This window comes from Streptomyces sp. NPDC088794 (genome assembly GCF_044750545.1).
GTDB lineage: Bacteria > Actinomycetota > Actinomycetes > Streptomycetales > Streptomycetaceae > Streptomyces.
This window is the reverse complement of record NZ_JBIVKB010000022.1, coordinates 112,780-168,301: the sequence shown is the minus strand read 5'-3', so window position 1 is coordinate 168,301 and position 55,522 is coordinate 112,780. Positions and strand designations below refer to the sequence as shown.

At 71.4% G+C, this 55,522-nt stretch carries 53 protein-coding genes, 1 pseudogene and 1 riboswitch (2 of these 55 running past the window's edge); of the genes and pseudogenes, 30 read left to right on the top strand and 24 right to left on the bottom strand.

Going from position 1 to position 55,522, the window contains the following annotated elements; all coding sequences use genetic code 11:
• The 4 genes from ACIP6U_RS43495 to ACIP6U_RS43480 form a co-directional block, all read right to left on the bottom strand.
• Positions 1-148, bottom strand: the start of a protein-coding gene (locus ACIP6U_RS43495; RefSeq protein ID WP_401728528.1) for an SGNH/GDSL hydrolase family protein. It extends 767 nt beyond the left edge of the window; the window shows 148 of its 915 coding nt (coding positions 1-148); it begins with the start codon at positions 146-148; the stop codon falls past the left edge of the window.
• Positions 149-319: 171 nt separating this feature from the next.
• Positions 320-1,810, bottom strand: a complete 1,491-nt coding sequence (locus ACIP6U_RS43490) for an AMP-binding protein (protein WP_401728526.1) — start codon at positions 1,808-1,810, stop codon at positions 320-322.
• Positions 1,807-4,119 (bottom strand): CoA transferase, encoded by a 2,313-nt coding sequence (locus tag ACIP6U_RS43485; RefSeq protein ID WP_401728525.1) that lies wholly within the window; start codon positions 4,117-4,119, stop codon positions 1,807-1,809. Before ACIP6U_RS43485 ends, ACIP6U_RS43490 begins: the two co-directional genes overlap by 4 nt.
• Positions 4,120-4,170: 51 nt before the next feature.
• Entirely contained in the window at positions 4,171-4,989 is an 819-nt protein-coding gene (locus tag ACIP6U_RS43480) for an alpha/beta fold hydrolase (RefSeq protein ID WP_401728523.1), read from the bottom strand.
• Here ACIP6U_RS43480 and ACIP6U_RS43475 point away from each other — a divergent pair.
• The 5 genes from ACIP6U_RS43475 to ACIP6U_RS43455 all read left to right on the top strand — a co-directional run bounded on the left by ACIP6U_RS43475 (position 4,888) and on the right by ACIP6U_RS43455 (position 8,934).
• Positions 4,888-5,298 carry a MaoC family dehydratase N-terminal domain-containing protein gene (locus tag ACIP6U_RS43475; RefSeq protein WP_401728557.1) on the top strand — a complete coding sequence of 137 codons (411 nt, stop codon included), beginning with the start codon at positions 4,888-4,890 and terminating at the stop codon, positions 5,296-5,298. The two genes, ACIP6U_RS43480 and ACIP6U_RS43475, sit on opposite strands and share 102 nt — an antisense overlap.
• Positions 5,295-5,720: an acyl dehydratase gene (locus tag ACIP6U_RS43470; protein WP_401728521.1), complete on the top strand. Its 426-nt coding sequence runs from the start codon at positions 5,295-5,297 to the stop codon at positions 5,718-5,720. The genes ACIP6U_RS43475 and ACIP6U_RS43470 overlap by 4 nt, the downstream gene beginning before the upstream one ends.
• A gap of 243 nt (positions 5,721-5,963) precedes the next feature.
• Positions 5,964-7,661 (top strand): GH25 family lysozyme, encoded by a 1,698-nt coding sequence (locus ACIP6U_RS43465; RefSeq protein ID WP_401728519.1) that lies wholly within the window; start codon positions 5,964-5,966, stop codon positions 7,659-7,661.
• Between the two features lie 68 nt (positions 7,662-7,729).
• Entirely contained in the window at positions 7,730-8,146 is a 417-nt protein-coding gene (locus ACIP6U_RS43460; RefSeq protein ID WP_401728517.1) for a hypothetical protein, read from the top strand.
• A 38-nt stretch (positions 8,147-8,184) separates the two neighbouring features.
• The gene (locus ACIP6U_RS43455) at positions 8,185-8,934 is read left to right on the top strand and encodes a D-Ala-D-Ala carboxypeptidase family metallohydrolase (protein WP_401728515.1); all 750 of its coding nucleotides are present in this window, start codon (positions 8,185-8,187) and stop codon (positions 8,932-8,934) included.
• 101 nt (positions 8,935-9,035) lie between these two features.
• On the opposite strand, the gene ACIP6U_RS43450 is transcribed toward ACIP6U_RS43455, so the two are convergent.
• From ACIP6U_RS43450 to ACIP6U_RS43435, 4 genes and pseudogenes are all read right to left on the bottom strand, one after another.
• Positions 9,036-10,115, bottom strand: coding sequence for a helix-turn-helix domain-containing protein (locus tag ACIP6U_RS43450; protein ID WP_401728513.1), 1,080 nt, complete (start codon positions 10,113-10,115; stop codon positions 9,036-9,038).
• Positions 10,116-10,277: 162 nt separating this feature from the next.
• Positions 10,278-10,586: pseudogene (locus tag ACIP6U_RS43445) on the bottom strand (zinc-binding dehydrogenase); the annotation flags it as partial.
• A gap of 220 nt (positions 10,587-10,806) precedes the next feature.
• The gene (locus tag ACIP6U_RS43440) at positions 10,807-11,664 is read right to left on the bottom strand and encodes a ketose-bisphosphate aldolase (protein WP_401728511.1); all 858 of its coding nucleotides are present in this window, start codon (positions 11,662-11,664) and stop codon (positions 10,807-10,809) included.
• A 79-nt stretch (positions 11,665-11,743) separates the two neighbouring features.
• Entirely contained in the window at positions 11,744-12,625 is an 882-nt protein-coding gene (locus tag ACIP6U_RS43435; protein WP_401728509.1) for an SIS domain-containing protein, read from the bottom strand.
• Between the two features lie 135 nt (positions 12,626-12,760).
• On the opposite strand from ACIP6U_RS43435, the gene ACIP6U_RS43430 reads away from it, so the two are divergent.
• Both ACIP6U_RS43430 and ACIP6U_RS43425 read left to right on the top strand, forming a co-directional pair.
• Complete coding sequence (locus ACIP6U_RS43430) at positions 12,761-13,540, top strand: DeoR/GlpR family DNA-binding transcription regulator (RefSeq protein ID WP_401728508.1); 780 nt, start codon at positions 12,761-12,763, stop codon at positions 13,538-13,540.
• Positions 13,541-13,665: 125 nt separating this feature from the next.
• Positions 13,666-15,504 carry a glycoside hydrolase family 15 protein gene (locus ACIP6U_RS43425; protein ID WP_401728507.1) on the top strand — a complete coding sequence of 613 codons (1,839 nt, stop codon included), beginning with the start codon at positions 13,666-13,668 and terminating at the stop codon, positions 15,502-15,504.
• Between the two features lie 25 nt (positions 15,505-15,529).
• Here the strand turns inward: ACIP6U_RS43425 and ACIP6U_RS43420 are convergent, their stop codons facing one another.
• Entirely contained in the window at positions 15,530-15,652 is a 123-nt protein-coding gene (locus tag ACIP6U_RS43420; protein ID WP_401728506.1) for a hypothetical protein, read from the bottom strand.
• Between the two features lie 30 nt (positions 15,653-15,682).
• Positions 15,683-17,191: a carboxylesterase/lipase family protein gene (locus ACIP6U_RS43415; protein ID WP_401728505.1), complete on the bottom strand. Its 1,509-nt coding sequence runs from the start codon at positions 17,189-17,191 to the stop codon at positions 15,683-15,685.
• Between the two features lie 212 nt (positions 17,192-17,403).
• Between ACIP6U_RS43415 and ACIP6U_RS43410 the strand changes: the two genes are divergently transcribed.
• Positions 17,404-18,945 (top strand): amidohydrolase, encoded by a 1,542-nt coding sequence (locus ACIP6U_RS43410; RefSeq protein ID WP_401728504.1) that lies wholly within the window; start codon positions 17,404-17,406, stop codon positions 18,943-18,945.
• A 237-nt stretch (positions 18,946-19,182) separates the two neighbouring features.
• Positions 19,183-21,048, top strand: coding sequence for an isochorismatase family protein (locus ACIP6U_RS43405; protein ID WP_401728503.1), 1,866 nt, complete (start codon positions 19,183-19,185; stop codon positions 21,046-21,048).
• A 46-nt stretch (positions 21,049-21,094) separates the two neighbouring features.
• On the opposite strand, the gene ACIP6U_RS43400 is transcribed toward ACIP6U_RS43405, so the two are convergent.
• On the bottom strand, positions 21,095-22,450 hold the full coding sequence (locus ACIP6U_RS43400; RefSeq protein ID WP_401728502.1) for a lysine N(6)-hydroxylase/L-ornithine N(5)-oxygenase family protein: 1,356 nt from the start codon (positions 22,448-22,450) through the stop codon (positions 21,095-21,097).
• A gap of 53 nt (positions 22,451-22,503) precedes the next feature.
• Here ACIP6U_RS43400 and ACIP6U_RS43395 point away from each other — a divergent pair, with 53 nt between their 5' ends.
• Entirely contained in the window at positions 22,504-23,457 is a 954-nt protein-coding gene (locus tag ACIP6U_RS43395) for a methionyl-tRNA formyltransferase (protein WP_401728501.1), read from the top strand.
• A 196-nt stretch (positions 23,458-23,653) separates the two neighbouring features.
• Complete coding sequence (locus tag ACIP6U_RS43390) at positions 23,654-24,670, top strand: iron-siderophore ABC transporter substrate-binding protein (protein WP_401728500.1); 1,017 nt, start codon at positions 23,654-23,656, stop codon at positions 24,668-24,670.
• A 75-nt stretch (positions 24,671-24,745) separates the two neighbouring features.
• Here ACIP6U_RS43390 and ACIP6U_RS43385 read toward each other — a convergent pair whose 3' ends face one another.
• The gene (locus ACIP6U_RS43385) at positions 24,746-26,128 is read right to left on the bottom strand and encodes an AMP-binding protein (protein WP_401728498.1); all 1,383 of its coding nucleotides are present in this window, start codon (positions 26,126-26,128) and stop codon (positions 24,746-24,748) included.
• Here ACIP6U_RS43385 and ACIP6U_RS43380 point away from each other — a divergent pair.
• The 4 genes from ACIP6U_RS43380 to ACIP6U_RS43365 all read left to right on the top strand — a co-directional run bounded on the left by ACIP6U_RS43380 (position 26,127) and on the right by ACIP6U_RS43365 (position 29,424).
• Entirely contained in the window at positions 26,127-26,372 is a 246-nt protein-coding gene (locus ACIP6U_RS43380) for a hypothetical protein (RefSeq protein ID WP_401728497.1), read from the top strand. The two genes, ACIP6U_RS43385 and ACIP6U_RS43380, sit on opposite strands and share 2 nt — an antisense overlap.
• Positions 26,362-27,414: a FecCD family ABC transporter permease gene (locus ACIP6U_RS43375; protein WP_401728496.1), complete on the top strand. Its 1,053-nt coding sequence runs from the start codon at positions 26,362-26,364 to the stop codon at positions 27,412-27,414. Before ACIP6U_RS43380 ends, ACIP6U_RS43375 begins: the two co-directional genes overlap by 11 nt.
• A gap of 34 nt (positions 27,415-27,448) precedes the next feature.
• The gene (locus ACIP6U_RS43370) at positions 27,449-28,525 is read left to right on the top strand and encodes a FecCD family ABC transporter permease (protein WP_401728495.1); all 1,077 of its coding nucleotides are present in this window, start codon (positions 27,449-27,451) and stop codon (positions 28,523-28,525) included.
• A gap of 119 nt (positions 28,526-28,644) precedes the next feature.
• Positions 28,645-29,424, top strand: coding sequence for an SDR family NAD(P)-dependent oxidoreductase (locus ACIP6U_RS43365; RefSeq protein ID WP_401728494.1), 780 nt, complete (start codon positions 28,645-28,647; stop codon positions 29,422-29,424).
• Positions 29,425-29,451: 27 nt separating this feature from the next.
• Here the strand turns inward: ACIP6U_RS43365 and ACIP6U_RS43360 are convergent, their stop codons facing one another.
• Both ACIP6U_RS43360 and ACIP6U_RS43355 read right to left on the bottom strand, forming a co-directional pair.
• The gene (locus ACIP6U_RS43360; protein WP_401728493.1) at positions 29,452-30,435 is read right to left on the bottom strand and encodes an alpha/beta fold hydrolase; all 984 of its coding nucleotides are present in this window, start codon (positions 30,433-30,435) and stop codon (positions 29,452-29,454) included.
• Between the two features lie 243 nt (positions 30,436-30,678).
• Positions 30,679-31,794 carry a GNAT family N-acetyltransferase gene (locus ACIP6U_RS43355; protein WP_401728492.1) on the bottom strand — a complete coding sequence of 372 codons (1,116 nt, stop codon included), beginning with the start codon at positions 31,792-31,794 and terminating at the stop codon, positions 30,679-30,681.
• Between the two features lie 420 nt (positions 31,795-32,214).
• Between ACIP6U_RS43355 and ACIP6U_RS43350 the strand changes: the two genes are divergently transcribed.
• The 7 genes from ACIP6U_RS43350 to ACIP6U_RS43320 all read left to right on the top strand — a co-directional run bounded on the left by ACIP6U_RS43350 (position 32,215) and on the right by ACIP6U_RS43320 (position 39,590).
• On the top strand, positions 32,215-33,177 hold the full coding sequence (locus ACIP6U_RS43350) for a cytochrome c oxidase assembly protein (RefSeq protein ID WP_401728491.1): 963 nt from the start codon (positions 32,215-32,217) through the stop codon (positions 33,175-33,177).
• Positions 33,178-33,222: 45 nt separating this feature from the next.
• Positions 33,223-33,306: riboswitch (cobalamin riboswitch) on the top strand.
• 129 nt (positions 33,307-33,435) lie between these two features.
• A complete protein-coding gene (locus ACIP6U_RS43345; RefSeq protein ID WP_401728490.1) occupies positions 33,436-34,491 on the top strand; it encodes a FecCD family ABC transporter permease in 1,056 nt (351 codons plus the stop codon).
• A gap of 85 nt (positions 34,492-34,576) precedes the next feature.
• Complete coding sequence (locus ACIP6U_RS43340; RefSeq protein ID WP_401728489.1) at positions 34,577-35,344, top strand: ABC transporter ATP-binding protein; 768 nt, start codon at positions 34,577-34,579, stop codon at positions 35,342-35,344.
• Positions 35,345-35,392: 48 nt separating this feature from the next.
• On the top strand, positions 35,393-36,376 hold the full coding sequence (locus ACIP6U_RS43335; protein ID WP_401728488.1) for an ABC transporter substrate-binding protein: 984 nt from the start codon (positions 35,393-35,395) through the stop codon (positions 36,374-36,376).
• A 146-nt stretch (positions 36,377-36,522) separates the two neighbouring features.
• On the top strand, positions 36,523-37,602 hold the full coding sequence (locus ACIP6U_RS43330; RefSeq protein ID WP_401728487.1) for a glycerophosphodiester phosphodiesterase family protein: 1,080 nt from the start codon (positions 36,523-36,525) through the stop codon (positions 37,600-37,602).
• 85 nt (positions 37,603-37,687) lie between these two features.
• Entirely contained in the window at positions 37,688-38,671 is a 984-nt protein-coding gene (locus tag ACIP6U_RS43325; RefSeq protein WP_401728485.1) for a TIGR01777 family oxidoreductase, read from the top strand.
• 25 nt (positions 38,672-38,696) lie between these two features.
• On the top strand, positions 38,697-39,590 hold the full coding sequence (locus tag ACIP6U_RS43320; protein ID WP_401728484.1) for a hypothetical protein: 894 nt from the start codon (positions 38,697-38,699) through the stop codon (positions 39,588-39,590).
• 17 nt (positions 39,591-39,607) lie between these two features.
• On the opposite strand, the gene ACIP6U_RS43315 is transcribed toward ACIP6U_RS43320, so the two are convergent.
• A complete protein-coding gene (locus tag ACIP6U_RS43315; RefSeq protein WP_401728483.1) occupies positions 39,608-40,108 on the bottom strand; it encodes a hypothetical protein in 501 nt (166 codons plus the stop codon).
• 175 nt (positions 40,109-40,283) lie between these two features.
• Between ACIP6U_RS43315 and ACIP6U_RS43310 the strand changes: the two genes are divergently transcribed.
• Positions 40,284-40,955, top strand: coding sequence for a LuxR C-terminal-related transcriptional regulator (locus ACIP6U_RS43310; protein ID WP_401728482.1), 672 nt, complete (start codon positions 40,284-40,286; stop codon positions 40,953-40,955).
• Between the two features lie 61 nt (positions 40,956-41,016).
• Here the strand turns inward: ACIP6U_RS43310 and ACIP6U_RS43305 are convergent, their stop codons facing one another.
• The gene (locus tag ACIP6U_RS43305; protein WP_401728481.1) at positions 41,017-42,075 is read right to left on the bottom strand and encodes a glycoside hydrolase family 5 protein; all 1,059 of its coding nucleotides are present in this window, start codon (positions 42,073-42,075) and stop codon (positions 41,017-41,019) included.
• Positions 42,076-42,298: 223 nt separating this feature from the next.
• Between ACIP6U_RS43305 and ACIP6U_RS43300 the strand changes: the two genes are divergently transcribed.
• Positions 42,299-43,351: a LacI family DNA-binding transcriptional regulator gene (locus ACIP6U_RS43300; protein ID WP_401728479.1), complete on the top strand. Its 1,053-nt coding sequence runs from the start codon at positions 42,299-42,301 to the stop codon at positions 43,349-43,351.
• Positions 43,352-43,372: 21 nt separating this feature from the next.
• Here the strand turns inward: ACIP6U_RS43300 and ACIP6U_RS43295 are convergent, their stop codons facing one another.
• Both ACIP6U_RS43295 and ACIP6U_RS43290 read right to left on the bottom strand, forming a co-directional pair.
• Positions 43,373-44,236, bottom strand: a complete 864-nt coding sequence (locus ACIP6U_RS43295; RefSeq protein ID WP_401728477.1) for an LLM class flavin-dependent oxidoreductase — start codon at positions 44,234-44,236, stop codon at positions 43,373-43,375.
• A gap of 74 nt (positions 44,237-44,310) precedes the next feature.
• Positions 44,311-44,946: a DUF6629 family protein gene (locus ACIP6U_RS43290; protein WP_401728476.1), complete on the bottom strand. Its 636-nt coding sequence runs from the start codon at positions 44,944-44,946 to the stop codon at positions 44,311-44,313.
• An 88-nt stretch (positions 44,947-45,034) separates the two neighbouring features.
• Between ACIP6U_RS43290 and ACIP6U_RS43285 the strand changes: the two genes are divergently transcribed.
• Both ACIP6U_RS43285 and ACIP6U_RS43280 read left to right on the top strand, forming a co-directional pair.
• A complete protein-coding gene (locus ACIP6U_RS43285) occupies positions 45,035-45,796 on the top strand; it encodes a YqjF family protein (protein WP_401728475.1) in 762 nt (253 codons plus the stop codon).
• Positions 45,797-46,000: 204 nt separating this feature from the next.
• Complete coding sequence (locus tag ACIP6U_RS43280; protein WP_401728473.1) at positions 46,001-46,480, top strand: hypothetical protein; 480 nt, start codon at positions 46,001-46,003, stop codon at positions 46,478-46,480.
• A 92-nt stretch (positions 46,481-46,572) separates the two neighbouring features.
• Here the strand turns inward: ACIP6U_RS43280 and ACIP6U_RS43275 are convergent, their stop codons facing one another.
• Positions 46,573-47,733 (bottom strand): S1 family peptidase, encoded by a 1,161-nt coding sequence (locus ACIP6U_RS43275; RefSeq protein ID WP_401728472.1) that lies wholly within the window; start codon positions 47,731-47,733, stop codon positions 46,573-46,575.
• Between the two features lie 255 nt (positions 47,734-47,988).
• Between ACIP6U_RS43275 and ACIP6U_RS43270 the strand changes: the two genes are divergently transcribed.
• Positions 47,989-48,402 carry a VOC family protein gene (locus tag ACIP6U_RS43270; RefSeq protein WP_401728471.1) on the top strand — a complete coding sequence of 138 codons (414 nt, stop codon included), beginning with the start codon at positions 47,989-47,991 and terminating at the stop codon, positions 48,400-48,402.
• Between the two features lie 40 nt (positions 48,403-48,442).
• On the opposite strand, the gene ACIP6U_RS43265 is transcribed toward ACIP6U_RS43270, so the two are convergent.
• Positions 48,443-49,234 carry a PIG-L deacetylase family protein gene (locus ACIP6U_RS43265; RefSeq protein ID WP_401728470.1) on the bottom strand — a complete coding sequence of 264 codons (792 nt, stop codon included), beginning with the start codon at positions 49,232-49,234 and terminating at the stop codon, positions 48,443-48,445.
• An 83-nt stretch (positions 49,235-49,317) separates the two neighbouring features.
• Positions 49,318-50,043 (bottom strand): IclR family transcriptional regulator, encoded by a 726-nt coding sequence (locus ACIP6U_RS43260; RefSeq protein ID WP_401728555.1) that lies wholly within the window; start codon positions 50,041-50,043, stop codon positions 49,318-49,320.
• 159 nt (positions 50,044-50,202) lie between these two features.
• On the opposite strand from ACIP6U_RS43260, the gene ACIP6U_RS43255 reads away from it, so the two are divergent.
• From ACIP6U_RS43255 to dmpG, 3 genes are read left to right on the top strand one after another with little or no spacing between them, the layout of a single operon-like run.
• Positions 50,203-51,069 carry a 2-keto-4-pentenoate hydratase gene (locus ACIP6U_RS43255; protein ID WP_401728468.1) on the top strand — a complete coding sequence of 289 codons (867 nt, stop codon included), beginning with the start codon at positions 50,203-50,205 and terminating at the stop codon, positions 51,067-51,069.
• A complete protein-coding gene (locus ACIP6U_RS43250) occupies positions 51,066-52,052 on the top strand; it encodes an acetaldehyde dehydrogenase (acetylating) (protein WP_401728467.1) in 987 nt (328 codons plus the stop codon). Before ACIP6U_RS43255 ends, ACIP6U_RS43250 begins: the two co-directional genes overlap by 4 nt.
• Positions 52,049-53,080: a 4-hydroxy-2-oxovalerate aldolase gene (gene dmpG / locus ACIP6U_RS43245; RefSeq protein WP_401728466.1), complete on the top strand. Its 1,032-nt coding sequence runs from the start codon at positions 52,049-52,051 to the stop codon at positions 53,078-53,080. Before ACIP6U_RS43250 ends, dmpG begins: the two co-directional genes overlap by 4 nt.
• On the opposite strand, the gene ACIP6U_RS43240 is transcribed toward dmpG, so the two are convergent.
• The 3 genes in view from ACIP6U_RS43240 to ACIP6U_RS43230 are tightly spaced (at most 46 nt apart) and all read right to left on the bottom strand, a layout consistent with a single transcriptional unit that may run on beyond the window.
• A complete protein-coding gene (locus ACIP6U_RS43240) occupies positions 53,077-53,580 on the bottom strand; it encodes a hypothetical protein (RefSeq protein WP_401728464.1) in 504 nt (167 codons plus the stop codon). The two genes, dmpG and ACIP6U_RS43240, sit on opposite strands and share 4 nt — an antisense overlap.
• 46 nt (positions 53,581-53,626) lie before the next feature.
• Positions 53,627-54,940: an alpha-glucoside ABC transporter substrate-binding protein gene (locus tag ACIP6U_RS43235; RefSeq protein ID WP_401728463.1), complete on the bottom strand. Its 1,314-nt coding sequence runs from the start codon at positions 54,938-54,940 to the stop codon at positions 53,627-53,629.
• On the bottom strand, positions 54,937-55,522 hold the 3' portion of the coding sequence (locus ACIP6U_RS43230) for a hypothetical protein (protein ID WP_401728462.1). Its footprint extends 542 nt past the window's final position; only the last 586 of its 1,128 coding nucleotides appear in the window; the start codon falls outside the window, past its right edge; it ends in the stop codon at positions 54,937-54,939. Before ACIP6U_RS43230 ends, ACIP6U_RS43235 begins: the two co-directional genes overlap by 4 nt.

Genomic DNA, 55,522 nt, shown 5'->3' with positions numbered 1-55,522 from the left:
ACTGCGTACGGCGGTCGTGGCCCGGACCGTGCGCCGCCGCGGGTGCCGCGGAAGCGACGACGAGCGCGCAGCCACTGACCGCTGCCGCGGCCGCCACAACCCTGCGGCGACCGGGTGCGGTTGCGGCCGGATTCAGCTCACGCCTCATGAAGATCCCCCCTGATCCGAGTCGACACGACGGGACGGGCCCGGTGAAGTCCTCGCTCGTTCAACGGACTTTGTATACCCGTCGGTAAGTCCCGGGGGCCAGAGGTCGGCAGGGATGAATTCGAACGCAGAGGCGGAGGACCGTACGGAAGGCGGCCGTCCGCTCAGCCCCTCAGGCCTCGCGGTCCCAGGTGGTGGCGGTGACCCCGCGCTCGCGCAGCACCGCCTTGCGGACCTTGCCGGTCGCGGTGAGCGGCAGCTCCGGGACGGTGTCGATGTACCGGGGCACCGCGAAGGCGGGCAGTTCGCCGGCGCAGTGCCGTACGAGGTCCAGGGGGTCCAGCAGGTGGCCGGGTCCGGGGACGACCGCGACCATCACCTCGTCCTCGGCCAGCTCCGACGGCACCGGGAAGGCCGCCGCGTCGGCGACCGCCGGGTGCGAGCGGACGGCCGACTCGACCTCCTGCGAGGAGACGTTCTCGCCGCGCCGGCGGATGACGTCCTTGATCCGGTCGACGAACAGGAACCATCCGTCGGGTTCGCGGATCACCCGGTCGCCGGTCCGCCGCCATGCGGTGGGGGCGGGCACGGACTCCCCCAAGTAGCCGGTGGAGAAGGCGAGTTCGCGTGTGCTGCGGACCACCAGCTCACCGGCGACGCCGTCCGGAACGGGAGCGAGGCCGTCGTCGACCACGCGCGCGGCGAAGCCTTCGCGCACCGTGCCGAGGTAGCCGGGCCGCTGTTCCTCGGGGGTCGACCCGATGACGAGGTTCGTCTCCGTGGAACCGAATCCGTCGACGAGAGTGACCCCGAACCGCTCGCGGAAGGGTGCCCACGCGGGGCCGGGGGTGGCCGGGGAGAGTCCACGCCGGCCCCGGTGCGCGCGATCGGCGGGGCCCGGGGGCCGGGCGAGCAGCATGGGCACCATCGCGCCCAGCAGGTAGACGACCGTCGCACCGGTCTCGGCCACCCGTGCCCAGTACCGCGTGGCGGAGAACCGCTCGTCGATCACACAGCTCGCGCCCACGGCCAGGGCGTGCGCCAGGGTGTTGAGGGCGTTGGTGTGGAACAACGGGAGGCAGGTGTACAGCACGTCGTCGGCGGTGAGGCGGAGCGAGTCCGAGACGTTGCGCCCCCACTGGACGGTCTGAGCGTGCGGGCAGCGCACACCGCGTGCCGTTCCCGTGGTGCCCGAGGTGAAGAGCACGAAGGCGGTGTCGTCCGGGCGCACTTGGGCCGGCGGCACGGCGGCGGTCGTACCCGGCGCCGGGACGTCCTCGCCGCCGGCGATCCACAACTCACCCTGAAAACCGGCCGCTACGACACGCTCCGCCAACTCCCCCTCCGCAAGGAGGAATCGCGGTTCAGCGGCGCTCAACACCTGCCGGAGGCCACCACCTCGCAGACCGGTGTTGAGCGGGATCAGCACCGCTCCCAACCAGGCGCAGCCGAGGATGAGGTCGACCAGTTCGATCCGGTTGCCGGCCATGGCGGCGACGCGGTCTCCCGCGCGGCACCCGCCCTTCGCCAGCGCTCCCGCCATCGTGGCGGCGGCCGTACGGGTCTGCGCGTACGTCCGCGTTACCTCCCCCACCCGCAGGAAGGGGCGGTCGCCGAACTTTCCGGCCGCCTCCTCGAGAAGACGGGGGATCGTGTCGTTCACCGCAGCACTCCGGCCTCCCGAAGTCCCCGGATGCGCTCCGTCGAGAAGCCCGCCACCTCGCCCAGTACGGCGTCGGTGTCGGCGCCGAGCACGGGCGCGGCCTCGCAGATCCCGCCGGGTGTGCGGGTGAGGCGGATCGGGACGCCCTCGTGGAGGAAGGCACCGGCGACCGGGTGCTCCTTGCGCACGTAGAAGCCACGGGCCCTCAACTGCGGTTCGTGCTCGACGAGTTCGCGTCCGTCCTGCACGGCGCCGGCCGGGACACCGTGCGCCTGGAGCGACTCGGCGGCTGTGTCGGCGGGCAGCGTGCGGGTCCACTCCCCCAGCACCGCATCGACCAGGTCCGCCGCGTCTCGCCGCGCCTGCGCCGTACGGGTCCGTTCGTCGGCGGCGAGTTCCGGGCGGCCGATCACCTCACACAGCGCCACCCATTCGCTGTCGTCGCGGACACTGACCGCCAGCCAGCGGTCGGCGCCGAGGCAGCGGTAGACGCCCTGCGGGCTCCAGCCCGGGTGGGTGTTGCCGCTCGGTTTCACCTTGGCGCCGCCGAGGAGACTGGTGCCCATGTGGGCGGCGATCGCCTCCAGTTGGGAGAGGTCGATGTGCTGTCCACGTCCGGTCACCGCCCGGTGCTCCAGCGCGGCGACCGTGGCGAGGGCCGCCTGGAGGCCCGCGACGATGTCACCGTGGCCGTAGATCACACCGACCACGTCGTCCGGTCCCCAGCCGGTCAGTCCGGTCAGGCCCCCGCTCGCCGAGACCGTGTCGGCGTACGACACCCAACCGTTGCGCGGTCCGGTGTGGCCCATGCCCGACATGCTGACGTAGACGAGGTCCGGGTTGATGCGGGTCAACTCCTCGTAGTCCAGGCCGAGTTTGCGCATGACCGTGGAGCTGAAGTTCTCCACGAGGACGTCGGAGCGGGCGATGAGATCGCGGAGCACCGCGATGCCGTCGTCGGTTCGGGTGTCGAGGGCGATGCTGCGTTTGTTGCGGTTGACCTCGTTGAAGTAGCCGTTGGTGTTCGGGTCCGTGTGGGAGCCGCGGGAGAGATGCATGAAGGGGGCGAAGCGGGTGGGGTCGGGGCGGCCCGCGGACTCGACCTTGATGACGTCGGCGCCGTGGTCGGCGAGGATCTTGGTGCAGTACGGGCCGGCGAGGACCCAGGTGAGGTCGAGGACGCGGATGCCATGCAGGGCGGGGTGTGCGGAGGCCTGCTGAACAGGGCGTTCGGCGCGTGGCCCGGAGTCGAGGAGGTCCTGGTCCGCGCCCAGGTCCGGTACCTCCAGTTCCTGGACCCTGCGGCCTTCCGGGAACGCGAACGGGAAGCCCAGGTCGGTCCGCTCCCCCTCCGGCGTCCGGACCCGGGTGAAGAAGCCCCGGGCAGCGAGCTGCGGGTTGTCGGGGAGTTCGTGGGGCAGGTCGACGGCGACCCAGGGCAGCTTCCTGGCCTGGGCCCGCTCCGCGAACTCGGCCTTGGGCCACGTGCCCACGAAGTCCTGGACGACCTTGAACACGTGCTCCTGGTGCTTCTTGCGTTCGACCGGGTCCTGCCAGCGCGGTTCCGTGAGATCGGCCGCCGCGTCCTCCTCGCGCAGCCAGTCGAGCAGCGCGTCCCACATGCGCGGGCTGCCGCCGAGGCCTCCGCCCAGGTAGCCGTCGGCGGCCCGGAACAGGCCGTGCGGGACGAGGGGATGGACCCGGCCCGGGCGTGGCGGCACCCGGTCCTCGTGCAGGTAGGCGAGGGTGCCGGCCTCCAGGGCGGCTGCCACGCAGGCCTGCGCGGAGACGTCGGCGAGTTGTCCCGGGCCGGTGCGGCGGGCGCGGAGGCCGAGCAGGGCGGCGATGGCCGCGTTGACGCCCGCGAGCTGCTCGGCCTGGTGCTCCGGGAGGCGCAGGGGCGGGCCGTCGGGGTCGCCGACCTGGGCGAGCATCCCGCCCAGCGCGGCGACCACGAGGTCGGTGCCCTGCCAGTCGGTGCGGGGGCCGAGCAGGCCGAAGGGGGTGGCGCGGACGTGTTCGAGGTCCTCGCACCCTTCGACGAGCGCCTCGGCGCCGCCAGGACTCCCGTCGAGCAGCACGTCGGCACTGCGCAGCAGACCGCGCAACTCCTCGGGTGAGGCGGGGACGACCGAGCGTTTGCCCGCGTGCCAGTGGACGAACGCGTCGCCGTCGAGTTCGCGGCGGGTCCCGTCGCCTTCCGGTGGTTCGACGAGCACGACCTCGTGGCCGAGGCCGACCAGCAGGCGGCCGGCGAACCGGGTGAAGGGGCTGGACAGTTCGACGACGCGCGGCACGGACTCGCTCACGTCTCCTCCCCGGAGAGTCGGTGGTACGGGGTCAGCTGTGCTGTAGCTGGTTCAGCCGTGCTGCTGGTTCAGGAAGCCGGAGACGACGCTGTGGTAGTCGTAGGGCCGTTCCTCCTGCGGATGGTGGGAGGCCTCGCTCATCACGTGCAGGTTGCCCTTGGGGATCATGCGGGCCAGCATCAGCGGGTAGGCGGGGGTCAGGAACGCGTCCTGCATGCCCCACACCAAGAGCGTCGGCGCGGCGATCAGGCCGAGTTCTGCGGTGAGGTCCTGCCAGTCGCCGCGCGGGTTGTCGGAGGCGCCGGCGAGGGCGGTCTCCTCGGGGTCGAGGCTCTGTTCGTAGCGCAGGGTCACCGTGCCGTCGGGAATGGCTGCCGGGTCGAACCACTCTAGGCGGGCGATGAGTTCCCGCATCTTCTGCCATGAAGGGCCGGTGCCGCCGTAGTACACGTCCCGGGCGTTGCGGCCGCGGCGGCCGCCTTCCGGCAGGGGCGCGAGCGGGCCGTAGAAGACGGGCATGCTGCCGGTGATGACCAACGACCGTACGCGGTCGGGGTACTTGGCGGCGAGGTTGAGCGCGATGGTGCCGCCCCAGGAGTTGCAGACGAAGTCGGCGCGCTCGAGGGCGAGTTCGTCGAGCAGGGCGACCGTCTTGGCCGCGTGGCAGTCCCACATGGGGCCCTCGATGACGGGCTTGGCGGACTTGCCGTACTGGAGGATGTCGAGGAGCGGGCCCGGGCGTCGATCGGGGCCGGCGAGCAGCGGTCGCTGGGGGTCGTACGGGCCGAGGACGCGGCGGAGTTCGCGCGGGCGGCCGGCGAGCGCGCACCGCGTCTCGTCGATCCCACGCGCGCCGACTTCACCGTCCATCCGATGTACGTGGTGAGTCTGTTGCGCGGGGCGCCCGGGGCCGATGCCTCGGAGTTCCGGCCGGACGGCATGTACCGCGACGAGGTGCCCGGCACCGACGGGCTCGACGTCCGGCTGATGGCGGGCGGCCAGGACGTGCGGTGGGTCGGGGTGGTGCGCGCGGGCGACCGGATCGAGCTGCGGCGCACGCTCACGGACGTGGAGCGGAAGGGCAGTGGCGAGGGGTTCCTGCTCCTCACGGTGGAGAAGACGTACAACTCGGCGCGCGGGACGCTGGTCGAGGTCACGGAGAGGTTCATCGTCCGATGACGGGCCATCGGGAGCGTCAAGTCGTCGCGGGCCAGGACGTGTTGCCCGTCGAGCTGACGCCCGACGCGATCGGTCTGCTGCGGTTCGGGGCGGTCACCCGCAACGCCCATCGCATCCACTACGACGCCGAGTTCGCGCGGTCCGAGGGGCTGGCCGGGGCGGTCGTCATGGCTCAGCTGCACGGGTGCCTGTTTCACCGTGCGGCGGCGGAGTTCGCCGGTGCGGGTGGGCAGGTGCGTGAGGTGGGGTGGCGGAACCGGGCACCGGGCCATGCCGGGGACCGGTTGGTGGTGACGGGCACGGTGGAGTCGGTGGACGCGATCAGCGGGGCGGTCACTCTTGATCTGGTCGAGCGGTGCGGGGCGGGTGGCGCGGGCGATGTGGTGTGTTGCCGGGGGCGGGCGGTCGTCGTCCTGAGGTGAGCCGTGGTCCTGAGGTGAGGGGCCATGGTCGGACCACACGGGGACTCCCGCGCCTTCCCAACGGACTCCCCCTCCGTCCCCCGTATCCCGCGTCCATCCCAGCGCTGGTCCATCCTCACAGGTCACAGGCGTGTGATCGTCCCGGCGTCCCAATCGGGGGCCGGAGGATCCGGGCTTCGGGACGGCCGCGCAAGCATGAGTCCGCCGGGCACTTCCGGCAACTCATCAGAGGGGGAACACCAGATGGGACAAAGGACGCTTCTGCGGGGTCTGACCCTCGCCGTGGCAGCGGTCCTGCCCCTGTACGGGACCACGGTGGCGCAGGCTGCGGAGTCCGCAGTCACCGCCGCGGTCGCGGTCTGCGGGCATACGAGCGAACAGCCCACGCTGCAACAGGGATCGACGGGGGACGCGGCGGTCGAGGCGCAGTGCGAGCTCAATCTGGCGACGAAGCCGAGCAAGTACACGCCGATCGCGGCGGACGGCTCGTTCGGGCCGGCGTCGGCGGCACGCGTCAAGGACTTCCAGCGGTGTGCCGGGCTCGGCGTGGCCGGTGTGGTGGGCCCGCAGACCTGGGCGGCGCTCAACACCTGGGCCGCGCAGCCGCACACCTGCGCCACCCAGGGCACGTCGAGCACCGCGCAGACGTCCGTGTGCGGCCACACCGACACGCGGCCGACGCTGCAACAGGGCGCGAAGGGCACCGAGGTCATGGAGCTCCAGTGCCGGCTGAACCTGGCCATGGAGCCGTACCACTACGCGCCGTTGACGATCGACGGCGACTTCGGGGGCGGGACCAAGTCCCGCGTCATCGAGCTCCAGCACTGCGCGAACCTCAGTGCCGACGGTGTCGTGGGCCCCAACACCTGGGCGAAGCTGGTGGATTGGTCCGGCCGTAACGCCTACTGCACGCCGCCGCGCCCCGCCGGCTACGCGATCGACGGGCTGGACACCGCCAAGTACCAGCACCCGGGCGGAGCGGCGATCGACTGGAAGGCCGTGAAGGCCTCGGGAGTCGAGTTCGCGACGGTCAAGGCCACCCGTGGTCTGAACGTCACCGACGAGTACCTCGCCACCGACCTCGTCGCGGCCAGGGCCGCGGGGCTGGCCGTGGCGCCATACCACTTCTACACGGGCACGGCGGCCGACACGGGTGCGGCGCAGGCCGACCGGTTCATCGCCGCGGTGCGGGCGACCGGTTACACCGGGCAGCGGGCGGGCGATCTGCCGCCGATCTTCGACCTGGAGCGCATGGACGACGGCAGTGGCCGCTGTCCCACCTACGGCACGGTGAGCGATGCCAAGGCCTGGCTCGACAAGGTGGAGGCGGCCTTCGGCCGTACCCCGATGATCTACACCCAGAAGTCCTTCCTGGACGACTGCATGGGTTCGACCACCGCCTTCGCCCGGTATCCGCTGCAACTCGCGGACTACCGCCAGTCGATCACCTCGCCGCCGGTGCCGAACGGCTCGACGACCTGGTCGATGTGGCAGTACACCGACGCCGCGCTCTTCCCGGGCCTGCGCGCTCCGGCGACCGGGGACGTGTTCAACGGCACCCAGGCCGACCTGGACCGGCTGGCCAACCGCACCTCCGGTCTCACCGCTTCGGCGTCGCGCGCCGCGGCCGTCAACTCCACCACAGCCGCCACCAGTTGCTACGGCGGAGCGGTCACCGTGCGCTACGGGGACGTCCTCGACTTCGGCCCGTACGTGACCACCAGTCGCTGCATCGACATCAACATGCGCGTCATCAGTGGAACCGCCGACTACTTGAACGTCTGCGTGAAGTTCGCCAAGACCGGCACCTGCAACCGCTGGACCAAGGTCGGCCGGAGCTGGACGACCATCGCCACCGACGTCCTTGACGGCACCAAGTTCACGGTGCCCAACGGCGTGCCCCTGGAGGGCGACGACGCGGTCGCGCAGATCGCCTTCTGACGCCCTGTCCCTCTCCCGCCGCTCATCTTCTGCACCTCATCTCCTCCCCACATCGAACGGAGACCACCATGGTCCGGACCAAGGCGCTCGCCTCGGCTCTGTTCACCACGGCCGCGCTGCTGGCAGCGGGCGCCGTCCCCGCCACCGCACAGTCCTCGGCCGCCGCGGTCAGCTGCTACGGCGGCGCGAAGACCCTGACGTACCACTACCAGGCGGCGGCCAAGGAGTACGGCACGTACACCACGTCCTCGCGGTGCAATGACATCAACATGCGGCTCATCACGGACGTGCCGGGGGTGTACCTGGACGCTTGTGTGGTGTTCGTCGACCACACCACCAAGTGCAACAACGACGACGCGTACACCACGCACGGTACCGAGTGGGGAACCGTCGCCACCGACGTCAAGGACGGCACCCACTTCATCCTGCGCGTGCACGCCTATGACACCGACGCGCAGAACGTGACGTTCCAGATCGCCTACTGACCCCGTCTCCCCCACCACCGTTCTCCGAAAGGACGATGATGACTTCCTCCTTCCGTCCCATGAACCGCCGCGCCATGCTGCGTGGCACGCTCGCCGCCGGTGCCGGCGTCGCGTTCGGCCAGTTGCTCTTCTCCGGCGTCGCCGAGGCCTATTCGTGGACGCGCACCCTCAACGAGGGCGCCACCGGCGCCGACGTGACCGAGCTCCAGATCAGGATCGCGGGCTGGGCGGCGGACAGCGCGAGCCACAGCCGGGTCGGTGTCGACGGGGACTTCGGCCCCGGTACGGCCGCGGCGGTGCGCCGCTTCCAGTCGGCGTACGGTCTCACCGCCGACGCCAGCGTCGGGCCCAACACCCAGGCGAAGCTCAACGCGCTGGAGCAGTCGGACGGTTCCACGCTCCACTTCAACTGGACCGAGTTCGAGAACCAGACGGGCGGCGGCTTCAGCGGCGGCAAGCTGAGCACGGCGCAGGTGAAGGAGAACGTCCGCCGCTGCATGTACAAGCTGGAGGCGCTGCGCAAGAAGCTGGGCGACAAGCCGATCACGGTCAACTCCGGCTTCCGCAACATCGCGCACAACGCCGAGATCGGCGGGGCCAGCGACAGCATGCACCTGTACGGCACGGCGGCCGACCTCGACGTGGCGGGGGTGGCCACCAAGACCGTCTACCAAAAGGCGGAGACCTGCGGGTTCTCCGGGCTGGAGACGTACACCGTCGACCACCAGCACGTCGACAGCCGGGCCGACCTCGGCCGCGACTGGTGGTGGCAGGACGGCACCGTCTGACGCCGCACTCGGGGGAGTGGAGCTCCGGGTACCGCCACGGCGGTACCCGGAGCTCCGCGCATCAGCTCTTCGGCCCGCCCGTCACCTTCTCGGCCTGTCCGTCAGCTCTTCGCCTTGTCCTTCAACGCCGCCTCGCAGGAGGGCCAGTCGTGGAAGTCGTGCTCGGCGCTCCACAGCCGGTGGGCCGCCTTGATGTTCCAGTCCGGATCGAACGCCCGCAGCGGTGTGCCGCCGAGTTCGGGCAGGCGGCGGTCGGAGATCTGGAACACGCCCCAGTTGCGGCTGCCGTTGGTGTTGGGCAGTACGTAGAGCGGGTCGAGGAAGGACGCGCAGCGGGCGACGGCCACGGCGGTGTCGGGATCCTCGACGAACACCTCGCGGACCCGCTTCGCCACCCTGGCCTGGGACCAGGTCGCCATGCTCACCTTCTGCGCGTAGAGCGCCTTCTTGGTGGCGTCGTCGACCACGTTCGTGGCCGGCAGACCGGCCAGCACCTGGAACGCGGTCAGTCGGCGCAGGGTCTCCGGCCCGAAGTCCCCGTCGACGGCGAGCTTGCCCTTCGCCCGCAGCAACAGGGTCTGCAACTCACGTACACACTCGTCGTGTTGTCCCATGCTGACCGACTTGCACGCCTTGGAGTACAGGAGCCTGTTGCCGACCGCGGGTGAGCCGCCGCCGGTGCCGCTGTCGGGCATCCACACGAAGCCCGCCACCAGCACCACCGCGACCACGGCGGCCAGTACCGCCCACCGGGAGGACCACTTCTCCGGCACCCGGGACCGTCGCGGCTTCCCGGTCTCGCCGGCGGTGACCTCCGGTGGGGTGATGTCGTCCGGCTCCGGTTCCGACTCCGATCTCGGTTCCGACTCCGGTTCCGGTTCCGACTCCGGTTCTTGCTCCGGGTCGTCCTTGACCGGCACCACCGGTGCGTCCCGTTCGGTGTCCGCCAGCGCCCACAGCCGGTGGAGTTCGCGCAGTTCCTCCGCGCTGGCGCCGCACACCTTGGCGAAGGCGTGCACCACCCGATAGTCCGCGGGGACGCTGAGTCCGGAGCAGTACCGATGCAGGCTGGAACCGCTGACGCCCGCCTCCTTGCCGAGCCGGTCGTAGCCCCGACGGCTGCGGTCCTTCAGCATCCGGAGGTGGGCGGCGAACTTTTCGGTATGCGGAGAGGCAACCACTCAACCACCCTCGCTCAAGCCTCTACTGACGGGTAGAAGCTACACCCCGTGAAGAGATTGTGTATGTCCTTTCAATTCCGCAACGCGGTTACCAAATGCCTTTTCGGCAGCCCTATTTGACAGAACGTCAGCAGAAACACTTCGTCCCGGTATTGGAGTGCTTCACCCCAGGTCCAGCACCACCTTGCCGATCGCCTCCCCGGTCCGCAGCCGCTCGGCGGCCTCCGCCAGCCCCTCGATGCCGTGGCGTTCGATCTCCAGGGTCAGCTCCCCCGTGCGCAGTTCGGCCAACAGCCCCTCCGCGTCCGCCGCGACCTCCTTGCCCCGGGACATCAGGTTCACCGGCAGCAGGGACACGTCGGCGAGCAGGAAGTCCGCGAGGTCCACGCCGAACTCACGGCCGGCGGTGTAGCCGACGAGTGCGGCACGACCGCGAGGGCGGACGAGGGGCAGGCAGTCGCGGAGCACCGGGCCGCCGACCGTGTGCGGTCCGTGCCACCCGGTCGGCCCGGTCGCACGGCGGGATCCGCACTCCGATCCGCAGGGGGCCGTTGTCGGTGCTCATGTCGCCAGGAACGCTCATGGGAAGGACCCTAGGGAGGCCTGAGCTGCGGCAAAATGGCTCCGGTCCGGTGAGTGGGCCGCCACCGAATGGCTGCGGTCCGGTGAGCGGGCCGCCCAGGACGGACGGTCAGGCCTCCCCGCCCAGCACCTGGATGATCCGTCGGGCCTCCTCCGCCATCGCCTCCCGGCCCACGCTCAGGTACGTGCGCGAGTCGACCGCCTCGGGGTGCGCGGCGAGGAAGTCGCGGACGGCGCCGGTCATGGCGACGTTGAGGGCGGTGCCGACGTTGACCTTGGCGATGCCGCCCGCGATCGCGGCGGTGAGTTCGTCGTCCGGCACTCCGGAGGAGCCGTGCAGGACGAGGGGGACGTCCACGGCGGCGGAGAGGCGTTTGATCAGGGCGTGGTCGAGGGTGGCGGTGCGGGTGGTCATCGCGTGCGTGCTGCCGACGGCGACGGCGAGAGCGTCTACGCCGGAGTCCGCGACGAAGGCCCCCGCCTCGACGGGGTCGGTACGGGCGCCGGGCGCGTGGGCGTCCAGCGGGGGCTCGCCGGTCTTGCCGCCGACCTGGCCCAACTCGGCCTCGATCCACAGCCCTTGGGAGTGCGCCCAGTCGGCGGCGGCCCGGGTCGCGGCGAGGTTGTCGAGGTAGGGAAGGCGGGCCGCGTCGTACATCACGGAGCTGAAGCCGGCGGTCGCCGCCTGGCGCAGCAGGTCGTCGCTCTGGATGTGGTCGAGGTGCAACGCGACGGGCACGCAGGCGTGTTCGGCGGCGGCGACGGCCGCGCGGGCGAGCGGGAGGAGGCGGCCGTAGCGGAACTTGACGGCGTTCTCGCTGACTTGGAGGACGACGGGCGCCTGCGCGGCCTCGGCGCCGGCGACGACGGCCTCGACGTGTTCCAACGTGATGACGTTGAAGGAGGGGACGGCGGAGTGTGCGGCGGCGGCGCGGGTGACCAGCTCCGCGGTGGTGACGAGGGGCACGGATTCTCCTCTCCTTAGTTCTTTTCAGGGGGTTCGGAGTTGTCTTCGGCGGGTCGGGGTTCTCTTCAGCGGGGTCGGGTCAGGGGGCGAGGATCACCGAGCGGGTGAGGTGGCGCGGGACGTCCGGATCGAGACCCCTGGCCGCGGCGACGGCGACCGCGAGGCGTTGGGCGCGGACCAGTTCGGCGAGCGGGTCGAGGGTGCCGGCCACCCACAACGCGCCGGTGGCGCCAACCTGTTCGGCGAGTCCTTCGGGCGCCTCGCCGAGCATCCAGGTCGCGGTACCCCGCGTGGTGATGCTGATGGGGCCGTGCCGGTACTCCATCGCGGGGTAGGTCTCGGTCCAGGCGAGGGAGGCCTCGCGCATCTTCAGGCCGGCCTCGTTGGCGAGTCCCACCGTCCAGCCGCGGCCCAGGAAGGTGAACTGCGTGCAGGCGACCAGCCCTTCGGGCAGCGGTGCCTCCAGCGCGGTACGGGCGTCGGCGACGGCGGTGTCGGGGTGCAGGCCGAGGTGGGCGCGGAGCAGGGTCAGCGCGGTGGTCGCGAACCGGGTCTGCACGACGGAGCGTTCGTCCGCGTAGTCGAGGACGACGACGTCGTCGGCGGCCGTCATGACCGGCGTGTGCGGGTCGGCGGTGATCGCGGTGGTACGGGTGCGACCCCGCAACTCGCCGAGCAGCTCCAGGACCTCGGTGGTCGTGCCGGACCGGGTGAGGGCCACGACACGGTCGTACGAGCGCCCGTGCGGGTACTCGGAGGCGGCGAAGGCGTCCGTCTCGCCCTGGCCCGCGCTCTCGCGCAGGGCCGCGACGGCCTGCGCCATGAAGTAGGAGGTGCCGCAGCCGACGATCGCGACCCGCTCCCCCGGCGCCGGCAGCACCCCGCCGTACCGGGGTGCCTCCGCAGCGGCACGGGTCCAGCACTCGGGCTGGCTGGTCAGCTCGTTCTCGACGTGGGTCATGGCCCTACCCCTCCCCGGATATGATTGTTCTTGCAAGATATAGCGAGTTTCCGAGCACAATCAAGCATTCGAGCGCACTCCAGGTGCGCTAGGGTCGCCGGAGATCGAGCATCGGACGGGGAACGGAGGGGTCGGATGTCGCGCGACGCCCGCTGGCAGACGCTGCTGGAGCTGCTCGTCGAGCGGGGCCGGCTGGACGTCGAGGAAGTGGCCGTCGAGCTGGCGGTCTCGGCCGCGACGATCCGGCGCGACTTCGACCAGCTCGCCGAGCAGCAGATGCTGGTCCGCACCCGTGGGGGCGCGGTCGTGCACGGGGTCTCGTACGAGCTGCCGCTGCGCTACAAGACGGCCCGGCACGCCTCCGAGAAGCAGCGCATCGCGAAGGCGGTCGCGGATCTCGTCGCACCCGGCGAGGCCGTCGGCCTGACCGGCGGGACGACGACCACCGAGGTGGCGCGCGCCCTGGCCGTACGCGGCGATCTCGGCTCCGGCTCCCCCGCGCTCACCGTCGTCACCAATGCGCTCAACATCGCCAACGAGCTGGCCGTACGCCCCCAGTTCAAGATCGTGGTGACCGGCGGGGTCGCCCGTCCGCAGTCGTACGAGTTGATCGGGCCGCTCGCCGACGGGGTGCTCGGCCAGATCACCCTCGACGTGGCCGTGCTCGGTGTCGTCGCCTTCGACGTCACGCACGGGGCCGCCGCGCACGACGAGGCGGAGGCCGCGATCAACCGGACGCTGTGCGAGCGCGCCGAGCGCGTGGTCGTCGCCGCCGACTCCAGCAAGCTCGGCCGGCGCGCGTTCGCCCGGATCTGCGCGGCCGAGGCGGTGGACACGCTCGTCACGGACACGGCGGCAGGCGCGGACACGGTACGGCGCTTCGAGGAGGCGGGCATCGGCGTCCTCGTCGTGTGACCGGCCACGCCGTCCTCTCCGTGTGACTGGCCACAGTCCCTTCCGGCCATCTCGATCCTCGCGCCCGCAAGACCGTTTCCACCTAGGCTGAGAGCGCACTGTGGGTCGGGGATCGGGAGGCGGCGATGGGCGCGACGGAGAACGACCAGGACACCCCCGGGGGCGACCGCCGCTATCTGCCGATCGCCGAGCACGGGCTGATCGGCGATCTGCGCAGTGTGGCCCTGGTCGGGACCGACGGCACCATCGACTGGTACTGCTGCCCGGCCTTCGACGCGCCGAGCGTCTTCGCGGCGATCCTGGACGCGGAGCGCGGCGGCTCCTTCGAGCTCGCGGCGGCGGTGCCGGCGAAGACGAAGCAGTTCTACTTCCCGGACACCAACGTCCTGATCACCCGGTTCTTCACCGAGGAGGGCGTCGGTGAGGTGCAGGACTTCATGCCGATCGACGGCGAGGACGGCGACGCCGAGCGGCACAGGCTGATCCGCCGGGTCGTGTGCGTGCGCGGCTCCATCCCGTTCCGCACCCGGGTCGCCCCGCGCTTCGACTACGGCTCCCTGCCGCACACCGTGCGCATGCTGGGCGAGGCGGCCGTCTTCGAGGCCGGCGAACTGTCGCTCGCGCTGACCTCGACCGTGCCGCTGGAGGCCGACGGAACGGACGTACGGGCCGACTTCAAGCTCGCCGAGGGCGAGCAGGCCGTCTTCGCCCTCGACCAGGTCGGCCGCGGCATCGAGCCGCACCGGTGCGCGAAGGAAGAGGCCGAGGCGCAGTTCGCCACGACGGTGGACTACTGGCGGCGCTGGCTGTCCGCCTCCAAGTACCGGGGCCGCTGGCGGGAGATGGTGCACCGCTCCGCCCTCACCCTGAAGCTCCTCACCTACGCGCCCACCGGCGCGATCGTCGCCGCCCCGACGACCAGCCTGCCCGAGCAGCTCGGCGGCGAGCGCAACTGGGACTACCGGTACGTGTGGGTGCGCGACGCGGCCTTCTGCGTCTACGCGCTGCTGCGGCTGGGGTTCACCGGCGAGGCCGAGGCGTTCATGAAGTTCGTGACCCGGCACATCAGTCCGGGCGACGGCAAGCCCTCGGGTCCGCTCCAGATCATGTACGGCATCGACGGCCGCGCCGACCTCCCCGAGATCGAACTCGACCACCTGGAAGGGCATCAGGGCTCCGCGCCGGTCCGGGTCGGCAACGCCGCCGCCGAGCAGCTCCAACTCGACATCTACGGCGCGCTCATCGACTCGATCTACCTCTACGACAAGTGGGCCAAGCCCGTCTCCAGCGCCCAGTGGGACGACGTGTGCGCGCTGGTGGACTGGGTGTGCGACAACTGGGACCAGCCCGACGAGGGCATCTGGGAGACGCGCGGCGGCCGCAAGCCCTTCCTGTACTCGCGGCTGATGTGCTGGGTGGCGATCGAGCGCGCGATCCGGATGGCCAACCGCCGCGGTCTGCCGGCCGACCTGCTGCGCTGGATCGGCTGCCGGGACACGATCTACCGGCGGATCATGAGCAAGGGCTGGTCCGAGTCCCGCCAGGCCTTCGTGCAGTACGAGGGCAGCGAAGTCCTGGACGCGTCCGTGCTGATGATGCCGCTGACGAAGTTCATCGCGCCCACCGACCCCAAGTGGCTGTCCACTCTTGACGCCCTCACCCACGACCTGGTCTCGGACTCGCTGGTCTACCGCTACGACCCGCTGGCCAGCCCCGACGGGCTGCGCGGCGACGAAGGCACCTTCTCCATCTGCTCGTTCTGGTACGTCGAGGCCATGGTCCACGCCGGCCGGATCGACGAGGCGCGCCTCGCCTTCGAGAAGATGCTCACGTACGCCAACCATCTGGGCCTGTACGCCGAGGAGATCAGCCAGACCGGTGAGCAACAGGGCAACTTCCCGCAGGCGTTCACGCATCTCGCGCTGATCAGCGCGGCGTTCAACCTGGACCGGGCCCTCGGCTGAGGACCCGGTCGGGGCAGCACTCCGGTCAGGACGGCAGACCCGCCCAGAACCCGAGGTTGTGCTCCTTGCCGAAGTCCCGGGTGACCTTGGAGCAGGCCGCCGGGGGCCGGTCGCTCGACGGAGCGGTGTCGCAGGCGACCAGGGACATCAACTCCCCTGTTCTGGCCCGGTACTTGGGCTAGGCGGGGGTGCGGGGTCCGTTGGGATCACCGGCGGCGGCGAAGCGCCCCCAGTAGGTGATCATCTGGTGGGACAGCTCCAGTTGGTCGTCGTCATAGGGCAGGGTCTGGCCGAGGTAGTCCCAGAGGTAGCCGAGGTCGTCGACGTGGATCGCGCCGCCGAACGGGAAGTTCCGCGCGGTCTCGCTCTTCTGCTGGATGAGGAAGATCGAGGTGAAGTGCGGGGTGTCGCTCTCGGCGAACTCGTAGGCGTAGGTGGGCACCCACTTCGACAGCGTGGCGATGAGCTGTTGGCGGGTGTAGGAGGTCGAGCCGTTCTGGACGGCGGTCCACGCCTGGCCCGGCGTCGGGTAGGCGCTGAGCGGGTACTCGGCGAGCACCTTGCCGGCGTTGGCCCCGTAGGCGGAACGCACGGCGGCCTCGTACTGCGCGGCCGTCAGCGGCGTACCGAGGTAGTCGTAGTTCTGGAAGGTGAACAGGCCGCGCTCGCTGTTGGTCTGGCCGAGCATCACGGGTACGCGGTTGAAGGCGCCGGTCTGGACGGCGGCGCCCGGGTTGACCGGGAAGGCGGAGCCGCCGAGGGACGGGGCGACGCCGGCCTGTTTCTGGGCGGTGAGCAGGTCGGCGGCGGACTTGCCGCGCAGACAGGCGAGTTGATCCGGGGCGTCGGCGCAGCCGACGGCTTTCACGAAGGCTTCGCTCTGCGCCTGCCCGGAGGCCGCGGACTGCAGGTTGCAGCCGCCGCTGAGGATGCCGGCGCGGGCGAAGAGGCCCTTGGCGGTGGGTGAGGCGAGGTGGTCGCAGACCGAGCCGGCGCCGGCAGACTGGCCTGCGATGGTCACGTTCTTCGGATCGCCGCCGAAGCGGGAGATGTTGGTGTGCACCCAGCGCAGGGCCGCCTGCTGATCCAGGAGGCCGTAGTTGCCGGGGCCGTCCTTGTTCTCGGCCCGTAGCTGGGGCAGGTTGAGCGTACCGAGCACGCCCAGGCGGTAGTTGACCGTGACGACGACGGCGCCGGTCTGCTCGACGAACTTGCGCGGGTTGGTGTCCTGGCCCGCGCCGCCGGTGAAGCCGCCGCCGTGGATCCAGACCAGCACGGGGGTCCGCGCCCGGGCGTCGTCCGGGACGTAGACGTTGAGGGCGAGGCAGTCCTCGGTGGTGGTCGTCTTCTCGTAGCCGGGGTCCCAGCCGCTGTTCTGCGCGCACCGGTCGCTGAAGGTGCCGGCGTCGCGCACGCCGGACCACGGGGTGACCGGCTGCGGGGGCCTCCAGCGGTTCGCGCCGGCGGCGTCGGCGGCGTAAGGGATGCCCAACCACTCGTCGTAGCCGGTGCGTTGGGCGCCCCGGACCTTTCCCGCGGTGGTCTGGACGGTGGTCGAGACCGGGCGTTCCTGGGTTCCGGTCTGTGCGGTGTGGGCCGCTACGGGGGCTGCGATGCCCAGGCCCAGGAGACTCAGGGTGGTCAGGACGGCGCGGGCTCTGCCGCGCAGGACGGTGATCGCTCTCATGGCTCCTGCTCTCTGCGTGCGGGCTGGCAGGCGCTGCGCTTCGAGGGGCGTGAGGGGCGGAACGGCACGTTCTGCGACGGTAGTTCGGGCGGCATCCTGTGAGCAATATGTGCGACGGAATTGTTCACAGTGGCCGGTTCTGTCAGCACCCGGTGGTCGCCACGTAGCCTCGGTCCCGCCCCACCGCACGTGATCACACCACTGGAGCCCTTATGACGAGCCTCGACGGCATCTCCGGCCCCCTTGCGGACGCTCTCGACGACCCGCCACCCGCGCTGACCCTCACGCGGGTGCGCTTGGGGGCGGGCGGGCCGCTGCGCAGCCTGCGGATCGAGGGCGGCAGGATCGTCGCGATCACGGAGGGAGCAGCGGAGGGGGGCGCGGCGGGCGACCTCGGGGACGGCCCGGTGGTCGATCTCGACGGGCGTACCGTGCTGCCGGGTCTGTGGGACGCCCATGTGCATGCGGCTCAGTGGGCGGGCAACCGGCATCGGGTGGACCTGTCCGGGCTGGGGTCCGCGCGGGCGGTGGCGGATGCCGTACGGGCGGCCGCGGCCGAACTGCCCGGCGGGGACATCCTGTTGGGGCAGGGGTTCCGGGACGGGCTGTGGCCCGACCTGCCGCACAAGTCGTTGCTCGACGCGGTGTGCCCGGACCGGCCGGTGGCGCTGATCAGCGCCGATCTGCACGCCGCGTGGCTCAACTCGCCCTGTCTGGCGCTGGTCGGGCGCGGCGACCATGCCACGGGCGTGCTGCGGGAGCACGAGTGCTTCGAGGCGGTCACCGCGCTGCCCGAGGTGCCCGAGGCGGTCCTGGACCGCTGGGTGGCGGAGGCCTGCCGGGACGCGGCGGCGCGCGGCGTCACGGGGTTCATCGACTTCCACTTCTCCGACAATCTCGCCGACTGGAGCCGCCGGGCCGCGAGTTCACCGCCCCCGGTGCGGGTACGGGCCGCCGTCTACCCCGCGCACCTGGAGGCGGCGATCGAGCGCGGGCTGCGGACCGGTGACGAACTGCCCGGGACCGGCGGCCTGGTCCAGGTCGGGCCCCTGAAGCTCTTCACCGACGGCTCCCTCAACACCCGGACCGCGCTGTGCTGCGACCCGTACCCCGGCATGGAGGGCAGCGAGGAGGCGTACGGCATCGAGGAGACGCCGTACGAGGAGCTGGTCCGGCTGATGCGGCGGGCCTCCGCGCACGGGATCGAGCCGGCCGTCCACGCGATCGGCGACCGGGCCAACACCCTTGCCCTGGACGCGTTCGAGGCGGTCCGCTGCCGTGGGCGCATCGAGCACGCCCAGATGCTGTCGGCCGCCGACGTGCCTCGGTTCGCGGAGCTGGGGGTGACGGCGGGGGTGCAGCCCGCGCATGCCCCCGACGACCGCGATGTGGCGGACGTGTACTGGGCGGGGCGCACCGGGCGGGCGTTCGCCTACGCCGACCTGCTGGCGTCGGGTGCCCGGCTGGAGTTCGGTTCGGACGCCCCCGTCTCGCCGCTCGACCCGTGGCTGGGCATCGCCTCGGCCGTCAGCCGGACGAGCGACGAACGGCCCGCCTGGCATCCGGAACAGCGGGTCCCGGTACGGGCGGCGCTGGCCGCGTCGGCGCTCGGGCGGTCGCTGATCCGGGTCGGCGACGAGGCCGATCTGGTGGTCGTGGACGCGGATCCCCTGGAGGCGGACGCGGACACGCTGCGGGAGATGCCGGTGCACGCGACGATGCTCGGCGGGCGCTGGACGCACGGTCCTTCCTGACGCCCTCCACCGCCGGTGAAGGCTCGGACGGCCCCTCGCGCCCGAGTCCCGTCCGAGCCCGCCGACACGGGATCGGCCTTCGGGTCCAATAGAGGCGACAAGGAAGCTTAGGTGAGGCTAACCTAAGCTTCTACGCCCGACCGGGAGGCCGTGCCGTGGACGAGTCCTGCCACTCGCCACCCGCGCGCCGACGGCCCCCGTACGCCCCGGGCCCGTGACCGCGAGGGGAAACGATCTGTGAGCAGCGACGCATCCCTGCACACCACGCTCGACGATGTGCTCCACGGGCGCGCGGAGCTGCATCCCGAGCGGGTGGCGCTCGTCGAGGTGACGGAGGACCGACGGACCTGGACCTATCGCCAACTGGACGACCACGTACGGTGGCGCGCGGCCGAGCTGACCGCCCGCCGGACCGGACCCGGTGACCGGGTCGTCGTCCAACTCCCCGGCTCCCTCGACCTGTTCACGGAGTTCTTCGCGCTGCGGCGGATCGGAGCCGTACCCGTTGTCGTGCCGCCCGGGGTGCGGGGGTCGGTGACGCGGGCGGTGAGCCGGTTCACGGCGTCCGCCGAGGGGGCCGGGCCCGACGACCTCGCCCTCCTCCAGCTCACCGGCGACGGAGTGGGCGTCCCCCGGCTGGTGCCGCTCGGCGACCGGGAGTTGACGCGCTCCGTCGAGGACCGGGCGACCGTGCTGGGCGTCGGCGAGGACACGGTCCATCTCGCCGCGCTGCCCGAACTGCCCGTCGGGGTACCGGGTTTGCAGGACTGGCTGGCGGTGCTGTGGGCGGGCGGCCGGGTGGTCCTCGGCCCCGGGGCCACCGATCCGGACACCGCCTTCCCGGTGGTCGTGCGCGAGGAGGTGACCCACACCGTCCTCCCCGCGCACCTGGCCGCGCCGTGGACCCGGGCCGCCGCGGTCACCTCGTACGATCTCGGCAGTCTGGAGACCCTGGTGGCCGGTGGCGCCGCCCTGGACGAGCGACTGGCCCGGCGGGTGCGGCCCGCGCTCGGCTGCTCGCTGCGCCAGGTGTTCGGGACGGCGGAGGGCCTGGTCTCCTGGACCCGGCCGGACGACGGCCCGGAGGCGTGCCTGACCGGCCGGGGGCGTCCGGTGTCGACGGCGGACGAGGTGCGGATCGTCGACGACTCGGGCCGTGAGGTCCTCGACGGCACGAGCGGTCACCTGCTCACCCGTGGCCCGTCCACGATCCGCGGCTACTGGCGCTCGCCCGAGCACGACGCCGGATTCCTCACCGCCGACGGCTTCCACCGCACCGGGGCGATCGCGCGGGTGACCGACACGGATCACCTGGTCGTCGAGCGGGGGCCGGAGACGTCCCCAGGCGGTCCGGTCGCGGCCGGGCGCACCACTCGCCCCGTCCCGGCGACGCGCGGCCGACGGCCCCGTCCGCACACTCCCGAAGGGCACACCGAGATGGCTCCTCCGATGTTCCCCTACGTCATGCCGACCCCCGCGATGCTGCCCGCCGACCAGACGGGCTGGACCCTCGACCCGGCCAGGGCCGCACTGCTGGTGCTCAACCTCCAGAACCGGTTCGTCCGGGCGCTGGAGCGGGAGGCCGCCCCGGCCACCGAACTCCTCGCGAACGCACGCCAGTTGGTCGACCGCGCCCGGGCCGCCGGAGTGCCCGTGATCCACTCGGTGCCGGCCGGCGACCGGCGCGCCTCGGGCCGGGGCCCCGTCCCGTACACGAGGCTCACCGGTCTTTCGGCGGGCGCGGCGGCGGAGGCGTTCGTCCCGCAGGTTGAGCCGCTGGCCGGGGACACCGTGCTGACCGCCCGGAAGTACAGCGCGTTCGCCCGGACCCGACTGGACGGCCGGCTGCGGGAGTTGGAACGCGACCAGGTGGTCATCCTCGGGCTGTACGCCCGGGCCGGCGTGCTGATGACCGCCGGTGACGCCTGGGCGCAGGATCTGGAGGCGTTCGTCGTGGCCGACGCGGTCGCCGACATGACACCGGGGAGCCATGAGTTCGCCCTGGAGTGGGTGGCGGACACGTGCGGGGCGGTGACGGCGACGGACCGGGTGGTGGCGGCGTTCGGCACCCGGCACTCGGTGACGGAGGCGGAGGCGGTCTGAGCGACCGCCTCCGCACCACCTCGCCGGTGTGGCCGGCCCGGCCGGCTCAGACGTTCGCCACGCGCCGAGACACCAGTGAGCGGTGGATCTCCCCCGCCCGGATCGCGGTCGTCGACAGGAGCGTCGAGGTCAGGCCGTGCGTGTGCTCGGTGCCGCCCTGCAGATAGATCCCCGCGGTGACGCCCGAGACCGTCTCCACCCGATGGTCCCGGCTCACCCGCAGCGCGTCCTCGTCGTCGCGCAGACAGATCTTCGCGGCCTCGCCGAGCAGCGAGGTCAGATCGCGCGGACGGTAGCCGGTGGCGTGCACCAACACGTCCGCCGAGAGGATCTGTTGTTCCCCGGTGGGCAGGAACTCGACGGCGATGTCGAGCGATCCGTCGTCCCGGTTCACCACGTCACGGATGCGCGAGACATTGAGGAACCGCAGCCGCTCCCGCCCGCTCACCTTCTCCTGGTACGCGGTGGCGTACAGCGCCTCGATCAACTCCATGTCGACCACGGAGTAGTTGGTCGAGCGGTGGTAGTCGAAGAGGGACTGCTTCACCTCGGAGGGCGCGCCGAAGTACACGTCGACGGCCTCGGGGTCGAAGATGCGGTTGGCGAACGGGCTGTCGTCGGCCGGGGTGTAGCCGTACTTGGCGAAGACCGCGCAGACCTCGGCGTCCGGGAAGGAGCGGTGCAGATAGTCGACCGTCTCGGCCGCGCTCTGCCCCGCGCCCAGCACGACGGCCCGGTTGACCGTCGTGCCCTCGGCGGCGAGTTCGGTCACCCGGGGCAGCAACTGGCTGTTGTGCCAGATCCGCTCGGACAGCTCCACGCCGGGCGGCACATGGGGTTCCAGGCCGACCGCCACGCTGAGGTCCCGGGCCTGGTAGGTGACCGTCCTGCCGGGACGCTCCGGGTCCCGGCACACCACGTCGAAGTGGGTCACGGTGCCCGCCTCGTCGCGGACCGGTTCGACAGCGGTGACGACATGCTCGTACGCCACCATGTGCCGTACCCGCTCCGCGGCCCACGCGAAGTACTCGTGGAACTCGACCCGCAGCGGGAACAGGGTCTTCTGGTTCAGGAAGTCGATCAGCCGGCCGCGCTCCCGCAGGAAGCAGAGGAAGCTGTAGTCGCTGGTCGGATTGCGCAGGGTGACCAGGTCCTTGAGGAAGGACACCTGCATGGTCGCGTCGTCGATCAGCATGCCCCGGTGCCAGCCGAAGCCCGGCTGGCGTTCCAGGAACAGGGCGTTGAGCCGTTCCTGCGGTGGAAGTCCCGCATTGTGCTCCTCGATCGCTATGGCGAGAGCCAGATTTGACGGTCCGAAACCGATTCCGATGACGTCGTAGCGGGTGTCGGATCCCTTGAGCGGTGACTTCACCGTGGCATCGCCTCCCTCAGGCAGCCACATGTTAGATAAGGTTAGCCTTACCTTGCAATGGAGCCGTTGGACGGGAGAACCGCATGCGCGTCGCCATGTTCGGCTACCAGACCTGGGGCCACCGCACCCTCCAGGCCTTGCTGGACTCCGATCACGAGGTCGTTCTCGTGGTCACCCACCCCAAGAGCGACCACGCCTACGAGAAGATCTGGGACGACAGCGTCGCCGAACTAGCCGAGAAGAACGACGTCCCTGTCCTGCTGCGCAACCGCCCGGACGACCCCGAACTCCTCGCCGCCCTGCGCGAGGCCGCGCCGGACATCATCGTGGCCAACAACTGGCGCACCTGGCTGCCCCCGGAACTGTTCGACCTGCCACCGCACGGCACGCTCAACATCCACGACTCGCTGCTGCCGTCGTACGCCGGCTTCTCGCCGATCATCTGGGCCCTCATCAACGACGAGCCCCGGGTCGGTGTCACCGCGCACCGCATGAACGGCGAACTCGACGCCGGGGACATCCTGATGCAGCGCTCGGTGGCGGTCGGTCCGACCGACACCGCGACCGACCTGTTCCACCGCACGGTGGACCTGATCAGCCCCCTCGTGCGCGAGTCGCTCGACCTGATCGCGTCCGGCCAGGACACGGGCCAGTGGCAGCCGCAGGACCGCAGCCGGGCGAGCTTCTTCCACAAGCGGTCGGCCGAGGACAGCCGCATCGACTGGAGCTGGCCGGCGGACCGTCTGGAGCGTCTCGTACGCGCCCAGTCGGACCCGTACCCGAACGCGTACGCCTTCCACCGCGGACAGCGGATCCGGATCGTGTCGGCGGGCGTGTCCGAGGCATGCTACGGCGGCACGCCGGGCCGGATCTTCATCCGCGAGGGCGACGGCGTGGTCATCGTGGCGGGCGCGGAGGCGCACAACGGCCGCTGCCGCGGACTGCTCGTGCGGCGCGTACGCACCGAGGACGGTACGGAGTTGGCCGCCACGGAGTACTTCCGCACGATGGGCGGGTATCTCACGGCACGCCCCTGACCCCAACTCCCGCGAGCCGGGGCGTCGCCGTCGGCGGCGCCCCCTCCGACGCGCCCCAACACCCTTACGCACGACGGTATATGACACCGGGTCAGGCGAGGCAAACGACCTGAATCCATTGCTAAGGTAAGCCTAACCTTGCTTTACTGGCGGCCTCACGACTCTGCCCACGCCCCGCGAAAAGGGAAGCACGGCCATGTCTAGATCGCTCCGGACCACCCTGCTCAGCGTCACCCTGATCGCCGGGCTGGCAGCCTGCGGCTCGGTCAAGGACGACGACAGCAGCTCCTCGACGGACGCGGCGAAGGCGGAAGCCTCCTCCGCCGCGTTCCCGGTGACCATCAAGCACAAGTTCGGGGACACGAGGATTCCCTCGGCGCCCAAGCGGGTCGTGGTGATCGGCAACGGCGGCACCGACGACATCGACGCGCTCTACGCCCTGGGCGTCACCCCGATCGCCGTGTCCAAGGACACCTTCGCCTCCGACGGCGTCTACCCGTGGCTGAAGGGCAAGCTCGACACCAAGAAGACCAAGCTCCTCGACACCGTCAACGGCGTCGACTTCGAGGCGGTCGCGGCGCTCCAGCCCGATCTGATCCTCGCCACCTCGGACTTCACCCTCGACAAGGACTACAAGAAGCTGTCCGCGGTGGCCCCGACCGTCGGCTACGAGACGGCGTGGGGCCAGCAGACCTGGCAGCAGCACGTCGAGGTGGTCGGCAGGGCCGTCGGCAAGGAGGCGCAGGCCGAGCAGGTCGTCAAGGACACCGAGGCGGCCGTAGCCAAGGTGAAGGCGGCCCACCCCGGCCTCGACGGCAAGACCTACAGCCTCTCCATCGGCAACACCCCGGCGAAGATCTACACCATCGCCTCCGAGACGGACTTCGCCGCCAAGCTGATGAGTGAACTCGGGCTGGGGCTGACCCCGTCGATCAAGAACATCAAGACGGTCAGCGGCAGCCCCACCGGCGAGCTGTCCTTCGAGCAGCTCGACAAGCTGGACGCCGACCTCGTGGTCATCGCGTTCACGACGAAGGACCTGCAGAAGGCGTTCGAGTCCAGCACGCTGGTGAAGAACATGTCGGCAGTGAAGAAGGGCAACTACTTCGTCACCGACGTCGAGACCATCAGCCAGCTGCGCAGCCCCTCGGCGCTGGGCATCCCCTGGGCGCTGAACAACCTCGACGCGGGCTTCGCGAAGCTCGACAAGTAGGCACGCCGGGCGGCCACTTGGGCCACGGCACGATAGAGCGGCGGGGCGCCTGAGGCACCCCGCCGCTTCACCGTGTCACGCGTCCCGCAGCGCCGAGTCGATCTCCGCCGCCGACATCCCCTCGATCTCCAGGTGGATGGCGGCGACCTGTTCGAGCCGGCCGGGTGTCTCCTCCTCGGCGGACAGCCGCTTGGCCATCCCGCCGGCCGTGACGGTCGCGAACAGGGCGCGGACGGACACCTCGGAGGTGTCCAGCGCCTCCCGCAGCCGGCTCACGATCACGGTGGCGAGCACCGAGTCCCCGCCGAGCGCGAAGAACCCGTCGTCAAGACCGACGCGCCCGGTGCCGAGGACGTCCCCCCAGATCCGCGCCACGACGTTCTCCAAGGCGGTGCCGGGCGCCCGGTGCGCCAACTCCTCGGCGGACTCCCAGAGTTGCGCCACCGTCCGCCGGTCCAGCTTCCCGTTGGAGGTGAGGGGCAGCTCTCGTACGACGACGATCCGGGCCGGGACCATGTGCGGGGGCAGCACCGTCCGCGACCACTCCCGCAGGTCGTCCTCGGTCACGTCCTCGGCGGCCACCGTGGCGGCGAGCTGGGCGCCCTGCGCCCGGGTCACGCCGGCCACCGCACGCCGTACCGCCGGATGTCCGGCGAGCGCCGCCTCCACCTCACCCAACTCGATCCGGAAGCCGCGCAGTTTCACCTGGTGGTCGCGGCGGCCCAGGAACTCCAGGGTGCCTTCGGGCCAGTACCGGGCGAGGTCACCGGTCCGGTACCAGCGGATGCCGTCGCCCTCGGGGAACTTCTCGGCGGTGCGCTCCGGATCGCGCCGGTAGCCGAGCGCCACCCCGTCCCCGCCGATCCACAGCTCCCCCGGCACCCAGTCCGGGCAGTCCCGGCCCTGGGCGTCGACCACCCGGCAGCGCACGTTGCGCAGTGGGGTCCCGTAGGGCACCGCCCGCCAGTGCGCGGGGACCTGAGCGTCCGTCACCTCGCAGACGGTGGAGTGGATCGCGGTCTCCGTGGTCCCGCCCAGACCGATGAACCGGCAGCCCGGCGCCCGTTCGGCGAGCCGCCCGGGCAGATCGGTGCCGACCCAGTCGCCGCCGAGCAACACCGTGCGCAGTCCGGCCAGTTCACCGGGTCCGGTGGCCAGCAGCAGCATGTCGAGCAGCGGGGGCGCGCAGTTGAGGAGCGTGACCCGGTGGGTGCGGACGAGTTCCGCCCACTGCCGGGCTTCGAGCCGGTCGGCCTCCTCGACCAGGACCACGGCCCCGCCCGCGCTCAGCAGCCCGAACAGGTCGTAGACGGAGAGGTCGAAGTCGAGGGCGGAGACGGCCAGACAGCGGTCCGAAGGGCCCCAGATCAACCGGGGCGGCGACAAGATCCCCGCCGAGGAGCTGGAGAACCACATCCTGGCCCACCCCGCGGTCCACGACGCGGCCGTGGTCGGCATGCCCGACGCGACGATGGGCGAACGCACCTGCGCCTACCTGGTCCCGCGCGGCGAGGCCAGCACCCCGACCCAGCGCGAACTCGCCGCCTTCCTCGCCGACCGCGGGGTGGCCGCGTACAAGCTGCCCGACCGGGTGGAGGTGGTCGACGTCTTCCCTCGTACCTCGGTCGGTAAGATCGACAAGAAGGCGCTCGGTCGCCGGATCGCCGAACGGCTCAGCGCGGAGGGTGGCGGTGTCAACTAAGGCCGCCGCGCCCGCACTTGAGCAGGCGGACCAACCCCCTCGACGGCGCGCCCGGACCCGACTGCTCGCTGTCGTCGCCGCGTTGGTGCTCCTGTTCGTGGCGATCGTCCTCAGCCTGGCGATCGGCTCGCGCTCGCTCGCGCCGGCCACCGTCTTCCACGCCCTGCTGCACGACGACGGGTCGATCGCGAGTTCCGTCGTCTGGGACGTACGCGTGCCCCGCACCCTCGCCGGGATCGCCGCCGGAGCCGCGCTGGGCGTAGCGGGCGCGCTCATCCAGGCGCTCACCCGCAACCCGCTGGCCGACCCCGGACTGCTCGGCATCAACGCGGGCGCGGCCACCGGAGTGGTCTTCGCCATCACGGTGTTGGGGCTGACCAGCCTGTGGGCCGGGGTGTGGTTCGGCATGGCGGGGGCGGTGATCGCCGGTCTGCTGGCGTACTCGCTGGCCTCCGGCGGACGCGGCGGCGCCACCCCGGAACGGCTCGCTCTGGGCGGCGCGGTGATCGCCGCGGTGTTCACCGGCCTGAGCCAGACGGTGATGCTGCTCGACGCCCAGGCCCTGGACCAACTCCGGTTCTGGAGCGTGGGTTCACTCGCCCGCGCCGACAATCAGACGCTGACGACCATCACGCCGTTCGTCGCGGTCGGCCTGGTCCTCGCCCTCTCCCTGGTCCGCCCGCTCAACGCGCTCGCCCTGGGCGACGACGCGGCCCGCGCCCTGGGCGCCCACCTCAACCGGACGCGGTTCCTGGGCCTGTTGGCGGTCACCCTGCTGTGCGGCGCGGCCACCTCCGCCGTCGGCCCCCTGGTCTTCGTCGGGCTCGCCGTCCCGCACATGGCCCGCATGATCGCCGGCACCGACCAGCGCTGGACGCTGCCGCTGTCCATGCTCCTCGCACCGGCGCTCCTGCTGTACGCGGACGTCCTGGGCCGGGTCGTCGTCCGGCCCGACGAACTCGACGCGGGTGTGGTGACGGCGGTGATCGGCGCGCCGGTGTTCATCGCGCTGGTCCGGCACCGCCGGGTGGTGTCGTCGTGACCACGGTCTTCTCCCTCTGCAAGGTGGTGTCGTCGTGACGACAGCTCCGCCCGCGACGACCAAGACCCTCCCCCGCCGTACACACGTCGTCCGCAGCCGCTCACGCGGGCTGTCGCTGCGCGTGGACGTCCGTACGGTCGCGGTCTGCGCACTGGTGCTGGCCGCGACCTTCGCGGTGGGTGTACTCGCCCTGGGGACCGGCGAGTTCGCCATCTCCCCGTCCGACGTGATCCGGACCCTGCTCGGCAACGGCAGCCGGCAGACGAACTTCGTCGTCAACGAACTCCGCCTGCCCCGCCTGGTGACCGGCGTCCTGGTCGGTGCGGCGCTCGGGCTGAGCGGGGCGCTGTTCCAGAGCCTGACCCGCAATCCGCTGGGCAGCCCCGACATCGTCGGCTTCACCTACGGCTCCGCCACCGGCGGCCTTTTGGTCGTACTGGTCATCGGCGGCACCGGCGGGCAGGTCGCGTTGGGCGCGGTGGGTGGCGGTCTCGCGACCGCGCTGCTGGTGTATCTGCTCGCCTGGCGGCACGGCATCCACGGCTACCGGCTGGTCCTGGTCGGCATCGGGATCAGTGCGCTGCTCCAGGGCGTCAACGCCTATCTGCTCGCCAAGGCCCGCTTCACGCAGGCCGCGCAGGCGATGGTGTGGCTCAACGGCAGCCTGAACGGCCGGGGTTGGCAGGACGCCCGCCCGGCCGCCCTCGGCCTGCTCGTGCTGCTGCCACTGGTCGCCCTCACCGCGAGCCGGCTGCGGATCCTGGAGATGGGCGACGACGTGGCGGGCGGTCTCGGCGTGCCCGTCCAGCGCACCCGCCTCGTGGTGCTGGTGCTGGCCACGGCCGCCTGCGCGGTGGCGACGGCCGCCGCGGGACCGGTTCCCTTCGTCGCCCTCATCGCACCCCAACTGGCCCGCCGCCTCACCCACGCCCCCGGCCCCAACCTCGTGGGTGCCACCTGCACCGGTGCCTTCCTCGTGGTCACCGCCGACTTCGCCTCCCAACGCATCCACGAGACGGCCCAGTTGCCGGTCGGCGTGGTGACGGCGGTGGTCGGCGGGTTGTACCTGGGGCTGCTGCTGCGCCGACAGCGGCGGGCGGGACATATCTAGAGTCGACCCTCGGGTCTGTCGTTCTTCCCCCGCACATGGCGTTCGCCCTGCGCCGACGTGGTTCCTGAGTCACGCTGACTCCTGGGAGCAGTTCACCCCCTGACACCTGGGAGCACCTCATGGTCCACGAACTGGACGGTCGCACCGCGGTCGTCACCGGAGCCAGCCGGGGCATCGGCCTCGCCGTCGTCCGGGCGCTGGCCGCCGAGGGCGCGCGGGTGATCGCGGGTGCCCGGCACACCTCCGACGAGCTGGCGGAACTGGCCAAGTCCGGAACGGTCGAGGTGGTCGAGGTCGACCTCGCCACGCAGGACGGTCCCGCCCTGCTGGTGGAGCGGGCGGGCGACCGCGTCGACATCCTGGTCAACAACGTCGGCGCCGCCCCGGTCCGCCCCGACGGGTTCCTGTCCATCACCGACGAGGACTGGCTGTCCACCTTCACGCTGAACCTGCTGACGACGGTACGAACGACCCGTGCCGTGCTTCCGGCGATGCTGGCGCGGGGCGAGGGCAGCATCGTGACCATCGCTTCGGTGAATTCCTCCCTGCCCGATCCCCTGGTCCTCGACTACAGCGTCTCGAAGGCAGCCGTCGCCGCCTTCTCCAAGGGCCTGTCGAAGGAGGTGGGCGGGCAGGGCATCCGGGTCAACACGGTGAGTCCCGGACCGGTCGCCACCGATCTGTGGCTGTCGGACAGCGGGGTGGCGGCCACGGTCGGCCGGGCGACCGGCGCAGACCGGGCCTCGGTCGCGGAGGGTGCCGCGCGGTCGATGGTGAGCGGCCGGTTCACCCAGCCCGCCGAGGTCGCGGAAGCGGTGCTGTACCTGGCGGGTCCCCGGTCCGGGAACGTCCTGGGCGCCGACATCAGGATCGACGGCGGCCTCATCCCGACCTGGTGACTCCGGTCTTCCGCCGGCCCGTTCAGGTCAGGCGTCGAGCCCGGCCAGCCACTCCACCAGGATCCGGTTGACCTCCTCGGGCCGCTCCTGCTGGATCCAGTGGCCGCAGCCGTCCAGGAGGTGGGAGGCGGTCAGGCCGGGGAGCGTGGTGGGGTACGCCTCGATCGCGTCAGCCAGCCAGGTGGTGGACGCGTCGAGGGAACCGCCCAGGAACAGGGAGGGTTGGTGGATCGGGGCGCCCTGGTGACCGGCCAGGTCCGCCCAGTCGCGGTCCATGTTGCGGTAGCGGTTCAGCGCGCCGGTGAGACCGCTGCGCTCGAACTCCCCCGCGTAGACGTCGAGTTCGTCCTCACCGAGCCAGGTCGGCCGGCGCCCCTGCGGGAAGCGGTCGTGGAGCGTGCCGCCGCGGGTGACGAAGTGCGGGTCGGGGGCGCCGGGTTCGGGCATGGTGTCGGCCGACAGGGCGGCGTAGAAGCCGGCGAGCCAGCCGCGTACGTCGGGCTCGATCTCCGCCTCGGCGCGGCCGGGCTCCTGGAAGTAGGAGACGTAGAACTCCTCTTCGCCGCCCATCCCCGCGAAGACCTCGCTGGGCTTGGGGCCGCCGGGCGGGGTGTAGGGGACGCTCAGCAGACCGACCGCGCGGAAGACATCGGGGCGTACGAGTGCGGAAGTGGCGGCGATGTTCGCGCCCCAGTCGTGCCCGACGATCACGGCGGAGCTCTCTCCGAGGGCGTCCACGACGGCGACGTTGTCCTCGACGAGGTCGAGCATCCGGTACGCGGACTCGGCGGCGGGCTTGGAGGAGCGGCCGTAGCCACGGACGTCGACGGCCACGGCACGGTAACCGGCCGTTGCCAGAGCGGGCAGCTGCCGGCGCCAGGAGTACCAGGTCTCCGGGAACCCGTGGACGAGCAGCACCAGCGGGCCCTCGCCCTGCTCCACGAGGTGAGTACGGCCGGCGGGCGAGGTCACGAGGCGGTGCGTGCGGTCGGCTGGGGTCGGCTGCGGCATGGGGTCCTCCCGGGTGACGCGAGGGCCGTCGGGTCCACCGGACCAGGCAGCCCTCGCGATCGACGGCTTCGACACCGATCATCCGACGGACGGCACGGCGTGAACGAAGCCTGTTGCCGATTCGGCAAACTCGGGACCGGCCCCGGAGACACGTCGGGACCGGCCTGGGAGACACGCGTCAAGCCGCGCAGACCCAACCGCCGGGCGGGCCCGCGCATGCCGGCCCGCCCCTGCCAACCGGCCTCAGGGAGCGCTGCCCGCTCCCCCGCCGGACGGCGACCGGCGTGACGTACGCAGGCCGCCGACCGTCTTCAGGAGGCGGTCGGCGGGTTCGCGGAGGCGGGGGTGGGCGTTGACCGTGTTGCGCAGACCGCGCACCGGTCTGCGCCAGACGCGGTACGCCGCCGCCACCGGGTGCGGGCGACTGGCGAAGCCCTCACCGACGCGGAGCTCGCGGGTCTTGAGCCAGTCCTTGTACTCCTTGTCGCCGCGCCCCAGGTCCATCATCGTCACCCCGGCCCGGGCCGCCGCCTCGGCCGTGCGCAGGTGCATCATCAGTCCCGGCGAGTAGTAGTGCAGGTCGGGGTCGTAGGCGGTGAACCAGGCCGCGAGCACCGTGCGCGATCTCGGTCCGAAGTGCGCGGCCACCGGCCGGTCGCCCGCGTACAGCACGGACAGCACACCGGTGAAGTGCTCCTCGCGGACCTGGAAGAGGTCGTCCACCAGGTCGACGATCCACTGCCGGGCGAAACGATCCATCCGACCGGTCCTGCGGTACTGGGCGGATTTCCAGCGCATGAGCGTGCGCAGCATCGTCGGGTCGCGCTCGTCGAAGACGAACCGCACTTCGCCCACGTCACGCCCGAGGCGACGTTCCTTCTTCAGCGTCGTCTTGGCGAGACCCGGGTACGCGCCGCGCAGCCACTGCGGGTAGCCGCTCTCGTCGGGCTTCAGATCCACCACCGGCGACGCGAACCGGCCGGTGACATAGCTACTGAAAGGCTTCTGCTCCTCGACCAGGTGATCGAACTCGAAGATGGACAGCCCGCTGGCCCGTAGCAACTCCTGTGCGTCCCAGGTGACCCCGGGCCGGTGCACCAGGGCCTGACAGTCCGAAAGGCCGAGACCAATGGCCCGGCCGATACCCAGAGCATCTCGTTCGTACGGGAAGAAGCCGACCGGCTTCCCCTCCTGCCGCAGGACGGCCAACCGCACCGCGTCCCGCTGTCTGGCCACCCCGAGCGCGAACTCCGGTGCCAGAAAGGGATTGGAGTACTCAGGTGATGCATCCATCGCCTCGTGCCACGCCACGCGCAGCGACGCACTCAGTTCGTCGAGTCTCTGGACCGTCACATCCACGTCAGATCCGCTCCCCCCGTGACGCGTCTCCGCGCCCCGCTTCTCCGTTACCCGCTGACCCACGCCGTGTACCCGCCCCCCACCCGTGTACGCGCCGCCCTCACCCCATGGCCGACGACCGGGATCCCCAGTCCCCGGCAGGGCTCAAACGTCGCGAAACCGTACGCACGTTGTCAAGAGTGCCTCTCGCAGCGGGTGACTGCGAGTGGGACGACACGATCAATTCGGTAACCGCGCGAATTTCACCGGAAGCCGAAGCGCTCCGTAGGAACTTGGTGTGAGCCTGGTATGAAGTCGCCCGATACGCCCGACCTGTGATCGGTCGGGTCGCGGGCACGGCGTAACGTCTCCGCGGGTCCGACGTGCCGTGCACGGCCGTGGCGGGAAGAGCATGGAAGAGCAAAGAGGAGAGACCTGGTGATGGGGAGTCTGCCGGAGCTCACCGCAGGACGGCTGCTCTCCTCCTGGCGACTGGACGTGCCCGCGCTGCTCCTCGTCGTCCTGCTGGGCGGCCTGTACGCGGCGGGCGTGCTGCGGCTCGCGCGCCGGGGCGAGCACTGGTCCGTCGTCCGGACCGCGGCCTTCGTCCTGCTGGGCCTCGGCACGCTCACCGCGGCCACCATGTCCGGCCTCGCCGTCTACGACCGGGTGCTGTTCTGGCCGGCCGCCGTCCAGAACGTCCTCCTCGACCTGGTCGCGCCCATCGGGCTGGCCCTGGGCGACCCGCTGGGCCTCGCGCTACGGGCGCTGCCTGCGGGCCCGGCCGGCCGGCTGCGGCGGACGATGACCGGACGGGTCGTACGACTGCTCACCTTCCCGCTGGTCAGTACGGCGCTGGTGCTGGCGACCGAGCTGACGGTGTACTTCACGCCGTACTTCGCGACCGCGCTGCGGTACGGGCCGCTGCACGACCTCATGTATCTGCATCTCCTGCTCGCCGGCTGCCTGTTCGTGGTGCCGGTGCTGACCGGCGAGGAGACGCTGCCCGGCTGGTGCACGCACCCGGTGCGGGCCGCGCTGGTGTTCCTCGACGGGATCGTGGACGCGGTGCCCGGTGTCGTCGTCATGACGCACGGCACGCTGATCGCCGGCGCCTGGTATCTGCACCACGCCCCGCCCTGGGCGCCGGACGTCCACCACGACCAGCAGCTCGGCGGCGGCGCCATGATCAGCATCGCCGAGCTGGTGGCGCTCCCCTTCCTGCTGGCGATCCTCGTGCAGTGGGCCCGCACGGAGCGCGCGCGGAACGTCGTACTGGACCGACGCCTGGACACCGATCTCGTGCCGGTCGCGCGGACGGCGGGGACGGACCTGGTCCGTCCCTGGTGGGAGACCGAGGACAGCGAGGTCGCCCGGCGCGTGCGGCAGCAAGGACCTGGGTGACAGACCCCTTTGGGGCGTTTGCTACGCTCCCGGAGCCTCCCGCGGGGGAAGTCCGGTGAGAGTCCGGCGCTGACCCGCAACGGTGTGCGCGGCATCTTGAGAGAGACGTGCCGCGTGAGCCCGATCGCCTGTGGGTGGCGCGACCCGTCGACTGCTCGCCGTGGACTGCGAGAGGGGACCGCGCGGCCGGCACGGTCGCACGGGCTGTCTCCTGCTTGAGGTCCCACAGGTGGCCCCAGGTGAAGGACCACCCCCGCCGTGCGCCGAAGTGCCACCCCCACCCGCATACCCGTGCCGCCGCTGCTCCTCGGCCTGGCACTGCTGCTCCTGGTCTCGCTCGTGTGCGGAGTCGGGCTCGGAGCGGCCGGGATCGGCTGGGCGGCGGTGTTCCGGTTCCTGTGGGCCGGGCTCACCGGTGGGACCGTGCACTCCGACGACGTCGCCGCGTACACCATCGTCTGGGAGATCCGGCTGCCGCGAGTCGTGCTCGGCGCCGTCGTGGGGGCGGGGCTCGCGGCCGTCGGCGTGGCCGTGCAGGCCATGGTCCGCAACGCGCTCGCCGATCCCTTCGTGCTCGGCATCTCCTCGGGCGCGGCTGTCGGCGCCAACGCGGTCATCCTGCTCGGGGCGTTCGCGGGGCTCGGGGTGTGGGCGCTGTCGGCTTCGGCGTTCGCCTCGGCGCTCGCGGCGATGGTCCTGGTCTACGCCGTGGCCCGCTCCCCGCACGGCCTCACCCCGCTGCGCCTGGTCCTGACCGGGACGGCACTGGCGTACGGCTTCGAGGCCGTGACCACGGTGATGGTGTTCGGCGCGGCCCGGGGCGAGGCGGCCCGGTCGGCGATGATGTGGCTGCTCGGCAGCCTGGGCGGCGCGACCTGGGTCCAGGTACCGCTCGCCGCCGTGACCGTGGCGGCCGGATGGGCGTGGCTGCGGTGGCGTGCCGAGGCGCTCAACGCGCTCGCCATGGGGGACGAGACCTCCGCCGCGCTCGGGGTCCGGCCGGGCCGGCTGCGCCGGGAGCTGTTCCTCGTCACCGCGGCCGTGACCGGGACGGTGGTCGCGGTCAGCGGGGCGATCGGGTTCGTCGGCCTGATGGTGCCGCACGTCGTACGGATGCTCGTCGGCGCCGACCACCGCCGGGTGCTGGCGGTGGCGCCCCTGGTCGGGGCCGTCCTGCTGGTGTGGGCGGACGTACTGTCCCGACTCCTGTTGGCGCCCGCCGAGTTGCCCGTCGGAGTGATCACGGCCGTGGTCGGGGTGCCCGCCTTCCTGCTGCTGATGCGGCGGGGCGGCTACGCGTTCGGGGGGCGGTGAGCGTGCGGATCGACATGGACGACGTGCCGGGCGGTCCTCAACTGCGCGTGCGGCGCGGCCACTACGCGTTCGGAGGTAGGTGACCATGCGGCTCGACATCACCGGTGTGACGGTCGACGTGGCCGGTGCCCGGCTGATCGACGACATCGAACTCGCCGTGGACAGCGGGGCGTTCGTCGGGCTGGTCGGCCCCAACGGCAGCGGCAAGTCGACGCTGTTGCGGTGTGTGTACCGGGCGCTGCGGCCGGACCGGGGCGCGATACGGCTCGACGGGGAGGACGTGCACGGCATGCAGTCCCGGGCCGCGGCACGGGTGTTGGCGGCGCTGCCCCAGGAGTCGGCGGCGGAGTTCGACTTCACGGTCGCCGAGGTGGTCGCCATGGGTCGGCTGCCGCACCGGGACCGGACGGCCGCGCGGGACCGTGCCGTGTGTGCCGAAGCCATGGAGCGCACGGGCGTCGGCCATCTCGCCGAGCGCGGCTTCCTCGCCCTGTCCGGCGGTGAGCGGCAGCGCGTCCTCATCGCCCGCGCGCTGGCGCAGCAACCCCGGGTGCTGGTCCTCGACGAACCCACCAACCACCTCGACATCGCCCACCAGTTGGACGTGCTCGCGCTGGTCCGCCGCAGCGGCCTGACCGCGCTCGCCGCCCTGCACGACCTCAACCTGGCCGCCGCGCACTGCGATCGGCTGTACGTCGTCGCCGGCGGCCGGATCGTCGCATCGGGCCCGCCGTACGAAGTCCTTCAACCCGCCCTGCTCGCCGAGGTGTTCGGGGTGCGCGCGCATCCCGTACGGCACCCGGAGACGGGCGCGGTCCAGCTGCTGTTCGACCTGCTCCCCGCCACCTCGTAAGAACCTGCCCCACCCGAGAACCCTGCCCCCACCCGCGTAAGGATCCCTGTGCGCAAGCTGCTCATCGCCGCCCTCTGCCTCGCCGCGACCGCCACCGGCTGCGGTGCCACCGTCGAACCACAGGCCGACGCGAAGGCGAAGTCCACCGCCGTCACGCTCACCAACTGCGGCCGCAAGGTGACCTACGACAAGGTCCCCGAGCGCGTGGTCACCAACGACGTCGGGATCACCGAGCTGATGTTCGCGCTCGGTCTGGAGGACCGCATGGCCGGGTTCGCCATGCCCGACGACAAGGGCGACCTCACCGACGTCCCCTGGAAGGACGGCTACCGGAAGGTCAAGTGGCTCTCCAAGGACCAGCTCACCAAGGAGAACGTCCTCGACGCCCGCGCCGACCTCGTCTTCGCGGGCTGGAACTACGGCTTCCGCGAGGACAGCGGTTTCACCCCGGACGCCCTCAAGAAGCTCGGCATCCCCACGTACACCCTCACCGAGTCGTGCCACAACGGCCGTACGGAGAGTTCGCGCGGCATCATGCCGCCGCTGGACGCGCTGTACGAGGACCTCACCAACCTGGGCAGGCTGTTCGGGGTGCGGCAGCGGGCCGCCACCCTCATCGCGGGGTTCAAGAAGCAGATCGCCGACGTCGAGGCGAAGGCACCGGCCGAGCGTCCCAAGGTCTTCCTCTACGACAGCGGTCAGGACCAGCCCTTCACGTCCGGTCGTTACGCCGCCCCGGACCAGATCATCAGCGCGGCCGGCGGCGAGAACGTCATGCACGACCTGGCCGACTCCTGGACCACCGTCGGCTGGGAGAGTGTCGTCGAGCGGGACCCGGACGTCATCGTGATCTGCGACTACGGGGACGTGAGCGCCGAGCAGAAGCGGAAGTTCCTGCTGTCGTACGCCCCGCTGCGGAACGTCTCCGCCGTCAAGCACCGCCGGATCTTCGTCCTCGACTACGTCGACCTGGTGGAGAGCCCCCGCAACCCGTCGGCGATCGCTCGGCTCGGGGCGTATCTGCGCGGCTGACGAGCACGGCCGTACAGCTGCGCGGCGGGTGCGGCCGGGCGGCCGTTCGGTGAGGGTTCATGGCGGGAACATGTCCACGCTGTTGCGTACGCCCGTGGCTCAACTAGCGTCTCCTGCTCGCCCGAACCGACACGAGTGAGGTTTCGATGTCCGCACGACATGCCCTCGCCGGCCTGGCCCTGGCGCCGGTGCTCGCCCTCCCGACGGCCGCCCACGCGACAACGACGACGCACACGCCCACGCCCCGACCACCCGCGCACAGAGCCCTGTTCGATCTGCAGGCCCATCGCGGTGGCCTGGGGCTGACGACCGAGGAGTCGTTGCAGGGGTTCGGCAAGGCCCTGCGGCTCGGGGTGTCCACCCTGGAGCTGGACACGCACATCACCAAGGACCGCAAGGTCGTCGTCAACCACGACCGGCAGATCAGCGGGGTGAAGTGCAGGGACACGGCCCCGGTCACGCCCGGCGACCCGCTGTACCCGTATGTCGGCAAGTACATCAAGGATCTGACGCTGGCTCAGATCAAGACCCTGGACTGCGGTTACCAGCAACTGCCCGGATTCCCGCAGCAGGAGGTGGTCAAGGGGTTCCGGATGGTCGAGCTCAAGGACGTCCTGAACCTGGTCAAGAGCTACCGCGCCAAGCAGGTCAAGCTGAACATCGAGACGAAGGTCGAGGCGGGCGCGCCCGAACAGACCTCCCCGCGCGAGCTGTTCGTGCGCCGCGTCTACGAGGAGATCCACCGCTCCGGCATCGAGGACCAGGTCACCATCCAGTCCTTCGACTGGGGCGCGCTGAAGGCTATGCACAAGCTGGCACCGCGGTGGCCGCTGGTCGCGCTCACGAACTACGACTTCCTCCAGGTCGGCAAGCCCGGCGCCTCCCCCTGGCTGGGCGGGATCGACGCCGACGACTACGGCGGCGACTTCGTCAAGGCGGCGGCCACCGTCCCGGGCCTCAAGGCGCTCTCCCCGAACTACGGCTTCCCGCAGAGCGGCAGGATCGGCGACCCGGACTTCCGCTTCTACCCCGACCCCACGATGATCTCCGAGGCCCACGCCCGGGGCCTGAAGGTCATCCCGTGGACCTGTGACGATCCGGCGACGATCGAGGCGCTCATGGACATGGGCATCGACGGCATCATCACCGACTACCCCGACCGCGTCCGCCAGATCATGGCCGACCGCGGCCTGCGCCTGCCGAAGGCCTACCGGCCCCGGCACTGACCACCTCCAGGAGGTTCCTCCCCACCGTTTTGAACACGTTCAACACCGGCGTATGCTCGCTCCGAGAACAGAGGGGGCGAGCCTGATGAAGATCGTGATTCCCGGGGGCACCGGGCAGGTGGGGACGCTGCTGCGCCGCGAGCTGACCGCGGCCGGTCATGAGGTCGTGGTGCTGAGCCGACGGCCCGGGCGCCCCGGCGACATCCCGTGGGACGGGGTGCACCAGGGCCCCTGGGCCGAGGTGGTCGACGGCAGCGACGTGGTGATCAACCTGGCGGGGCGGAGCGTCAGTTGCCGCTACACGCCCGCCAACATGCGGGCGATGATGGACTCGCGGGTGGACTCCGCCCGGGCCGTCGGCGAGGCGATCACGACCGCCGCCCGGCCGCCCCGCGTCTGGCTCCAGATGAGCACCGCGACCATCTACTCCCACCGTTTCGACGCGCCGAACGACGAGACGACCGGCGTCATCGGCGGCACCGAGCCGGACGTCCCCGACTACTGGGCGTACAGCATCGAGATCGCCCGGGCCTGGGAGCGGGAACTGGAGGAGGCCGACACCCCGCGCACCCGCAAGGTGGCGCTGCGCTCCGCCATGGTGATGAGCCCCGGCCGGGGCGGTGTCCTCGACATGCTGCTGCGGCTGGTGCGGCTCGGGCTCGGCGGCCCGGTCGCGGGCGGCGCGCAGTACGTCTCCTGGATCCACGGCCACGACTTCGTCCGCGCGGTCGAATTCCTGGTCGAGCGGGACGACTTGAGCGGACCGGTGAACCTCGCCGCCCCGAACCCGCTGCCGCAACGGGACTTCATGCGTGACCTCCGCGCCGCCTGGGGCACCCCGGTGGGCCTGCCCGCGACGAGGGCGATGGCCGAACTCGGAGCCTTCGCGCTCCGCTCGGACACCGAACTCCTCCTCAAGAGCCGCCGCGTCGTCCCCGGCCGCCTGCTCGCGGCAGGCTTCGACTTCGGCCGGCCGGACTGGCCGACGGCCGCCGAGGATCTCGTACGGCGGGTGCGGGGGTACCGGGGAGCACATCACGTGCGCTCGACCGCGCGGTTCCTAAACTGAGTCCACGGCCGAGGACAGGAGGACGATGGAACCCGAGGACCAGCCGGTGCCGGTGTCCGGTGCCGCGCCGCTCAGCTCGTACGTGGAGTCGTGGACCCCGGGTCCGGTCACGGACGAGGATCCGCTGCCGGTCGGTCCGGTGGCCGCCCTGTCGGCGGTCCTGGATCTGCCCGACGCCGTGGCGAAGGCCGGCGATCCGCTGCCTCCGCTGTGGCACTGGCTGTACTTCCTGAACTGGCCCGCGCAGGGCGGGCTGGGCCCCGACGGCCATCCGCTCGACGGCCGCTTCCTGCCGCCGATCCCGCACCGCCAACGCATGTGGGCCGGGGGCCGCTGCGAGATCCGTGAACCGCTGCGTCTGGGCGAACCCGCGGAGCGCGTGCGCAGCCTGGGCGCGCTCACCGCCAAGCAGGGCCGCACCGGGGAGCTGCTGTTCGTCACCGAGCGCCGGGAGTTCCGGCAGCGCGGGCGCCTCTGTCTGGTCGAGGAGCAGGACAGCGTGTACCGGTCGGGCCGCAGTGCAGGCCAACACCCAAGTGTCCTCGACCAGTTGACGCTCCCCGACACCGACTCGCCCTGGCAGCTCCCCGCGCACCCGGATCCCGCGCTGCTCTTCCGGTTCAGCGCCCTCACCGCGAACGCGCACCGCATCCACTACGACGCCCCGTACTGCCGTGACGAGGAGGGCTACCCCGGCCTCGTCGTCCACGGCCCGCTGCTCGCCCTGCTCATGCTCGAGCTCCCCCGCCGCCGGGCACCGGACCGCCGGGTGCGCTCACTGTCGTACCGGCTCCACAAGCCGGTGTTCGGAGGCGAGCACCTGGCGGCCTGCGGCACTCCGGCCGGGGAGGGTGCCGAGCTGCGGGTGGCCACCCACCGGGAGAACCGGCACGCCACGGCCCAGGTGACGTTCGGGTAGATCCTGCGCGGCCACCGTCAGGACGCGCTCGGGGCGGCCGGGCCGATGCCGCGCAACTGCTGGATCTCGCCGCCCAGTTTGGTGCGGAACTCCTTCAGCTTGGCCGGCTTCGCGCTGACCACCCAGCGGGAGCCGACGAGGTGCTGTCCGCCGTAGCCGCTGGCGGCGTCGAGCCAGGCGAGCTTGTACTTCTCCTCGGGGAACGTGGTGATGACCTGGTCGGCCGCCTTGGTGTGGCACACGCCCTGCCGCAGCTCGTCCGCGTCGACCCGGATCTTGGGCTTGCAGCCGATGAGCCCGGCGATCACCTCGACCTTGGCCGGTGCCACGACCCCGGCCTCGGGCGCGGCGGTCACCGCGATCTTGCCGGTCCTCGTCTCCGCGCGGTCGTCCTCGCCGCCACTGCACGCCACGGCCAGGGGCAACAGGGCCAGGCCGCCGACGAGAGCGGCGGCCCGTGGCCGGCGGGCCGGGGACGGGACGCGATCGACGCCGATTCGCGCTCGCTGCTGGAACAAAGGGCCTCCTGCTCGGTGTTGGCTCGACAGGAGGTACGGGTGTGTCCCGGCGGACGTTCAGCCCTGGCGCAGCGTGATCGAAACCACAGAAGAAAAACGCTAGCGTTTCGATAGTTGCGAGGCTACGCTGAAGCCCTAGGGGAACGATACCGTTTCGTTCACGAAGGGCCCCGCCATGACCTCCGTACTCATCGTCAACGCACCCTCACTGCAGCGACTCGGCCTGCGCATGCTGCTGGCCGCCGAGCCCGATCTGACCGTCGTCGGCGAGGCGACCAGCGCGGACGAGGCGATCCGTGAGAGTGCCGCACTCCACCCCGACGTGGTCCTGGTGGACGACCGCTTCTCCCACACGATCGGCGTCGACGCCATCCGCCGTATCACCCGATCCGGCGCGGTCGGCGAGCGCCGGCCGCGCGTGCTGGTCCTGACGCCCGCCGACAGCGAGGCCTATCCCTACGCGGCCCTGCGCGCCGGCGCCGGCGGATTCCTCCAGCCCGACGCCACGGCCGAGGAACTGATCGCGGCCGTCCGGATCGTGGCCGCCGGAGACGCCGTCATCACGCCCGATCTGACCCGCGCCCTCATCGACGCCGTCCGCGAGGGGCAACCCGCCCGTGCCACCCGTGAGGTGGGCCTCGACACGCTCACCGGGCGCGAGCGCGTGATCCTCTCCGGAGTCGCCTCGGGCTGGTCCAACGCCGAGATCGCCGAACGCCTCTCCATCGCCCCGACCACCGTGAAGTCCCACGTCAGCCACATCCTCGCCAAGATCGGCGCCCGGGCCCGCGTGCAGGCGGTGGTCTTCGCCTACGAGTCGGGGCTGGTCCGCCCGGCGGCGGCCTGAGCCGACGCCGAACTGCCGGCCGCGGGCGGGCGCACCGCGGCCGGCCGTGTGAACCGAGGTGTCAGGGCTTGACCGGCTTGCCCCGGCCCCAGGCCCAGGCGAGGCGGTCGGCGCCGGACTGGTTGGTGGTGGCCAGCCAGGGGCGGGCGACCGGGCCGGTCAGGGTCTGGATGGAGTAGGTGTCGTCCGTGCGCAGGCCGGGCCAGTACACCGAACCCATCTTCAGCTCGCGGAAGGTGTCCGTCACGGCCTGGATGAAGTTGACGGAGTTGTCGTCCGGAGTCGCCTTGTTGTAGTCGAGGCCCGTGGTCATCGGCGCCCCGAACTCGTCGGCGACGGTACGCCCCGCGCAGTCGCCGATGCGCACCTTGAGGTCGGCCACCCACTCGTCGTAGGTGGCGTAGCTCTTCCAGAAGCCGTAGTGGTGCAGCGACAGGTACGTCCCCTTCAGTCGCGGGTCGGCGCAGACCGAGGTGACGTGGTCGTTGTAGCCGGCGCCGCTGACGAAGACGCGGTTGCGGGGCACCGAGGGGTAGGTGTCCAGCCACTTCGCGGCGATGTCGGCCCACTCGGCGTCGGTGTAGCCGTGCGGCTCGTTCATCGGCTCGAAGTAGACCAGCGGGTTGTGCTTGTAGGCCTTGACCACCGTGTTCCACATGGGCCAGTACGTGGCCTCGTCGTCGATGAACCCGTCCTTCTGCGCGCCGGTGCCCTCCCAGTAGGACACGATCACCTTGAAGCCCTGGGCCGAGGCCGCGTCGACGACCGCGCGATACGACTTCCAGTAGGCGCCGTTGACGGTGTACGGGTTGATCGGCAGCCGCACGGTGTTGGCGCCGAGGTTCGCGCGGAAGGCCGCGATGATCCGGCTCGCCTTGGCGTACGTCTTCGCGTAGCCGTCGGTGGTGGAGAGACCGGACAGCTGGAGGAGGTCGTCGGCGAAGTTGTCGCGCGGGTCGGCCCAGTTCACGCCCTTGAACTGGGTCGTGCCGGTGCTCGGCGCGGTGGCGGAGGCGGGGGTGCCCGTGAGGGTCGCCCCGCTGATCGCGGTGATCGCCAGCGCCACGAAGGCGGCGCGCAGCCGGGGAGTGCGGCGGCTCGTGGCAGGGGTCTTGCGCATCGACGTGCCCTTTCAGGAGGACCGGATGTTTACGTAAACATGCTGTGCGGCAAGAGGCGGCGGGAGTGGGTTGAGAGGAGGCGGAGTCCGGATCGCCGCAGCGATGTTTACGTAAACTCGGAGGCGCCGGAATCGTGACATCCGCCCTGGCGACCGTCAAGGTTTCCCACACGTAACATCCGGTGCGCGCAGGCAGTTCGGGCATCGGTCGAAGGAGGCAGCCGTGGTGGAGCGGGGTGGTTCGGGCGTGCCCGGCGGGCGGCGCAAGCAGCGCGTGTCCATGGCCGACGTGGCCCGGCTCGCGGGTGTCTCGTCGCAGACGGTCTCGCGGGTCTCCAACGGTCAGGCCGGGGTGGTCGGTTCGACCCGGGAGCAGGTCCTCGCCGCGATGCGGGAGCTGGGCTACCGGCCCAACAGCGCGGCGCGCGCGCTGCGTTACGGCCAGTTCAACACCATCGGCGTGATCCTGTTCAGCCTCTCCTCCACGGGCAACAGCCGAACCGTCGAGGCGATCGCCACGCACGCGGCGGCCGAGGGGTACGCGATCACGCTGATCCCGATCGACGTCCCGACGCAGGACAACGTCCTGGGGGCCTTCACCCGCATGGGCGAGCTGGCCGTCGACGCCGTGATCGTCATCATGGAGATCCATCTCCTCGACACCGGCACCGGATCCTTCCAACTCCCGCCCGGGGTGCACGTCGTGGTCGTGGACTCGGACGCCGGCGACCGCTACAGCGTGGTCGACACCGACCAGAGCGAGGGCGCCCGCACGGCCGTGCAGCACCTGCTCGACCTGGGCCACCGCACCGTATGGCATCTGACCGGGCCGGAGACGTCCTTCTCCGCGCAGCGCCGGACCGAGGCCTGGCGAGCGGCACTTGAGGAGGCGGGGCGTCCGGTGCCGCCGCCGTTGCACGGTGACTGGTCGGCCGAGTCGGGGTACGCGGCGGGTCTCGCGCTGGCCGAACAGGCCGACTGCACGGCGGTGTTCGCGTCCAACGACCAGATGGCGCTGGGTCTGCTGCGCGCCTTCCACGAGCGCGGGCGGTCCGTGCCGGAGGACGTCAGTGTGGTCGGGTTCGACGACATCCCGGACGCCGCGTACTTCGTACCGCCGCTCACCACCGTCCACCAGGACTTCGCCGAGGTGGGCCGGCGGTGTGTGCGCAAGGTGCTCCAGCAGATCCGCACCGACGGGGAGCCGCGCCCCGGCACGGATCTGGTGCCGGCCCGGCTGCTGGTCCGGCGGAGCACGGCGGCTCCGCCGGACTGATCCGAACGGCAGCCCCGAGCGTCAGGCGATAGCCTCCGCGAGCAGCTCGATCTGCTCCAGCCCCGAACCGGTCGGGACGAAGATGAGCTCGTCGCAGCCGGCCGCCTCGAACGCGGCGACGTACGACTTGACCATCTCAGGGCTCACCGCCGCGCTCCCGGCGACCTGTGCGGCGACGTCACCGAGGAAGCCGTAGTAGTCCAGCAGGTATCCGTCCGCCTGGGCGCGGGCGTTCGGGCCGAGCCCGAAGTAGGCCAGGGACAGCTTGCGGGGCTTGCCGGAACGTCCGGCCTCCTGCCAGGCGGTGTCCACACCGACCGCGGCCTGCGCGAACATGTCCGGCGTGCCGCCGCCCATGATCCAGCCGTCGGCCAGCTTGGCCACCCGTCGGAAACTCACGTCGGTAGAGCCGCCGAGGATCAGCTCGGGGCCGCCCTCACGCACGGTCGCCGGGCCGATCCCGCCGGCGAATCCGCGCTCCTCGCCCGCCCAGATGCGCTTCATGTCGTCGATCTGTTCCTCGAAGCGCTTCCCGCGGCCCTTGGTGGACAGCCCGCTCGCGGCGAAGTCGTCGTCGCGCCCGCCGAGCCCCACGCCCAGGACGAAGCGCCCGCCGGAGATGCGTTCGAGTGACGCGGCCTGCTTCGCCAGCAGCGCGGCGTTCTCGTACAGCGGCGCGAGCAGCACGCTGGTCGTCAGCCGGATCCTGCTGGTGACGGCGGCGGCCGCGGTGAGGGCGATCAGCTCCTCGTAGCCCTGGTACACCAGCCGGCCGATGGTGCCGAGCGTGCTGAAGCCCGCCTCCTCCGCCTGCCGGGCCCAGTCGAGCAGAGTCTGTGGTTCGGTGCCGGGAACCGTATTCGGAAGGCCGATCCCGATGTCCATCTGTTCCTCCGGTCATAGGAACTCGTTTCGAGCCCATCATGCGCACAGGTGACGGTCGGGCGACCGGTCGGGGATCAGATTCCGACACCGGCCGGGTGACGGGCCGGGCGGCGTCCGGCCCAGCCAAGGAGCACCAGGGAGCACACCGCCGCGAGCGCGCACCAGGTCGAGACGAACTCCGTCCGCCACAGCGCCGAGCAGATCACCGCCCCCACGCCGGCCAGCACACCGAACCCCACCAGCCAGCGGTCACCGGCGAGCAGCAGCGCGCCGACGGTGGCGAGCAGGTAGCCCGCGATGAGCAGGCGCCCGTGGTCAAGGCCGATGGCGTAGCCGACGGTGTGGCCGCGGATGTCGGCGCGCACGGAACGGGTGGCCAGGCTGTAGGCCAGCACGGCGGCGGTCAGGACACCGGCCACCAGCGGAGCCATCAGCCGGGGCCTGGCGCGCGCGGGCGCGGCGCAGAGCACGGCGACGGGGACGAACACCGCGAGCAGCGGCAGGGCGATGACGGCCCAGGCGACGGTGGCCGGTCCCGTGCCCCCTCCGTTGTGCCAGACCTGCGCCTCGACCAGCTGGTGGGCGCCGAGCAGCAGGGGCAGGGCGGCGAGGGGCACGTCCCCGCGACGACGGGTCCGCGCCACGCAGACCGCGCCGACGGAGGCGATGGCGGTACCCGCCCAGAGATCGGCCGTCGCACTCCAGCACATCGCGTCACCATCACCTCGACCGTCACGGACCCTTCCGGGGCACCCACCACGCTATGACCCGACTCCTCCCTCTGCCATCCTGACCCTCGTGCCGAACCCCGCCCCCGTCACGCCCGACGCGCCCACCCTCATACGCGCCCCGCTCCTCACCCAGCAGTGGCTCGACCTCACGTTCATCCACTGGGCCGTCCAACCGGACGTCGTGGCACCGCTGTTGCCGCCCGGTACCGTCCCGGACACGCACGACGGGATGACCTTCGTCGGGCTCGTCGCCTTCCGGATGGACCGGGTGGGCTGGCTGCGGCTGCCCGGGGTGCCGTACCTCGGGACCTTCCCGGAGACCAATGTGCGGCTCTACTCGGTGGACGCGCACGGGCGGCGGGGTGTCGTGTTCCGCTCGATGGACGCCTCCCGGCTGATCCCGGTGGTGATGGGCCGCCTCGGCTTCCGGCTGCCGTACCTGTGGTCGCGGATGACCGTCCGCGCGGACGGCGACACCGTCGCCTACCGCAGCTCCCGGCGCTGGCCGGGCCCACGCGGCGCGCACAGCCGCATCACCGTACGGACGGGTGAACCCATCGGGGAACCAACGGAGTTGGAGCACTTCCTCACCGCCCGCTGGGGCATGCACAACGCCTTCTTCGGCGGCCCCGACCCCTTGGCGTTCCTCCCGAACGACCACCCGCGCTGGCCCCTGTACCGCGCGGAACTCCTCACCTGCGAGCAGGATCTCGTCACGGCCGCAGGCCTCCCCGACCCGACCGAGCCTCCGGTCAGCGTGCTGTACTCCCCCGGCGTTCCGGTGCGGCTGGGACGCCCGGCCCGGCCGGCGGGCATCCCGACGCCCTGAATCGACGGAGGGGGAGGCACGATGTCGTCGAAGGCATCCAGGCGCAGGGCCAGGAACCAACAGATGTGGGCGTCGAGGGCAGAGCAGCGGGAGGAAGCGCAGCGGAAGGCGGCACAAGAAGCCGCGGCATCCCGCCCGTGGCGACGGCTCAGGGCGGTCACCCGTGCCGCGACAGCTGCGGCATGCCTCTTCGCCCTCCTGTCCGTGGGCGTGTTCGCTGGGTGGAGTCTCCTCGGAGCGGTCGGACTGATCGGTACCCCCGGTCGTCTGCACGTGGAGTCGTGCTGGGCGACGCACGAGCCGAAGGCGTCCACGGAGTGCGGCGGCGAACTCCGCTCCCCCGGCGGCCGGTTGCTGGACCCGGACGCGGCCATCCTGGCAAACGTCAAGGTCGGCTCCACGATCTCGGTACGTGACGAGCCGGTGATGGGTCTCGAAAAGGTCGGGTTCGAGTCCGTGGTGGGTTGGGGGACGCTCGTGACCGTGGCCCTGCTCGCCTCGGTGATCTCGATACGGGAGGCAGTGCCCGTGCACGGCCTGCTGGGTCGTCTCCCTCAAGTGGTGGGCGGTCGATGGCCCGTGCGCTGTCTGGGCACGATCGCGGTCGCGGGGGCGGTGACGTACGGGGTACCCGTCGTCCACGAGCTGGTCCGTTCCGCCCTCGCGACCGTGTTCGCGAAATGATCGACCCCACACCCGAACCGCACCGGGGCCTTCGCCGTCACCGGCCGGCGAAGGCCCCCTGAGCCAGGAGTGCGGTCAGGGCGTGTGCGGGGTCAGGCGGTGTGCAGGGTCAGGCCGTACCGGTTGAGGATCTCGTTGACGGGCTGGAACCAGGTCTCGCCGCCGCTGCTGCAGTTGCCCCAGCCGCCGGAGGTGACGCCCTGAGCCTGGTCGCCGCTGATGAACGACCCGCCGGAGTCGCCCGGTTCGGCGCAGACGCTGGTCTTGGTGAGCTGACGCACCGCGCCCTGGCTGTAGTTGACGGTCTCGTTCAGGGCCAGGACGTTGCCGCAGTGCCAGTGAGTGGTCGAGCCCGAGCGGCAGATGGAGGAGCCGACGGGCGCCACGGCCGAACCGCGCACCAGTTGGTCGGAGACAGTGCCCCAGCCCAGGACCACGGGAACCGTCCACCAGCCGCTGCCCACACTGACCCAGGCGTAGTCGTTGTCCGGGAACGAGGAACCCTGGAAGGTGCCGACGTAGGAGCGGTCCCAGCCGTAGACGGCGGCCGAGGGCTGGCCGCAGTGCCCGGCGGTGACGAAGCCGCCGTACACCGAAAAGCCTATAGAGCAGCGGACGTTGCCCGTGTAGTACGGGTCGCCGCCGACCGTGCCGGCCGCGAAGGTGCCCGGCGCCGAGGCGACCGTCTCGACGGTGACCGGACCCGCTCGGCGGGCCTGGGACAGGAAGCTCTGGACATCGTTGTCAGCACGGTCGGTCCGGACGACCTCGACGACGACCGCGCCGGCGGTCGGATCGACGTGCCAACTGCTCACGCCGGCCGGGGCGTTCAGCCGGTCGATGCGCGCCTTGGCCGCGTCGAGTTCTCGCGCGCTGTGCCGGACGGTACGGATCGTGGCGCCGGTGGCACGGACGGCCTGGCGGGTGGCGGCGGAGGCGTTCGCGGTGACGGCGACGGTGAGCCGGTTGGTCTTCGCGTCGAACCAGGAGCCGCCGTATGCCGCTCCTGCCGCCTTGCGGGCCTTCGGGGCGATGTCCGTGGCGGTCGCCTCGGCCTTGAGTCGGGCCTTTGCCTGGGACTCGGTCAGACCGAAGTCCCGTTGCATGGCGGACAGCAGTCCGGCCGAGGCGGGTCGGGTGGTGGGGGTGGCGGCGGAGTCGTCCGCGGCCGCGGGGAGGGTGCCGGCGGCGGTCCAGGTGCCGAGCATCAGCAGCGCGGCCAGGCCGGCGTGCAGGAGTCGCTTGCGTCTCAAGGGAGTTGCCCTTCGTCGTTCCAACAAGGTGGGGGTGGAACAGCGGGTGCGTGAGAGCGCTCTCAAGCGTGCGCGGCAGAGCTTAGCGGTGTCATTCAGCCAGGTCCATGCCAATCACAGAGGCAGTTTTCGACCAGCGCTGGAGCAGCGTCGACGGGCGTGCCACAAGGCTCGCGGTACCGGCCGGCGGGCCGTTGTCAGTGCCCCGCGTTACTGTGCGGACATCTGACCTCTGCCCCTGCACAGGAGGCTCTCATGGCGTCACGACTCAACCCCTACATCAGCTTCGACGGGGATGCCCGGCAGGCGCTGGAGTTCTACCAGGAGGTGTTCGGCGGCACCCTCGCGCTCAACACCTTCGGGGAGTTCGGCCGGCCCGATGCGTCCCACGCCGACAAGATCATGCACGGCATGCTGGAGACGCCGAGCGGCTTCACCCTCATGGGCGCGGACACCCCGCCCGAGATGCAGTACACCCCGGGCGGCAACTTCTCGGTGAGCCTGAGCGGCGACGACGAGAAGGACCTGCGCGGCTGGTGGGAGAAGCTGTCGGCCGACGGCACGGTGATCGTGCCGCTGGACAAGCAGATGTGGGGTGACGTGTTCGGTATGTGTACCGACAAGTTCGGCATCCCGTGGATGGTCAACATCGGCGAGACGCAGGGCTGACGGCCGGACCCCGCAGGTCGCTCCCTCGCACCCCTCCGCGTCACTGCTCCCAGGGCGGCGGTCCTTCGAAGGCGAGTTGGTGCACGTCGAAGAGGACCGCCGCCGCCACACCGAGCGCCGGACCCGCCATCCCGGCCGCCCAGGTCAGGAAGGGCCTGGGCTCGAAGCCGTGCGCGCCGAGCCCCTTGGTGTACTCGGCGTGGGCCGCCAGCGAGGCGATCCCGCGCTCCAGCGGCTCACCGGTGATGTCCACGCCGTGGCTGGGCCGGCCGGTGCCGGCGAAGCAGACGAGGCGGACTCCGCCCCAGGGTTCCAGGCCCTCCTCGGCGAGTTCCGGGAAGATCCAGCGGTTGCCCGCGTCCCGGGTCGCGTCCAGCGCGGCGAGGCCGACCACGCGGTGGTCGGCCTGGTTGGTCATTCCGCCGATCATGCGGACGTCGAACGCCCCTGACACCACGACCTCCGGCCGGTGGCGGCGGATCGCGCGCACGATGTCACGGCGCAGTGCGGGGCCGTACTCGATGATCCCGTCGGTGTGGTCGAGGAACTCCACCGTCTCCACGCCGACCTCGCGCGCCCCGGCCCGTTCCTCGGCCTCCCGCAGCGGTCCTGCCTGGTCCGGGTGCAGTCCGTCGATGCCCGCCTCGCCGCGGGTGGCGAGCAGGTAGGTGACCTGTTTCCCCTGGGCGGTCCACCGTGCGACGGCGGACGCCGTCCCGTACTCGATGTCGTCCGGATGTGCCGCCACGGCCAGACATCGTTCCCAGTCCTCCGGCAGCGCCGGCAGGGCGGATCCGGCACCGAATGCGCTCGCGTCGTCGAGAGTCGTCATGTCCGAATGATGGCGCTCCCGGCGACTGTCCCGATAGAGGCGCGTATATCCGATTGAGGCGACCCTCGGGGCGCGATCCCGGCTCAGCGCGCCTGGCGCAGCGCCCGGGACAGCCCGAGGGCCGCCGTGCGTACGGCCGGGGCGAGCTGGGCGGGGCTGAAGCGGGCCCGCGGCACGGCGACCGAGAGCGCGGCGACGGCCGTACCGCCGCCGTCGAAGACCGGGGCGGCGATGCAGCACACGCCCAGGGCGGCCTCCTGCTCCTCGTAGGCGAGGCCCGAGACCTGTGCCTGTTCGACGGCCGTACGCAGCCGTACCGGGTCGGTCACCGAGTGCGGGGTCAGGCGCGGCAGCGGCTCGGCGAGGATCCGCTCCGTGAGTTCGGGGCCGGAGAAGGCGAGCAGCGCCTTGCCCACGCCGGTGCAGGTCAGGGGCAGTCTGCCGCCGACCCGGGACGGAAGGCGCAGCGGGTCGTGACCGTGGACGCGCTCCAGGTAGACCACGTCGTGGTCGTCGCGGACACCGAGGTGGACGGTCTCGTGCGTGGCCTCGTAGAGGTCCTGCACGAAGGGCAGTGCCGTCTCGCGCAGTCCGTGCCGGCGGGGCACGAGCGTGCCCAGCTCGAAGAGCTTGCCGCCGAGCCGGTAGACCGCGCCGGACCGCTCCAGGAACCCGAGCCGTACGAGGTCGGCGGCCAGCCGGTGCGTGGTGGTCTTGCTGAAGCCGGTGCGCTCGGCGAGTTCCGTCAGACGGTACGAGCCGCCGTCCGGGCGGTAGCAGTCCAGGATGACCGCGGCTTTGGCGAGCATGTTGCCCTGGTCGGTGTTCCGTGTCACGGAACAATGATTGCCGGTGTGGCACAGCCACGTCTATACCGGACCTCATCAGACCCTCGTGCGCCCGCCGTACGTCCTGGTCCCTCGTCCTTTGTTTCTCGTCCCTCGTCCCTCGCCCCTTGGAGTGGTCGCATGCCGACACCCCCCAGTGCCGACCGGCCGTCCGCCGCGGTGGTCAAGGCCGCCGACGCCCTGGCCGAGGCGGCCCGTACCGGAGTCCCCTGTCCGCCGGTACGGTCCCTGCTGCCCGACGGCGACATCACGGCCGCCTACGACGTGCAGCGCCTCAACGTGGCGCGGTCCCTGGAGCAGCGGGGCACCCGCGTCGTCGGCCGCAAGATCGGTCTCACCTCCCCCGCCGTCCAACGCCAACTCGGCGTGGACCAGCCGGACTTCGGCGCGCTGCTGGCCGACATGGCCGTCCCCGACGGGGGCACGGTGCCCGCCGGGCGGCTGCTCCAGCCGAAGGTCGAGGCGGAGGTCGCGCTCGTGCTGGGCACCGATCTGCCGGACGCCCGGATCACGGTGGCCGACGTGCTGCGTGCCGTCGACTTCGCGCTGCCCGCGCTGGAGATCGTCGACAGCCGGATCGCCGACTGGGACATCAGCCTCGTCGACACGGTCGCCGACAACGCCTCCTCAGGCCTCTTCGTCCTCGGCACCAGCCCGGTGCCGCTGACCGCGCTCGACACGCGCGGGGTACGGATGACGATGAGCCGCGCGGGCGAGCAGGTCTCCGCGGGCACCGGTGCCGACTGCCTCGGCGGGCCCCTCAACGCGGCCGTCTGGCTCGCGTCGACCCTCGCGGCGGCGGGCGATCCGCTGCGGGCCGGCGACATCGTGCTCACCGGGGCGCTCGGTCCGATGGTGGCCGTCGACCCGGGTGACGTCTTCGAGGCGCGGATCTCCGGGTTGGGGTCGGTGCGGGTGACGTTCGCTGCGGACGAAGAGTCGCCGGAAGAGCCGACGGAAGCGTCCACCGAAGGAGACCGGCGATGACCGACGCCCTCCCCACGTCCCGTACGAACGAAGGTACTTCGGCCCGCACCAAGGTCGCCGTCATCGGCTCCGGCAACATCGGCACCGATCTCATGATCAAGGTCCTGCGTACCTCGGACGTCCTGGAGATGGGCGCCATGGTGGGCATCGACCCGGACTCCGACGGCCTGGCCCGGGCCCGCCGCTTCGGGGTCGCGACCACGCACGAGGGCGTCGACGGCCTGGTGCGGCTGGACGAGTTCGACGAGATCGGGATCGTCTTCGACGCCACCTCGGCGGGCGCCCACCACCACAACGACCGGGTGCTGCGGGACCTCGGACGCCGGGTGGTGGACCTGACGCCGGCCGCGATCGGCCCGTACGTCGTGCCGTCCGTCAACCTGGACGAGCACCTGGACGCCACGAACGTCAACATGGTCACCTGCGGCGGCCAGGCCACGATCCCGATCGTCGCCGCCGTGCGCGCGGTCACGCCGGTCCACTACGGCGAGATCGTGGCCTCCATCTCCTCCCGCTCGGCGGGGCCCGGAACGCGCGCCAACATCGACGAGTTCACCGAGACGACCGCGTCGGCCATCGAGAAGGTGGGCGGCGCGGCCCGCGGCAAGGCGATCATCGTGCTCAACCCCGCCGAGCCGCCGCTGATCATGCGGGACACCGTGTACTGCCTGGTCGGCGAGTGCGACGAGGCCGCGGTGACCGCGTCGGTGGAGGAGATGGTCGGCCGGGTGCAGGCGTACGTGCCGGGCTACCGGCTGAAGCAGAAGGTGCAGTTCGACCGGGTCGCCGACGACGATCCGCTGCGCGGACTGCTGCCCGCCGCCACCCGCGGCCCGGCGGCCCGGGTCTCGGTCTTCCTGGAGGTGGAGGGAGCCGCCCACTACCTGCCGTCCTACGCCGGCAATCTCGACATCATGACGTCCGCGGCGCTGCGTACCGCGGAGCGCGTGGCGACGCACCACACCCCGGAGGCGGCCAAGTGACCAGGCTGTACGTGCAGGACGTGACCCTGCGGGACGGCATGCACGCCGTCCGCCACCGCTACACCGTCGAGCAGGCCCGCACCATCGCCACCGCCCTGGACGCGGCCGGCGTCGGCGCGATCGAGATCGCCCACGGGGACGGCCTGTCCGGGTCCAGCGTCACCTACGGGGTGGGCGCGCACACCGACTGGGAGTGGATCGAGGCAGTGGTCGGCGCCACGCACCAGGCCGTGCCGACCACCCTGCTCCTGCCGGGCATCGGCACGGTGCACGACCTCAAGCAGGCCCACTCGCTCGGCATCCGCTCGGTACGGATCGCCACCCACTGCACCGAGGCCGACATCTCGGCCCAACACATCTCCGCCGCGCGGGAGTTGGGCATGGACGTCGCCGGTTTCCTGATGATGTCCCACATGGCGGAACCCGCCGAACTGGCCCGCCAGGCCAAGCTGATGGAGTCCTACGGCGCGCACTGCGTCTACGTCACCGACTCCGGCGGCCGGCTCACCATGGACGGCGTGCGCGACCGGTTCCGCGCCTACCGCGACGCGTTGGACCCGGCGACGGAGACCGGCATCCACGCCCATCACAACCTCGCCCTCGGCGTGGCCAACTCGGTCGTCGCCGTCGAGGAGGGCGCCACCCGCGTCGACGCGTCCCTCGCAGGGCAGGGCGCCGGGGCCGGCAACTGCCCCCTGGAGGCGTTCGTCGCGGTCGCGGACCTGATGGGCTGGGACCACGGCTGCGACCTGTTCCCGCTCATGGACGCGGCCGACGACGTCGTACGACCGTTGCAGGACCGCGACGTACGGGTGGACCGCGAGACCCTCACCCTCGGCTACGCCGGCGTGTACTCCAGCTTCCTGCGGCACGCGGAGACGGCCGCGGCCCGCTACGGCCTCGACACCCGCTCGGTACTGGTGGAGGTGGGCCGACGTGGGATGGTCGGCGGCCAGGAGGACATGATCACGGACATCGCGCTGGATCTGGCGGGACGGGGTGAGGGCAGAAGGGCCCCTGCCTTCTAGGGAGTTCCTATCGCCAGGTCCGTACGGGCCGCCTTGTGCAGGGAGTTGAGGGCCTCGACGAGCGACGCGCTCAACTCCTTGTAGTCGGTGGGCGCGCCACTTGCCGGAGAGTTGGCGGGCGCGCTGCCGGCCGGATCCCGCGCGAACCAAATGACCGCCCACAGGCGCTGGTTGACCGTCATCGCGGCCCGCGAAGCCGCGTCGTCCCCCAGCAGCATCAGTCCCTCGAACAGGACGGAGCGTCGCGCCTCCGCGGCCTCCATCGCCGCCAGCGGTGCGGCGCGGTCCTCGTCCCGTCCGTGCGCCTCGACCGCCTGCCGGGCCGCTCGGGCCGCCTCCTTCACACAGGAGATGTAGTCGATGTAGGTGTCGAGTTTGCGCTCGTCCCACCGTGTGGCCATCGTCTGCCGGAACTTGGCCCGCTCCGCCACGCTCGTGGCGAAGTACGAGGTGAGAGCGCCCAGCAGGACGCCGACGAGAGTGATGATCTGGCTTGCCATGCGGATCAAGTTAGCGGCCCGATACGGCGGTCGTCGTGTTCCGCCCTCACCCCCCGGGACTCGCGCAGATGTCCTCCGGCGGGCGGAACGTGCGGTCGCCGTCCGACTCGCCGTTCACCTCGCTCCGTACGGTCTCCAACTCCCCCAGCAGTGAGGCGAGATGACCTCGGGAAGGGTCCCGGAAGAACTCCAGCACGGCCCGGTGGAAGGCGTCGCGCAGTTCGGGTGGCATCACGTCGGAGGCGTCGAAGCACAGGGTGCGGGCGCCGGAGGTCAGCAGGGAGTCGATCTCCTGCTCGTTGGGGTCCGTGGGCGTCGTCGGCGGCAGCCCGGCCGGGTCCGGGAACAACGGCCGGACCGCCGGGTCGGCCTGCGCCCGCCAGATCTCCCGGCCGGCCGGGCTGGAGAGCCGTTCGACCAGTACCTGCGCCGCCTCGTCGTCGCTGAAGACGGCTGCCATGTCGCCCGAGACCTCGAACGTGTCCTGTTCCTCGGACCGCCCGTCCAGATAGCGGGCGGACGGCTCCACGCGCACGTCCTTGCCGGCGTACACGTACCGGATGAAGGCGCTCTGGTGCTCGTGCGTGCAGTCGAAGCCGGGTGAGTCGAGCAGGCCGCGCGGCTGCCCGCCGGGGCCGGACGCGCCCTCGAACGACGTGGTCAGGGAGTGCTCGACGGAGGCCGGGGAGCGCTTGCCGAGCAGGCGTGCCCAGGTGGTCCAGGCCCGTTCGACGGCCGGGGCGCGCCAGTCGAGCCGGCCGGTGGCCCACCGGGTGTAGACGTCGGGGCCCGCCTGGTGCAGCAGGATGTCCTCGACCCAGTCGGTGCCGGGCCAGCCGGAGGTGGCCTGCGAGGCCATCCCCACGCACCAGGTGGGGTCGGCACTCGACGCGCCCTTCTTGCTCCACACCAGGCTCTTCAGGTCGACCTTCAACGGCACCCAGTACGTGCGGCGTCTGCTGTCCACCAGGAGGGTCGGCGACCACGGGGCGTAGGCGCGTTCGGCGCTCTCCTCGGCGAGGGGCTTCAGCCTGTCGCGGCGTGCGTACTCGGTGAGTTCGCCGATGCTGTTGAGGATCGCCACGTCCGGCGGATCACCGGCCTCCAGCTGCGAGACGAGCGTCTCACGGAGCGAGCGGGTGCCTTCGTAGGTGTACCGCTGTCCGGTCCCGTCGTCGAGTTTCGCGAGGGCGGCCTCGAAGGCCTCGCCCTCCTTGCCGGTCCACGGGCCGAGGACGACCAGCGGGTCGCGGGGGTCCGGCGTGCAGCCGGGGACGAGGGCGAGCAGACAGCCCGCGAGGAGAACGCGCAGCGGGCGGCGGAGGAGGAGGCGCACGGACTGGGTCATGAGACAGGTCATGAGACGGCTCCCGGGCGGGTGACGACGACGTACTCGCGGCGGTAGCCGTGCAGGGCGCCGGCGATCAGCGCGGCGGCGACCAGACCGGTCGGGAGAACGAAGGGGGCGGCCCCGTCCAGGACGGCGAGTCGCCCGTCGGCCAGACCGCCGTCGATCCGGGCCCGCAGAACCTCGATGGACCGCGGTTCCGGACCGTCGAAGGGCCGCTCCTCCGCGATCACCTCGATCCGCGGCGAGGTCCGCTCGGCGAGCGCGTCGGCCAGCGGCACGGCCGCGTCCTGCGCGTGCTGGGCGAGCAGCGCGTCCGCCGTCAGGAGCGGTACGGCGAGCAGCGGTACGGCGGCGGCCACCAGCGGGAGGCTGAGCCGGATCCGAAAGCGACGGCGCAGGAAGGAGACCGTCCGCCACAGTCCGGCGGCGAGCAGGACGAAGGCGGTCCCCGCGACGACCGCGGCGGCGAGCACGCCCGCGCCCCACGCGGCCCGGTGCGCGAGCCGCTCCCGCAGCCGGTGTTCCAGGCCAGACACCCGGTCGACGATCGAGGTGGCGCTGGAGCCGGTCGCCGCCGGGCACGGTGGGTGG

Bases quoted from the DNA above. Each gene is read 5' to 3' on its own strand.
- ACIP6U_RS43480 (WP_401728523.1), bottom strand. From the start codon at position 4,989: ATGGACGGTGAAGTCGGCGCGCGTGGGATCGACGAGACGCGGTGCGCG.
- ACIP6U_RS43470 (WP_401728521.1), top strand. From the start codon at position 5,295: ATGACGGGCCATCGGGAGCGTCAAGTCGTCGCGGGCCAGGACGTGTTG.
- ACIP6U_RS43465 (WP_401728519.1), top strand. From the start codon at position 5,964: ATGGGACAAAGGACGCTTCTGCGGGGTCTGACCCTCGCCGTGGCAGCG.
- ACIP6U_RS43460 (WP_401728517.1), top strand. From the start codon at position 7,730: ATGGTCCGGACCAAGGCGCTCGCCTCGGCTCTGTTCACCACGGCCGCG.
- ACIP6U_RS43455 (WP_401728515.1), top strand. From the start codon at position 8,185: ATGACTTCCTCCTTCCGTCCCATGAACCGCCGCGCCATGCTGCGTGGC.
- ACIP6U_RS43435 (WP_401728509.1), bottom strand. From the start codon at position 12,625: ATGACCCACGTCGAGAACGAGCTGACCAGCCAGCCCGAGTGCTGGACC.
- ACIP6U_RS43430 (WP_401728508.1), top strand. From the start codon at position 12,761: ATGTCGCGCGACGCCCGCTGGCAGACGCTGCTGGAGCTGCTCGTCGAG.
- ACIP6U_RS43425 (WP_401728507.1), top strand. From the start codon at position 13,666: ATGGGCGCGACGGAGAACGACCAGGACACCCCCGGGGGCGACCGCCGC.
- ACIP6U_RS43420 (WP_401728506.1), bottom strand. From the start codon at position 15,652: ATGTCCCTGGTCGCCTGCGACACCGCTCCGTCGAGCGACCGGCCCCCG.
- ACIP6U_RS43415 (WP_401728505.1), bottom strand. From the start codon at position 17,191: ATGAGAGCGATCACCGTCCTGCGCGGCAGAGCCCGCGCCGTCCTGACC.
- ACIP6U_RS43410 (WP_401728504.1), top strand. From the start codon at position 17,404: ATGACGAGCCTCGACGGCATCTCCGGCCCCCTTGCGGACGCTCTCGAC.
- ACIP6U_RS43400 (WP_401728502.1), bottom strand. From the start codon at position 22,450: ATGTGGCTGCCTGAGGGAGGCGATGCCACGGTGAAGTCACCGCTCAAG.
- ACIP6U_RS43395 (WP_401728501.1), top strand. From the start codon at position 22,504: ATGCGCGTCGCCATGTTCGGCTACCAGACCTGGGGCCACCGCACCCTC.
- ACIP6U_RS43390 (WP_401728500.1), top strand. From the start codon at position 23,654: ATGTCTAGATCGCTCCGGACCACCCTGCTCAGCGTCACCCTGATCGCC.
- ACIP6U_RS43380 (WP_401728497.1), top strand. From the start codon at position 26,127: ATGCCCGACGCGACGATGGGCGAACGCACCTGCGCCTACCTGGTCCCG.
- ACIP6U_RS43385 (WP_401728498.1), bottom strand. From the start codon at position 26,128: ATGCCGACCACGGCCGCGTCGTGGACCGCGGGGTGGGCCAGGATGTGG.
- ACIP6U_RS43365 (WP_401728494.1), top strand. From the start codon at position 28,645: ATGGTCCACGAACTGGACGGTCGCACCGCGGTCGTCACCGGAGCCAGC.
- ACIP6U_RS43360 (WP_401728493.1), bottom strand. From the start codon at position 30,435: ATGCCGCAGCCGACCCCAGCCGACCGCACGCACCGCCTCGTGACCTCG.
- ACIP6U_RS43350 (WP_401728491.1), top strand. From the start codon at position 32,215: ATGGGGAGTCTGCCGGAGCTCACCGCAGGACGGCTGCTCTCCTCCTGG.
- ACIP6U_RS43340 (WP_401728489.1), top strand. From the start codon at position 34,577: ATGCGGCTCGACATCACCGGTGTGACGGTCGACGTGGCCGGTGCCCGG.
- ACIP6U_RS43330 (WP_401728487.1), top strand. From the start codon at position 36,523: ATGTCCGCACGACATGCCCTCGCCGGCCTGGCCCTGGCGCCGGTGCTC.
- ACIP6U_RS43325 (WP_401728485.1), top strand. From the start codon at position 37,688: ATGAAGATCGTGATTCCCGGGGGCACCGGGCAGGTGGGGACGCTGCTG.
- ACIP6U_RS43320 (WP_401728484.1), top strand. From the start codon at position 38,697: ATGGAACCCGAGGACCAGCCGGTGCCGGTGTCCGGTGCCGCGCCGCTC.
- ACIP6U_RS43310 (WP_401728482.1), top strand. From the start codon at position 40,284: ATGACCTCCGTACTCATCGTCAACGCACCCTCACTGCAGCGACTCGGC.
- ACIP6U_RS43305 (WP_401728481.1), bottom strand. From the start codon at position 42,075: ATGCGCAAGACCCCTGCCACGAGCCGCCGCACTCCCCGGCTGCGCGCC.
- ACIP6U_RS43295 (WP_401728477.1), bottom strand. From the start codon at position 44,236: ATGGACATCGGGATCGGCCTTCCGAATACGGTTCCCGGCACCGAACCA.
- ACIP6U_RS43290 (WP_401728476.1), bottom strand. From the start codon at position 44,946: ATGTGCTGGAGTGCGACGGCCGATCTCTGGGCGGGTACCGCCATCGCC.
- ACIP6U_RS43270 (WP_401728471.1), top strand. From the start codon at position 47,989: ATGGCGTCACGACTCAACCCCTACATCAGCTTCGACGGGGATGCCCGG.
- ACIP6U_RS43265 (WP_401728470.1), bottom strand. From the start codon at position 49,234: ATGACGACTCTCGACGACGCGAGCGCATTCGGTGCCGGATCCGCCCTG.
- ACIP6U_RS43260 (WP_401728555.1), bottom strand. From the start codon at position 50,043: ATGCTCGCCAAAGCCGCGGTCATCCTGGACTGCTACCGCCCGGACGGC.
- ACIP6U_RS43255 (WP_401728468.1), top strand. From the start codon at position 50,203: ATGCCGACACCCCCCAGTGCCGACCGGCCGTCCGCCGCGGTGGTCAAG.
- ACIP6U_RS43250 (WP_401728467.1), top strand. From the start codon at position 51,066: ATGACCGACGCCCTCCCCACGTCCCGTACGAACGAAGGTACTTCGGCC.
- ACIP6U_RS43240 (WP_401728464.1), bottom strand. From the start codon at position 53,580: ATGGCAAGCCAGATCATCACTCTCGTCGGCGTCCTGCTGGGCGCTCTC.
- ACIP6U_RS43235 (WP_401728463.1), bottom strand. From the start codon at position 54,940: ATGACCTGTCTCATGACCCAGTCCGTGCGCCTCCTCCTCCGCCGCCCG.